Origin of the sequence: Shewanella indica (assembly GCF_033842865.1) — a bacterium.
Lineage (GTDB): Bacteria > Pseudomonadota > Gammaproteobacteria > Enterobacterales > Shewanellaceae > Shewanella > Shewanella indica.
Map to the genome: position 1 here is coordinate 1,492,501 of NZ_JAWXXR010000001.1, position 57,671 is coordinate 1,550,171.

At 49.8% G+C, this 57,671-nt stretch carries 53 protein-coding genes and 1 rRNA gene (2 of these 54 only partly in view); 18 read left to right on the forward strand and 36 right to left on the reverse strand.

The annotated features are described in order from the left end of the window. Together SIL79_RS06940 and ccoG are read right to left on the reverse strand one after the other, a co-directional pair. Window positions 1-24, reverse strand: a 16S ribosomal RNA gene (locus SIL79_RS06940) (it extends 1,521 nt beyond the left edge of the window). 477 nt (window positions 25-501) lie between these two features. Continuing rightward, window positions 502-1,929, reverse strand: coding sequence for a cytochrome c oxidase accessory protein CcoG (ccoG, locus tag SIL79_RS06945; RefSeq protein WP_162207291.1), 1,428 nt, complete (start codon window positions 1,927-1,929; stop codon window positions 502-504). An 87-nt stretch (window positions 1,930-2,016) separates the two neighbouring features. Between ccoG and SIL79_RS06950 the strand changes: the two genes are divergently transcribed. The 3 genes from SIL79_RS06950 to SIL79_RS06960 all read left to right on the forward strand — a co-directional run bounded on the left by SIL79_RS06950 (window position 2,017) and on the right by SIL79_RS06960 (window position 3,716). Beyond that, window positions 2,017-2,367 carry a hypothetical protein gene (locus tag SIL79_RS06950; RefSeq protein WP_039035959.1) on the forward strand — a complete coding sequence of 117 codons (351 nt, stop codon included), beginning with the start codon at window positions 2,017-2,019 and terminating at the stop codon, window positions 2,365-2,367. Window positions 2,368-2,477: 110 nt separating this feature from the next. Then, a complete protein-coding gene (locus SIL79_RS06955) occupies window positions 2,478-3,380 on the forward strand; it encodes a 1,4-dihydroxy-2-naphthoyl-CoA synthase (RefSeq protein ID WP_028780956.1) in 903 nt (300 codons plus the stop codon). A gap of 132 nt (window positions 3,381-3,512) precedes the next feature. Beyond that, window positions 3,513-3,716, forward strand: a complete 204-nt coding sequence (locus tag SIL79_RS06960) for a DUF2061 domain-containing protein (protein WP_039035958.1) — start codon at window positions 3,513-3,515, stop codon at window positions 3,714-3,716. A gap of 57 nt (window positions 3,717-3,773) precedes the next feature. Here SIL79_RS06960 and glmS read toward each other — a convergent pair whose 3' ends face one another. From glmS to mioC, 18 genes are all read right to left on the reverse strand, one after another. After that, the gene (glmS, locus tag SIL79_RS06965) at window positions 3,774-5,603 is read right to left on the reverse strand and encodes a glutamine--fructose-6-phosphate transaminase (isomerizing) (protein WP_162207292.1); all 1,830 of its coding nucleotides are present in this window, start codon (window positions 5,601-5,603) and stop codon (window positions 3,774-3,776) included. A gap of 24 nt (window positions 5,604-5,627) precedes the next feature. Beyond that, on the reverse strand, window positions 5,628-6,398 hold the full coding sequence (locus tag SIL79_RS06970; RefSeq protein WP_039035956.1) for a DeoR/GlpR family DNA-binding transcription regulator: 771 nt from the start codon (window positions 6,396-6,398) through the stop codon (window positions 5,628-5,630). Between the two features lie 230 nt (window positions 6,399-6,628). Beyond that, on the reverse strand, window positions 6,629-8,719 hold the full coding sequence (locus tag SIL79_RS06975; protein ID WP_071476690.1) for a TonB-dependent siderophore receptor: 2,091 nt from the start codon (window positions 8,717-8,719) through the stop codon (window positions 6,629-6,631). A gap of 181 nt (window positions 8,720-8,900) precedes the next feature. Beyond that, complete coding sequence (glmU, locus tag SIL79_RS06980) at window positions 8,901-10,265, reverse strand: bifunctional UDP-N-acetylglucosamine diphosphorylase/glucosamine-1-phosphate N-acetyltransferase GlmU (RefSeq protein WP_039035963.1); 1,365 nt, start codon at window positions 10,263-10,265, stop codon at window positions 8,901-8,903. A gap of 153 nt (window positions 10,266-10,418) precedes the next feature. Next, window positions 10,419-10,847, reverse strand: coding sequence for a F0F1 ATP synthase subunit epsilon (locus SIL79_RS06985; protein ID WP_025011732.1), 429 nt, complete (start codon window positions 10,845-10,847; stop codon window positions 10,419-10,421). Between the two features lie 36 nt (window positions 10,848-10,883). Next, window positions 10,884-12,272: a F0F1 ATP synthase subunit beta gene (gene atpD, locus SIL79_RS06990; RefSeq protein ID WP_039035954.1), complete on the reverse strand. Its 1,389-nt coding sequence runs from the start codon at window positions 12,270-12,272 to the stop codon at window positions 10,884-10,886. Window positions 12,273-12,307: 35 nt separating this feature from the next. Continuing rightward, window positions 12,308-13,168 (reverse strand): F0F1 ATP synthase subunit gamma, encoded by an 861-nt coding sequence (gene atpG, locus SIL79_RS06995; protein WP_039035953.1) that lies wholly within the window; start codon window positions 13,166-13,168, stop codon window positions 12,308-12,310. A 50-nt stretch (window positions 13,169-13,218) separates the two neighbouring features. Then, the gene (gene atpA / locus SIL79_RS07000) at window positions 13,219-14,760 is read right to left on the reverse strand and encodes a F0F1 ATP synthase subunit alpha (RefSeq protein ID WP_039035952.1); all 1,542 of its coding nucleotides are present in this window, start codon (window positions 14,758-14,760) and stop codon (window positions 13,219-13,221) included. 14 nt (window positions 14,761-14,774) lie between these two features. Continuing rightward, the gene (gene atpH / locus SIL79_RS07005) at window positions 14,775-15,308 is read right to left on the reverse strand and encodes a F0F1 ATP synthase subunit delta (protein WP_039035951.1); all 534 of its coding nucleotides are present in this window, start codon (window positions 15,306-15,308) and stop codon (window positions 14,775-14,777) included. Window positions 15,309-15,323: 15 nt separating this feature from the next. After that, window positions 15,324-15,794 carry a F0F1 ATP synthase subunit B gene (gene atpF, locus SIL79_RS07010; protein ID WP_028780952.1) on the reverse strand — a complete coding sequence of 157 codons (471 nt, stop codon included), beginning with the start codon at window positions 15,792-15,794 and terminating at the stop codon, window positions 15,324-15,326. A 37-nt stretch (window positions 15,795-15,831) separates the two neighbouring features. Continuing rightward, window positions 15,832-16,083: a F0F1 ATP synthase subunit C gene (gene atpE, locus SIL79_RS07015; protein ID WP_025011729.1), complete on the reverse strand. Its 252-nt coding sequence runs from the start codon at window positions 16,081-16,083 to the stop codon at window positions 15,832-15,834. Window positions 16,084-16,149: 66 nt separating this feature from the next. Continuing rightward, the gene (gene atpB, locus SIL79_RS07020; RefSeq protein ID WP_039035950.1) at window positions 16,150-16,944 is read right to left on the reverse strand and encodes a F0F1 ATP synthase subunit A; all 795 of its coding nucleotides are present in this window, start codon (window positions 16,942-16,944) and stop codon (window positions 16,150-16,152) included. A 12-nt stretch (window positions 16,945-16,956) separates the two neighbouring features. Further along, entirely contained in the window at window positions 16,957-17,340 is a 384-nt protein-coding gene (locus SIL79_RS07025) for an ATP synthase subunit I (RefSeq protein ID WP_039035949.1), read from the reverse strand. Between the two features lie 225 nt (window positions 17,341-17,565). Then, window positions 17,566-18,447 carry a ParB/RepB/Spo0J family partition protein gene (locus SIL79_RS07030; RefSeq protein WP_039035948.1) on the reverse strand — a complete coding sequence of 294 codons (882 nt, stop codon included), beginning with the start codon at window positions 18,445-18,447 and terminating at the stop codon, window positions 17,566-17,568. A 10-nt stretch (window positions 18,448-18,457) separates the two neighbouring features. After that, entirely contained in the window at window positions 18,458-19,246 is a 789-nt protein-coding gene (locus SIL79_RS07035; RefSeq protein ID WP_039035962.1) for a ParA family protein, read from the reverse strand. Between the two features lie 86 nt (window positions 19,247-19,332). Continuing rightward, window positions 19,333-19,956: a 16S rRNA (guanine(527)-N(7))-methyltransferase RsmG gene (gene rsmG / locus SIL79_RS07040; RefSeq protein WP_071476691.1), complete on the reverse strand. Its 624-nt coding sequence runs from the start codon at window positions 19,954-19,956 to the stop codon at window positions 19,333-19,335. A gap of 100 nt (window positions 19,957-20,056) precedes the next feature. After that, complete coding sequence (mnmG, locus tag SIL79_RS07045) at window positions 20,057-21,946, reverse strand: tRNA uridine-5-carboxymethylaminomethyl(34) synthesis enzyme MnmG (RefSeq protein ID WP_162207293.1); 1,890 nt, start codon at window positions 21,944-21,946, stop codon at window positions 20,057-20,059. A gap of 450 nt (window positions 21,947-22,396) precedes the next feature. Then, window positions 22,397-22,837: an FMN-binding protein MioC gene (gene mioC, locus SIL79_RS07050; protein ID WP_039035945.1), complete on the reverse strand. Its 441-nt coding sequence runs from the start codon at window positions 22,835-22,837 to the stop codon at window positions 22,397-22,399. 148 nt (window positions 22,838-22,985) lie between these two features. Between mioC and SIL79_RS07055 the strand changes: the two genes are divergently transcribed. Further along, window positions 22,986-23,837, forward strand: coding sequence for an endonuclease/exonuclease/phosphatase family protein (locus tag SIL79_RS07055; RefSeq protein WP_162207294.1), 852 nt, complete (start codon window positions 22,986-22,988; stop codon window positions 23,835-23,837). A 748-nt stretch (window positions 23,838-24,585) separates the two neighbouring features. Here SIL79_RS07055 and SIL79_RS07060 read toward each other — a convergent pair. From SIL79_RS07060 to SIL79_RS07070, 3 genes are all read right to left on the reverse strand, one after another. Then, window positions 24,586-25,086, reverse strand: coding sequence for a hypothetical protein (locus SIL79_RS07060; protein WP_177192607.1), 501 nt, complete (start codon window positions 25,084-25,086; stop codon window positions 24,586-24,588). A 177-nt stretch (window positions 25,087-25,263) separates the two neighbouring features. Beyond that, window positions 25,264-25,512 carry a pilus assembly protein gene (locus tag SIL79_RS07065; RefSeq protein ID WP_144362101.1) on the reverse strand — a complete coding sequence of 83 codons (249 nt, stop codon included), beginning with the start codon at window positions 25,510-25,512 and terminating at the stop codon, window positions 25,264-25,266. Between the two features lie 166 nt (window positions 25,513-25,678). Further along, window positions 25,679-25,960 (reverse strand): LuxR C-terminal-related transcriptional regulator, encoded by a 282-nt coding sequence (locus tag SIL79_RS07070; RefSeq protein ID WP_162207295.1) that lies wholly within the window; start codon window positions 25,958-25,960, stop codon window positions 25,679-25,681. 104 nt (window positions 25,961-26,064) lie between these two features. Between SIL79_RS07070 and SIL79_RS07075 the strand changes: the two genes are divergently transcribed. Both SIL79_RS07075 and SIL79_RS07080 read left to right on the forward strand, forming a co-directional pair. Then, window positions 26,065-27,015, forward strand: coding sequence for an IS30 family transposase (locus SIL79_RS07075; RefSeq protein WP_319619088.1), 951 nt, complete (start codon window positions 26,065-26,067; stop codon window positions 27,013-27,015). A 472-nt stretch (window positions 27,016-27,487) separates the two neighbouring features. After that, entirely contained in the window at window positions 27,488-28,933 is a 1,446-nt protein-coding gene (locus SIL79_RS07080) for an OmpA family protein (protein WP_162207248.1), read from the forward strand. A gap of 486 nt (window positions 28,934-29,419) precedes the next feature. Here the strand turns inward: SIL79_RS07080 and mnmE are convergent, their stop codons facing one another. The 5 genes from mnmE to rpmH form a co-directional block, all read right to left on the reverse strand. Continuing rightward, a complete protein-coding gene (gene mnmE, locus SIL79_RS07085) occupies window positions 29,420-30,781 on the reverse strand; it encodes a tRNA uridine-5-carboxymethylaminomethyl(34) synthesis GTPase MnmE (RefSeq protein ID WP_071476697.1) in 1,362 nt (453 codons plus the stop codon). 81 nt (window positions 30,782-30,862) lie between these two features. After that, the gene (gene yidC / locus SIL79_RS07090) at window positions 30,863-32,488 is read right to left on the reverse strand and encodes a membrane protein insertase YidC (protein WP_039035677.1); all 1,626 of its coding nucleotides are present in this window, start codon (window positions 32,486-32,488) and stop codon (window positions 30,863-30,865) included. A 3-nt stretch (window positions 32,489-32,491) separates the two neighbouring features. Continuing rightward, window positions 32,492-32,746 (reverse strand): membrane protein insertion efficiency factor YidD, encoded by a 255-nt coding sequence (gene yidD / locus SIL79_RS07095; protein WP_081737191.1) that lies wholly within the window; start codon window positions 32,744-32,746, stop codon window positions 32,492-32,494. After that, the gene (rnpA, locus tag SIL79_RS07100) at window positions 32,713-33,069 is read right to left on the reverse strand and encodes a ribonuclease P protein component (protein WP_025889662.1); all 357 of its coding nucleotides are present in this window, start codon (window positions 33,067-33,069) and stop codon (window positions 32,713-32,715) included. Before rnpA ends, yidD begins: the two co-directional genes overlap by 34 nt. Window positions 33,070-33,087: 18 nt before the next feature. Beyond that, window positions 33,088-33,225: a 50S ribosomal protein L34 gene (gene rpmH / locus SIL79_RS07105; RefSeq protein WP_011758135.1), complete on the reverse strand. Its 138-nt coding sequence runs from the start codon at window positions 33,223-33,225 to the stop codon at window positions 33,088-33,090. 439 nt (window positions 33,226-33,664) lie between these two features. On the opposite strand from rpmH, the gene dnaA reads away from it, so the two are divergent. The 5 genes from dnaA to SIL79_RS07130 all read left to right on the forward strand — a co-directional run bounded on the left by dnaA (window position 33,665) and on the right by SIL79_RS07130 (window position 40,888). Continuing rightward, complete coding sequence (gene dnaA, locus SIL79_RS07110; protein WP_039035678.1) at window positions 33,665-35,053, forward strand: chromosomal replication initiator protein DnaA; 1,389 nt, start codon at window positions 33,665-33,667, stop codon at window positions 35,051-35,053. A gap of 15 nt (window positions 35,054-35,068) precedes the next feature. Further along, window positions 35,069-36,169: a DNA polymerase III subunit beta gene (gene dnaN, locus SIL79_RS07115; RefSeq protein WP_028780941.1), complete on the forward strand. Its 1,101-nt coding sequence runs from the start codon at window positions 35,069-35,071 to the stop codon at window positions 36,167-36,169. Window positions 36,170-36,188: 19 nt separating this feature from the next. Continuing rightward, window positions 36,189-37,271, forward strand: coding sequence for a DNA replication/repair protein RecF (gene recF, locus SIL79_RS07120; RefSeq protein WP_039035679.1), 1,083 nt, complete (start codon window positions 36,189-36,191; stop codon window positions 37,269-37,271). Window positions 37,272-37,287: 16 nt separating this feature from the next. After that, complete coding sequence (gene gyrB / locus SIL79_RS07125) at window positions 37,288-39,705, forward strand: DNA topoisomerase (ATP-hydrolyzing) subunit B (protein ID WP_144362098.1); 2,418 nt, start codon at window positions 37,288-37,290, stop codon at window positions 39,703-39,705. Between the two features lie 130 nt (window positions 39,706-39,835). After that, window positions 39,836-40,888: an HDOD domain-containing protein gene (locus tag SIL79_RS07130; protein ID WP_319619089.1), complete on the forward strand. Its 1,053-nt coding sequence runs from the start codon at window positions 39,836-39,838 to the stop codon at window positions 40,886-40,888. A 55-nt stretch (window positions 40,889-40,943) separates the two neighbouring features. On the opposite strand, the gene glyS is transcribed toward SIL79_RS07130, so the two are convergent. Both glyS and glyQ read right to left on the reverse strand, forming a co-directional pair. Continuing rightward, window positions 40,944-43,013: a glycine--tRNA ligase subunit beta gene (gene glyS / locus SIL79_RS07135; RefSeq protein ID WP_319619090.1), complete on the reverse strand. Its 2,070-nt coding sequence runs from the start codon at window positions 43,011-43,013 to the stop codon at window positions 40,944-40,946. 10 nt (window positions 43,014-43,023) lie between these two features. After that, window positions 43,024-43,929, reverse strand: a complete 906-nt coding sequence (gene glyQ, locus SIL79_RS07140; RefSeq protein WP_028780936.1) for a glycine--tRNA ligase subunit alpha — start codon at window positions 43,927-43,929, stop codon at window positions 43,024-43,026. A gap of 109 nt (window positions 43,930-44,038) precedes the next feature. Here glyQ and SIL79_RS07145 point away from each other — a divergent pair, with 109 nt between their 5' ends. Both SIL79_RS07145 and SIL79_RS07150 read left to right on the forward strand, forming a co-directional pair. Next, window positions 44,039-44,602, forward strand: coding sequence for a DNA-3-methyladenine glycosylase I (locus tag SIL79_RS07145; RefSeq protein ID WP_071476699.1), 564 nt, complete (start codon window positions 44,039-44,041; stop codon window positions 44,600-44,602). 103 nt (window positions 44,603-44,705) lie between these two features. Beyond that, window positions 44,706-44,951: a hypothetical protein gene (locus SIL79_RS07150; RefSeq protein ID WP_319619091.1), complete on the forward strand. Its 246-nt coding sequence runs from the start codon at window positions 44,706-44,708 to the stop codon at window positions 44,949-44,951. 53 nt (window positions 44,952-45,004) lie between these two features. Here SIL79_RS07150 and SIL79_RS07155 read toward each other — a convergent pair whose 3' ends face one another. The 5 genes from SIL79_RS07155 to fadB form a co-directional block, all read right to left on the reverse strand. Then, window positions 45,005-48,181 carry an amidohydrolase family protein gene (locus SIL79_RS07155; protein ID WP_234501627.1) on the reverse strand — a complete coding sequence of 1,059 codons (3,177 nt, stop codon included), beginning with the start codon at window positions 48,179-48,181 and terminating at the stop codon, window positions 45,005-45,007. A 100-nt stretch (window positions 48,182-48,281) separates the two neighbouring features. Further along, a complete protein-coding gene (locus tag SIL79_RS07160; RefSeq protein ID WP_319619092.1) occupies window positions 48,282-48,752 on the reverse strand; it encodes an MOSC domain-containing protein in 471 nt (156 codons plus the stop codon). 27 nt (window positions 48,753-48,779) lie between these two features. Beyond that, window positions 48,780-49,025, reverse strand: coding sequence for a sulfurtransferase TusA (gene tusA, locus SIL79_RS07165; protein ID WP_039035687.1), 246 nt, complete (start codon window positions 49,023-49,025; stop codon window positions 48,780-48,782). Between the two features lie 333 nt (window positions 49,026-49,358). Further along, a complete protein-coding gene (fadA, locus tag SIL79_RS07170; protein WP_039035688.1) occupies window positions 49,359-50,522 on the reverse strand; it encodes an acetyl-CoA C-acyltransferase FadA in 1,164 nt (387 codons plus the stop codon). 21 nt (window positions 50,523-50,543) lie between these two features. Next, window positions 50,544-52,694: a fatty acid oxidation complex subunit alpha FadB gene (gene fadB / locus SIL79_RS07175; RefSeq protein WP_319619093.1), complete on the reverse strand. Its 2,151-nt coding sequence runs from the start codon at window positions 52,692-52,694 to the stop codon at window positions 50,544-50,546. A 236-nt stretch (window positions 52,695-52,930) separates the two neighbouring features. Between fadB and pepQ the strand changes: the two genes are divergently transcribed. From pepQ to hemG (SIL79_RS07195), 4 genes are all read left to right on the forward strand, one after another. Next, on the forward strand, window positions 52,931-54,253 hold the full coding sequence (pepQ, locus tag SIL79_RS07180) for a Xaa-Pro dipeptidase (RefSeq protein ID WP_215774367.1): 1,323 nt from the start codon (window positions 52,931-52,933) through the stop codon (window positions 54,251-54,253). After that, a complete protein-coding gene (locus tag SIL79_RS07185; protein WP_071476705.1) occupies window positions 54,246-54,860 on the forward strand; it encodes a YigZ family protein in 615 nt (204 codons plus the stop codon). The genes pepQ and SIL79_RS07185 overlap by 8 nt, the downstream gene beginning before the upstream one ends. A 65-nt stretch (window positions 54,861-54,925) precedes the next feature. After that, the gene (locus tag SIL79_RS07190) at window positions 54,926-56,383 is read left to right on the forward strand and encodes a TrkH family potassium uptake protein (RefSeq protein WP_039035692.1); all 1,458 of its coding nucleotides are present in this window, start codon (window positions 54,926-54,928) and stop codon (window positions 56,381-56,383) included. Further along, complete coding sequence (hemG, locus tag SIL79_RS07195) at window positions 56,383-56,910, forward strand: menaquinone-dependent protoporphyrinogen IX dehydrogenase (RefSeq protein ID WP_039035693.1); 528 nt, start codon at window positions 56,383-56,385, stop codon at window positions 56,908-56,910. The genes SIL79_RS07190 and hemG (SIL79_RS07195) overlap by 1 nt, the downstream gene beginning before the upstream one ends. Before the next feature lie 3 nt (window positions 56,911-56,913). Here hemG (SIL79_RS07195) and SIL79_RS07200 read toward each other — a convergent pair whose 3' ends face one another. Further along, window positions 56,914-57,219: an ArsR/SmtB family transcription factor gene (locus SIL79_RS07200; RefSeq protein ID WP_039035694.1), complete on the reverse strand. Its 306-nt coding sequence runs from the start codon at window positions 57,217-57,219 to the stop codon at window positions 56,914-56,916. A gap of 228 nt (window positions 57,220-57,447) precedes the next feature. Between SIL79_RS07200 and hemG (SIL79_RS07205) the strand changes: the two genes are divergently transcribed. Beyond that, a protein-coding gene (gene hemG / locus SIL79_RS07205; RefSeq protein ID WP_039035695.1) for a menaquinone-dependent protoporphyrinogen IX dehydrogenase crosses the window boundary here: on the forward strand, window positions 57,448-57,671 show its 5' end (the start). 316 nt of this gene lie beyond the right edge of the window; 224 of the gene's 540 nt are visible here — the first part of the coding sequence; the start codon lies at window positions 57,448-57,450; its stop codon lies off the right edge, out of view.

Below are 57,671 nucleotides of genomic sequence, written 5' to 3' on the forward strand. Positions count from 1 at the left end.
AGCCATGATCAAACTCTTCAATTAAAGTTTTGGTTGAACCCGAAGGTTCTGCTCAATGAATTCTGTTCGTATGAACACTCTTCATCGAGTTAAATCGTTTTGTCGATTTCTCAATGCCTGTGAGTGTCCACACAGATTTGCTTGTTTATCTTGTTAAAGAGCAATCCCTTAGACGCTGTGGTCATCGGGTCAGGGCTGCGTATTTTACGCTTTCCTGCTGCGGCGTCAAGAGGTATTTACCATCTTTTTTCGCCTGTCGTTGAAAGGACTCAAAAGCCTCTTTTCTTCGACCCTGTCACGTCTTTCGCGTTGCCGCTGTGCCGTGTCAGTGGGAGCGCATTATAGGGAGCCTGAACTTTTGTGCAAGGGCTAAATCTTAGAAAAACAGGATTAATTTATCGTTCGCTCACAAAAGCAACCAAATGACCAAAAAAGCGATACTTTTTGATGAAAAAAGGGGCTCACGCCCCTTTTTATCTATCTAGCGTCGTTTACTAAAGCTTAAGGCCCGAAGAAACGGGACTCCTGTTTGGCTTCAACCGTCTCACCATTGACTTCGGTTGTGACAATAAAGTCTATCTTGGTAATGGGACGTTTCAGCTCCACAGGGTCGACCGCCACACTGATTGGCAGCGTCAATACTTCACCGGCCGCAATCTGCACTGTTTGTGGACCGTACCACTTATAGTTATTTAACCCATCAATGTGCATCTGGTACTCGTGGGCCGTTTCTGTTTTGTTCAATATCTTCAAAGTGAAGGTATTCTCTGTCATCCCCTGAGTATTCTCGGTATAGAGCTGATTCCGGTCACGAATGATATCGATGCGCACAGAGGCGATATTGGCACTGGCGTAAATGAACACCAAAATCATCGCAGTAAGCACAACACCATAGCCCACCAGCTTGGGACGCAGCACTTTTTCCTTGATCCCTTCCAGTTTGTTTTCCGTGGTGTAACTGATAAGGCCTTTGGCATATCCCATACGTTCCATGGTGGAGTCGCAGGCATCGATACAGGCGCCGCAGTTGATACATTCGTACTGCAGGCCATTACGGATATCAATCCCTGTCGGACAAACCTGAACACAGAGATCGCAATCGATACAGTCGCCCAGCCCCAGAGCTTTGGGATCTGCCTTACGGGAACGGGGGCCGCGAGTTTCACCACGCTTGGTGTCATAGCCAACAATATAAGTGTTCTTATCGAACATGGCCGCCTGGAAACGCGCATAGGGACACATGTGAATACACATGATTTCCCGCATCCAGCCGGCATTACCATAGGTTGCCAAAGTGAAGAGAATAACCCAAAAGTACACGGCGCCGCTGGCCTGTAAGGTAAACACCTCGAGGTATACTTCTCTGGAGGGCACAAAGTAAGACACAAATGTCATGGCCGTCAGCAGGGAAATCAGCAACCAAGCAGTATGCTTGGCCGTTTTGCGCCAGAGCTTGTCAAAACTCCAGGGCATCTGATCCAACTTCATCCTTTTGTTGCGTGCCCCTTCGAGCTTTTCTTCAAACCAGATAAAGATGAAGGTCCACACTGTCTGCGGGCAGGTGTAACCGCACCAGACCCTTCCCAGGTAGGTAGTGACAAAAAACAGTGCGAAGGCAGCAATCATAAACAAGGCTGCCAGCAACGTCAGATCCTGAGGCCAGATAGTCAGGCCGAATACATGAAACTTCTGCTCTGCCAGGTTAAACCAGACTGCCTGCCTATCTCCCCAGGGAAGCCAGGGCAAAATCAGGAAAAACAGCATAGCTATCCATCCCATCCGCCGCCTTAACGAACTCCATAGACCATCAACCGCACGAACGTAAATTCGGTTGCGAGGATTAAAGCGGTCTGCTTTACTCGCATCAGGCTGGTGAATCTTGATTCGATTGGCTTTCGAATAATCCTTATTGCTCGACTCTTCACTCATCTTTACAGCCTTTTACTGCTTATTGTATAAAAACTGGCGTATTATACCTTGTAACACAAGGGTTATTAACCTTAGTTGGACTAAATGATGAAAGGCTGGATTATTTTGGCAATATTGGCCGGAGTGCTTTATTACTTGGTCACTCAGACAGATAAGCTCGATGAGCCTATTGCCCAAACCGAAGCATTAGTAAAGAAAATTGAACGCAAGCTGGATGCCATGACGGGCACACAGATCATTCGCCTCGATCAGAAAAAGGCCCGCCTCAAGGCCGATATTGCCGAGCGTTTGTCAGCTTCAGAGTTGCAGGAGTTGGACGGCATACTGACCTCGCCAGAGACTTTAATGGACTTCAAGGACGAGTATTGTCGTGGCAATGTCATATCTCATCCGGTTTTCAGCAAAGATAACCTGTTGTTCATCTGCGATAACCTCTGAATAAAGCACCGGGTTTTGTCGACTGTTGCAAAACCCGCACCTGAAATCATTGACCTCCCACGCCAATCCACCTAGCCTTTGAGCCATTATCAATATAGGGGCTGTTTGTTATGACATCTTTTGTTTCCGATACTTTTGAACCTGAATTGTGGGAAGAGGTTGCCGGGTTCGCTTTTGAAGACATCACTTACCACAGAGCCAAATCTCAAGGTACGGTGCGAATTGCCATTAACCGTCCCGACTGTCTGAACGCTTTTCGTCCCAAGACAGTTGATGAACTTTACATAGCTCTGGACCACGCCCGGCAATGGTCTGATGTAGGTTGTGTGCTGTTAACAGGTAATGGCCCATCAGCCAAAGGGCAATATTCCTTCTCCTCCGGTGGCGATCAGCGTATTCGCGGCAAAGACGGCTACAAATATGAAGGTGAGGAAGCCGGCAAGGCCGATTTGGCTCGCATGGGCCGCCTGCACATTCTCGAAGTACAGCGCTTGATCCGCTTTATGCCCAAGGTCGTCATAGCCGTAGTTCCCGGTTGGGCGGTTGGTGGCGGTCACAGCCTGCATGTAGTGTGCGATCTGACACTGGCATCGAAAGAACACGCCGTTTTCAAACAGACAGACCCGGATGTAGCCAGCTTTGATTCTGGCTATGGCAGCGCTTATCTGGCGAAGATGATAGGTCAGAAGCGGGCAAGAGAAATATTTTTCTGTGGCTTTAACTACAGTGCCGATGAAGCCTTTGCCATGGGCATGGTTAACCGTTCGGTTCCTCATGCAGAACTTGAAACCGAAGCTCTGCGCTGGGCCAAGGAGATCAACTCCAAGTCCCCAACCGCAATGCGCATGCTCAAATATGGCTTTAACCTGCCTGATGATGGTTTGGTTGGCCAGCAACTGTTTGCCGGTGAAGCGACCCGTTTAGCCTATGGCACCGCCGAGGCCCAGGAAGGCCGAGACGCGTTTCTTGAAAAACGCGATCAGGACTTTTCCAGCTTCCCTTGGCATTACTGATAGCCTTAGACTACTAAAGGCCGCATAAGCGGCCTTTTTAATAGATAAAAACGGTCAAATTAATCTGTTAAACCCCCTTTTAATTATTAATGAGAATTATTATCATTAAATTATCGAGAGAGGAGAACCACCATGATTAAGACAATGACCTTTGCCATACTGCACTTCAGCGTAGCCTTTACCATCACTTACCTGCTTACCGGCAGTGCGCTTATAGGTGGTGCCGTGGCCCTGATAGAACCCAGCATCAACACTGTTGTTTTCTACTTCCACGAAAAGGTCTGGAAGAGATACGAAGCAAAAAAGCAGCAGCGGCTGACGCAATTAATCGCCTGAGCATACACTCAGGCGATTAGTGGCAACACTTTCAGGCTTGCGCTTGATTCCGGCCAATTACTCTACAGTAACCGACTTGGCCAAGTTTCTTGGCTGATCCACATCAGTCCCTTTGATCAGGGCAACATGGTATGACAGCAACTGCAGCGGAATAGTGTAAATAAGCGGTGCCATAAACTCATCACAATGTGGCACAGGAATTACCTTCATGGTGTCATCGGATGCAAATTCAGCATCAACATCAGCAAACACATACATCAAACCACCACGGGCACGCACTTCTTCCACATTGGACTTAAGCTTTTCAAGCAGTTCATTATTGGGTGCAACCACTATCACAGGCATGTCGGCATCGATCAGCGCCAATGGTCCATGTTTCAGCTCTCCGGATGCATAAGCTTCGGCATGAATATAGGAAATCTCCTTCAGCTTCAGCGCGCCTTCCATCGCAATGGGATACTGATCGCCACGTCCCAGGAACAAGGCATGACTCTTATCGGCAAAGTCTTCAGCCAACTCAGCTATGGCGTCATCCAACCCCAGAGCCTGCTCCACTTTAGCCGGCATAGACTGCAAACTCTGGGCGATTGCCGCCTGCATTTCCACACTCATGTTGTTATAACGTCCCAGTGCCGCCGTCAGCATCAACAAACCGGCCAACTGCACGGTAAAGGCCTTGGTGGAAGCCACACCTATCTCGGCACCGGCTTTCATCATATATGCCATATCGGACTCGCGAACCAGCGAGGATCCGGGGGCGTTACATATGGTCAAGGTTGCCTTGTACCCCATCTCTTTGGCCAAACGCATTGCCGCCAGGGTATCGGCCGTTTCACCGGATTGAGAAATGGTGACCAACAGGCTGTTGGGGAACAGATGCGACTTGCGGTAGCGGAATTCAGAAGCAATTTCCACATTACAGGAAACACCGGCCCAATCTTCCAGCCAATAACGTGCCGCCATACCGGCATGGTAACTGGTACCACAGGCAATGATCTGTACATGTTTGATCTCTTTGAGAAGCTCGGCAGCATTATCACCAAAGGCTGTATCCAGCACCTGCTGCTGGGCTATTCGGCCTTCGAGAGTACGGGCCAGCGCCATTGGCTGCTCATAGATCTCTTTAAGCATATAGTGACGATACTCGCCCTTGTCACCGGCATCATGAGTGATTTCAGATTCTTTCTTTTCACGCACTACCGGGTTTCCGTCAAGATCATAGATATGAACCTCACGGCGAGTCACTTCGGCAACATCGCCCTCTTCCAGAAAGGCAAAAGTACGGGTCACCGGCAGCAGTGCCAGTTGATCCGAGGCGACGAAGTTTTCTCCCAGGCCAAAGCCTATTACCAATGGGCTGCCACTGCGGGCGACCACCAGCCGTTCAGGGTCGCGGCGGTCGATGACCACAGTGCCATAGGCACCTTCCAGTTGTTTGACTGTGGCTTGTACCGCCGCCAGCAAGCCGGGGGCAGACTTGAGCTCATGGTCGACCAGATGACAAATGACTTCTGTATCTGTATCTGAGTTGAACTGATAGCCTAAGCCCTTGAGCATCTCCCGCAACTTAGCGTGATTTTCAATAATCCCGTTGTGCACCACGGCTATGTCACTGCCGGATTGATGTGGATGCGCGTTGCGCTCACTGGGCTCACCATGGGTCGCCCAGCGGGTATGGGCGATGCCGGTACCACCGGCCAAAGGAGCAGTTTGCAAGGCATCGGCCAACTCCTGCACCTTGCCAACTCTGCGGGTACGGGTCAGTTCACCTTGGTGAATGACAGCCACACCGGCCGAATCATAGCCACGATATTCCAGGCGTTTCAGTCCCTCGATCAAGATTTCAGCAACATCCCTTTGCGCTACTGCGCCAACAATTCCACACATATCAATATCCGCTTAGTTTAAAGTTTACGCTGTAAAAGGGGCCAAGATCAGCTTTACCCCTTGATTTGAAATACTTTCAGCGGCTGCATCTGGCAGCCTATTATCTGTCACCAGGGTAGTGACCAACTCCCAGGGCAACTCAAGATTAGGAATTCTGCGGCCCACCTTTTCCGATTCGAGCAGCACCACTACATCCCGGGAAACTTCCGCCATCACCCGGCTCAGCCCAATCAACTCATTGAAAGTGGTGGTGCCTCGCTGCAAGTCAATGCCATCGGCGCCGATAAAAAGCTGGTCAAAGTTGTAGGAACGCAGTACTTGCTCAGCCACCTGTCCTTGAAAAGATTCGGAGTGGGGGTCCCAGGTGCCCCCCGTCATCAAGAGTGTGGGCTCGTTTTCCAATTCATGTATCGCATTGGCCAACTGCAGGGAATTGGTCATGACCACCAGCCCGCGCTTATCGTTAAGCTCAGGAATAAGTCCCAAAGTGGTGCTGCCACAATCTATGATGATGCGATTATGATCTTTGATAAGCCCGGCAGCGGCCTGAGCTATGGCCAACTTATTGCGGGAAGGCGGTTCAGACAAGGTCTGGGTTATCTCTTGAGGAACAACGACGGCACCACCATAACGACGCAGCAGCAAACCGGTTTTCTCCAGGGCTGCCAAGTCTTTACGTATGGTCACTTCCGAAGTTTCAAACTTCAGCGCCAAGGCATCGACACTGACTTCACCCTGCTGCTGCAGCAGGGTAACTATGGCGTGACGCCTTTGTTGGGTGTTGCGTTTGGTCATTCCAGATTGAATAAGTTTCGATTCGAAAGGCGAATTATATAACTTCGAAACCTAAACGCAATTGCTGAGTGAAAAAAGCTCGTTAGTAGTTCAGCCGATATACAGGCATGCCTTAAAGCCAGCCCGAGCCTGGGCGCGCCCCAATAAGCCGAAAGCATTAGATTTCATCCATAAAAAATGCCAGCCACTGGAGTGGCCGGCATTGCTGTTGGCATGTTATCTATTGGCGATTAAAACTTGGCTTCCAGCGCCAGGCTCACATGACGACCTTCACCAACAGTCACATCTGTATTGGTACCGCCGGCAAGATATTCTTTATCAAACAGATTCTTCATGTTAACCCTTACACTGACATCTGTTCCCATCACATCCATAGTGTAGGCAGCGCCCAGGTCAAAACGTACATAACCATCTTTGGTGATCATGTTCTCTTTATCGGCAAAGCGTTCACCGACATAGACAGCACCAAAATTCAGAGCCAACGCTTCTGTCATCTCATAACGGGTCCAGATATTGGCCGACCACTCAGGCGCATCTATCGGCGTTTTACCATTGAGACTATCTTCTGCAGGGCGATCATACTCTGCATCCAGATACATCATGGAACCTGTCATAAACCACTTATCACTGAGTCGTCCCTGAGCGCCCATCTCAAACCCTTTATGACGCTGTTCACCACTCTGAGTTGTTATTGATTCACCTGCCCCTAAGTCTTGAGTCACGGTAACATTGGAGACGGTTATATCAAACACGGCGCCTGTCAGTAATAACCCACCATCGAACAGTTCCCACTTGGTGCCTATTTCATACTGTTCCCCATATTCAGGATCCAGATTCATCTTGTCATTAACATCATTAGGATCATTAACGCTCCCTTGGGGACTGAAGCTCTTTGAGTAATTGACATAGATACTGCCGTTATCCATCGGCGAATAGATCACCCCAAATTTAGGTGAAACGGCATAACTGTTGTTCCCGGCACCATCTTTCTTTTGTTCGTCATAACGAACACCGGCCAACAGTTTCCACTGTTCATTGATAGTAACCAGGTCCTGAATATAGAAACCATAGTGCTTATAGTCGCTTTCACTGAGTGAAGTATCGTTATGATAGTCCAAACCTGGATTTGCGATGGGCTGGCCAGGCATAACAGAAACACTTTCGCCTTTTTCGCGCAACTGCCCATAGTAGTAGTCCAACATATTGGCACCGATCAGGAACTGATGTTCCAAAACGCCGGTACTGAAGTTACCGGTAATATCAATGAATCCTGTTTTATGTTGCCAATCATCATAACGATCGAATGGACTCACAGTGTAGCCATCAGTAAATGGATCCTCAGAACCTTTGATCAAACTTGGAAGAGAGTCCAACCTTTGGCGGTTGAACTGCTGATCATTATAGCCGGCCTTCACTTTCCAGTTGTCGCTGATAAAGTAAGTGAGTTCGGCCCCTAAGTTTTCGATGGTATTGTCAGTAAACGCCCATGGCATATCCCAGATAATATCCCGACCACCAATGAGCTCACCCTTGCTGTTCAACCAACCGCCACGGTCTATTCCGGTTTTATCTTGGGTACGGTCATATTTCAGTGACAGCAAAAGATCATCGGTAATATCAAACTCCAGATTCAGGTAGCCCAACCAACGATCTCTTTCCTGATTTTCACCATTCTGATATTCACGCCAATACTGGGTATCCTGCTTAACCAGCACAGTGCGATAACGGATAGTCTGAGCTTCGTTTAGACTACCACCGGCATCCAGTTGAAAGCGGGTAGAGCCGTTATCATCGGTATCAAATCCCAGGTTAAACAGTGTGTCGTAGGTCGGCTTCTTGGTCACCATATTGATCAAGCCACCAGGGCCTGACTGGCCGTAGAGCATACTGGAGGGGCCCTTAAGCACTTCTACCTGCTGCAGAGTTTCAATAGGTTGCACATAGTGCGACCACTGCTGCTGACCATTGATCAGGTACCCAGAACCAGAGTCCAACTCAAAGCCACGAATATTAAATACCTGGCGATTCCATTTTTCACTGCCACTGGTCACGCTTGAGTCATTCACCAATACTTCAGCCAGGTTGGTTGCCAGCTGTTCATCAGTTACAAAGTCGGGGATAACGGTAACGGATTGAGGTGTATCCATCAGATTAATATCACCACGCATCGCGCCAGAGGCGACGCCAGTCTTATAATCATTGAAGCTACGACCGGTAACACTGATACGCTCAATGTCTTCTGGCACTTGCTCTGCCGCCAGTGGCATTGAAGATATAGCGGCCACCACAGCCATACCTACACAGGAAAACTTAAACCTCATAATCACCTCATTCTCTATGCCGGACCGGCAATCAGTTCTATTTTTGCCAGCAAATATAAATGAGAAGGATTAGTATTTAAGTTTCTTTACAGATATTTACAATTAAATATGATTGACTTCAAACCCATTGACGGGTTTGTGAGATTGAAAGCACCCGAGTGGGTGCTTTCAATTAGAGGAATTATTTCTTTTGCTTTTGTGGACGCTTCCAACCCTTGATATGTTTCTGTTTAACTCGGGTGATAACCAACTCATCGGCGCCGACATCACGGGTTACAGTGGAACCGGCTCCCAGAGTCGCTCCTTTACCTATGGTGACAGGAGCAACCAACTGGGTATCACTACCGACAAACACCTCATCTTCAATAACGGTCAGATGTTTATTGGCGCCATCATAGTTACAGGTAATGGTACCTGCACCTATATTTACCCCTTGGCCAATGCGTGCATCTCCGAGGTAAGCCAGATGTCCAGCCTTGGAGCCCACACCGAGTATGGCTTTCTTCATTTCAACAAAATTGCCTATATGGGCATCCTGCTTAAGTTCAGCGCCCTGACGCAGACGAGCAAACGGCCCGGCACTGGCGCCATCACCCAACTTGGCACCCTCGACTATGCTGTAAGGCTTAATCTCGGCGTTATCGGCAATCTCACAATCAATAAGGATAGCGCCGGCGCCCACAGTCACATTATTACCCAGCACCACTTTACCTTCGAAGATCACATTGACGTCGATCATCACATCCATGCCGACCGTCACTTCACCGCGAACATCAATGCGTGCCGGATCCCTGAGGTTAGCCCCATCCAGCATCAAGGCTTCTGCACAGCGCTGCTGATAAGCACGTTCCAACGCCGCCAACTGCACTCTGTTGTTGGCGCCTTCAGTCTCAATGGAATTAACAGGATGAGCCGTATCTATGGCCACCCCATCGGCGTGAGCCATGGCGATCACATCGGTAAGATAGTACTCGCCCTGAGCATTGTTGTTTTCCAAGCGCCCAAGCCAGTTTTTTAATTGTTTGCCCGGCAATGCCATGATGCCGCTGTTGATCTCATTAATCTTGAGTTGCTCGGGAGAAGCATCTTTCTGTTCGACTATGCCAACTACCTTGCCATGCTCGCGCACCATACGGCCATAGCCGCTTGGGTCATCCAGATGCACTGTCAGTACGGCTACGCCATCGTTTTGCCTGGCAGCAAGCAAGGCTTCCAGTGTTTCCTTACGGGTGAGGGGAACGTCGCCATAGAGCACCAAGACAGTGTCATTGTCATCTATATGGGGAATCGCCTGGGCTACCGCGTGCCCTGTGCCCAGCTGTTCAGCCTGCAGCACAAAGTTAAGCGGTTGCTCGCCCAGTTCCGTCATCAGCTTATCGCCGCCATAACCATAAACCAGATTGATTTTGTCGGCATTTAGTGAATGAGCCGTATCAATCACATGCTGCACCATGGGTTTATGGGCGACCTTATGCAGAACTTTGGGTAGATCAGAACGCATCCGGGTCCCTTTCCCGGCGGCGAGAATAACAACATTCAATGACATGAGAGATTCCTTTTCTTTGGGCTGGCGCAAGTGTACCGGAATCGCGGTAAAAATGCAGCGCTCAGGCAGCTTGGAAGCTTGCAAACCTGCTTGGACAATAGGAATAACAGACACAAAAAAGGCGCCCTGAGGCGCCTTTTTTCAGCAGTGCTGTTATCTGGCAATGTTCTTCTTGATGGTCTCAACGACCCGCAACTGAGCCACGGCTTTAGCCAGTTCAATTGCTGCCGCAGCATAATCGAAGTCAGCACCGGCATCGGCCATATGGGCTTCTGCACGACGCTTGGCTTCTACTGCAGCCTGCTCGTCAATCTCATCGGCACGCATTACAACATCAGCCAATACGGACACGGAGTTGGGTTGAACTTCCAGTAAACCACCTGAAAGGTAAAACACCTCTTCCTGACCATTTTGTTTGACGATGCGCGCCATGCCAGGTTTGATATTGGTCAGCAGCGGAGTGTGGCCGGGCATAATACCCAGTTCACCCTCAGAACCAGTTACCTGTAAATGGGCAACAAGGCCTGAGAAGATTTTGCTCTCTGCACTGACGATATCAAGCTGTACTGTCATGGCTGCCATCCCGTTCTCCTTACCAAACTATGCAATATTGCCTAGTTATTTCTTGTTGGCTTTCTCAACGGCTTCGTCGATAGAACCAACCATGTAGAACGCTTGCTCTGGCAGGTGGTCGAACTCACCGTCCAGAATTCCCTTGAAGCCACGGATGGTGTCTTTCAGGGGCACGTACTTACCTGGAGAACCGGTAAAGACTTCAGCTACGTGGAATGGCTGAGACAGGAAACGCTCGATCTTACGGGCGCGGGATACTGTCATCTTGTCGTCATCTGACAACTCGTCCATACCCAGAATAGCGATGATGTCTTTCAGCTCTTTGTAACGCTGCAGAACTGTCTGTACACCGTTTGCCACGTCATAGTGCTCTTGGCCAACAACCTGTGGATCCAGCTGACGAGAGGTGGAATCCAGTGGGTCAACCGCTGGGTAGATACCCAGAGAAGCGATTTGACGAGACAGTACCACGGTCGCATCCAAGTGAGCGAAGGTGGTTGCTGGGCTTGGGTCAGTCAAGTCATCCGCAGGTACGTATACCGCTTGTACCGAAGTGATAGAACCCACTTTGGTAGAAGTAATACGTTCTTGCAGAACACCCATCTCTTCAGCCAGTGTTGGCTGATAACCCACAGCAGAAGGCATACGACCCAACAGTGCCGATACTTCGGTACCAGCCAGGGTGTAACGGTAGATGTTGTCAACGAACAACAGTACGTCACGACCTTCGTCACGGAACTTCTCGGCCATAGTCAGACCGGTCAGAGCAACACGCAGACGGTTACCTGGTGGCTCGTTCATCTGACCGTACACCATGGCTACCTTGTCCAGTACGCCTGAGTCTTTCATCTCGTAGTAGAAGTCGTTACCTTCACGGGTACGCTCACCTACACCGGCGAATACGGACAGACCTGAGTGGGCTTTAGCGATGTTGTTGATCAGTTCCATCATGTTAACTGTCTTACCAACACCCGCACCACCGAACAGACCTACTTTACCACCCTTGGCGAACGGACATACCAGGTCAATAACCTTGATGCCGGTTTCCAACAATTCAGTGGTGTTAGATTGCTCTTCATAAGAAGGAGCATCACGGTGGATGATATAACGCTCATCTTCACCGATAGCGCCCGCTTCATCCACAGGTTCACCCAGAACGTTCATGATACGGCCAAGGGTCGCAGCCCCAACCGGAACGGAAATTGGTGAACCAGAGTTTTCTACCTCGATACCACGACGCAGACCATCGGAAGAACCCATGGCGATGGTACGAACTACACCACCACCCAGCTGTTGCTGAACTTCCAGCACCAAGCCTTTACAGGCGCCTTCGCCTGTGATCTTCAGAGCGTCATATACCTGAGGTACGGTATCTTGTGGAAACTCAACGTCCACAACCGCGCCAATCACTTGGACAACAGTACCTGTGCTCATGATTAATCCTCTAAAACTTGTATTCGTTACCCAGCCTAAACCGCGGCTGCACCTGACACAATTTCCGACAGTTCTTGCGTAATCGCCGCCTGACGGGCCTTGTTGTATACCAGTTGCAGATCATCGATCAGCGTGCCGGCGTTGTCTGTTGCTGCCTTCATGGCCACCATACGGGCAGCCTGCTCGGAAGCAATGTTTTCAACGACACCCTGATACACCTGAGACTCCACATAACGAACCAAAAGCTTGTCCAACAAGACCTTTGGATCTGGCTCATAGATGTAGTCCCAGCGATGCGCTACGTCATCTTCGTCTGATTTAGGCAAAGGTAGCAGCTGCTCGATCACAGGAGTCTGCGTCATGGTATTAACAAACTTGTTGAATACCACATACAGACGATCCAGCTTGCCTTCGTTGTAAGCCTGGAGCATTACCCGCACAGTACCAATCAGGTCAGCGAGCTTGGGAGCATCACCTAAACCTGAAGCATGGGCCTGCACCTTGCCACCAAAGCTTTTGAAAAACTGAACACTGCGAGCACCGATAGGGCAGAATTCAACTTCCGCACCTTGCTCTTTCCAGCTTTTCACGTCTGCGACAACCTTCTTGAAAAGGTTGACGTTCAGACCACCACAAAGGCCACGGTCGGTTGCCACTACTATGTAACCAACCCGCTTGGGTTCTCTCACCTCCAGGTAGGGGTGTTTGTACTCCAGAGAACCCTGAGCGACGTGACCGATCACCTTACGCATGCTCTCCGCATATGGACGGCTTGCAGCCATGCGATCCTGCGCCTTGCGCATTTTGCTGGCTGCCACCATTTCCATGGCGGACGTGATCTTCTGAGTGTTTTTCACACTCGCGATCTTGGTTTTAATCTCTTTAGCGCCGGCCATCTCTACTCTCCAATCTGGACCTGAGGTGCCTTATGACACCTCGCATGTATTTACCAGGTTTGGGTTGCCACGAACTTGTCGAGACCAGCCTTCAGCTCAGCTTCGATTTCGGCATTGTAATCACCGCTATCGTTGATCAGCTTCATCAGCTCAGCATGCTCGCCGTTCATGAAAGAGAGCAGAGCGGCTTCGAAGTCACCGATCTTCTTCAGCTCAATACCTTTCAGGTAGCCTTTTTCAGCTGCAAAAATAGATACAGCTTGGTCAGCTACGCTCATAGGAGCGTATTGCTTTTGCTTCATCAGTTCGGTTACACGCTCACCGTGCTCCAGCTGGGCACGAGTTGCATCGTCAAGGTCAGACGCAAACTGTGAGAACGCAGCAAGCTCTCGATACTGTGCCAGAGCAGTACGGATACCGCCGGACAGTTTCTTGATGATCTTGGTCTGAGCCGCACCACCTACACGAGAAACAGAGATACCTGGGTTAACCGCTGGACGCAGGCCAGAGTTGAACAGGTCGGTTTCAAGGAAGATCTGACCATCGGTAATAGAAATTACGTTGGTCGGTACGAACGCAGATACGTCACCTGCCTGGGTTTCAATAATTGGCAGAGCGGTCAAAGAACCAGTCTTGCCTTTTACTTCGCCATTGGTGAACTTCTCAACGTACTCTTCGTTCACGCGGGAAGCACGTTCCAGCAGACGAGAGTGTAGATAGAATACGTCACCTGGGTAAGCTTCACGGCCTGGTGGACGCTTCAGCAACAGTGAGATCTGACGATAAGCAACAGCCTGCTTGGACAGGTCATCGTAAACGATCAGTGCATCTTCACCGCGGTCACGGAAATATTCACCCATGGTACAACCAGAGTATGGTGCCAGGTATTGCAGGGCAGCCGCTTCAGAAGCAGTAGCAACCACAACAATAGTGTTGGCCAGAGCACCGTGCTCTTCCAGCTTGCGTACTACGTTGGCAATAGTAGAAGCCTTCTGGCCTACTGCAACGTACACACACTTGATGCCGGAATCTTTCTGGTTGATGATGGCGTCAATAGCCATCGCAGTTTTACCAGTTTGACGGTCACCGATGATCAGCTCACGCTGACCGCGACCGATAGGGATCATGGCATCAACCGCCTTATAACCGGTTTGTACCGGTTGAGATACGGATTGACGCTCAATAACACCAGGAGCAATCATTTCAACAGGTGCAAAACCATCGTTGTCGATTGGTCCTTTACCGTCGATTGGCTCACCCAGAGTGTTAACAACACGTCCCAGTAGACCACGACCTACTGGAACTTCCAGAATACGGCCAGTGGTTTTAACTTTTACGCCCTCAGCCAAACCGGCATAAGGACCCATAACTACGGCACCTACAGAATCACGTTCAAGGTTCAACGCGATTGCATAACGGTTGCCAGGCAGTTCGATCATCTCACCCTGCATTACATCGGCCAGGCCGTGAATGCGGATGATGCCGTCACTGACCGAAACGATAGTACCTTCGTTGCGGGCTTCACTGACGACTTCGAACTGCTCGATCCGCTGCTTAATCAGATCGCTGATTTCAGTGGAATTCAGTTGCATGCTCAAACTCCCAATTACGACTGCAGCTTATCAGACAGGCGGTTTAATTTGCCGCGGACGGATCCATCTATCACCAGATCCCCTGCCTTAATAATAATACCGGCGATAAGCTCGGCATCGACGCTGCAATTCAGCTTAACTTTGCGTGCGAGACGTTTCTCTAAAGAAACACTGATCTGCTGTTGCTGCTCAGAGCTAAGCTCAGTAGCAGATACCACGTTGGCTTCGATTTCCTTAGCCCATTCGTGGCGAAACTCAGCATAGAGCTGAGATACAGCAGACAGTACCTCCAAGCGACCGTTTTCAGCCATTACCTTGATCAGATTTTGACCGTGCTCATCAATTTGCTCGCCACAGATATTGATAAAGAGTGCAGCTAGCTTATTGCTGGACATAGATCCAGCCAGCAGTGGCTTCATGGATTCGTTTTCACTCACCATTGCCGCGAAATCGAGCATTTCTGCCCAGTTTTCTACTGCTTGATGTTCAACAGCAAAGTCAAAAGCTGCCTTAGCGTAAGGGCGAGCAATGGTGGTTAACTCAGCCATAACTCAACTCCCTTATCAAATTTCAGCAACTAGTTTATTAACTATGTCGCTTTGGGCGGCTTCATCAATCGAACGCTCGAGGATCTTCTCTGCACCAGTGATGGCAAGAGTCGCAACCTGCTTACGCAGTTCCTCTTTCACGCGATTACGTTCAGCTTCAATTTCTGCTTTACCCTGAGCAATGATTTTCGCACGCTCAGCGTCTGCTTCAGCTTTGGCTTCATCAATAATCTGAGCCTTGCGCTTGTTGGCAGACTCAATGATTTCGTTGGCTGTAGCCTTGGCGTCTTTCAGTTGGTCAGTCGCTTTCGCTTGAGCCAACTCCAGGTCTTTTGCTGCACGGTCAGCGTCAGCAAGACCATCAGCAATCCTTTTCTGGCGCGCTTCGATGGCATTCATCAAAGGGGGCCATACAAACTTCATGCAGAACCACACGAAGATAATAAAGGCGACCGTCTGACCGATTAGGGTAGCGTTGATATTCACAACAGCCTCCTATTTAGAGTTAAGACAGAAGCGTTTATTACAGCATTGCACCCAGTGGGTTAGTAAACAGCATGTAAAGTGCAATACCTACACCGATCATGGTCACGGCGTCGAGCAGACCCGCTACAATGAACATCTTAACTTGCAGCATAGGAGCCATTTCTGGCTGACGCGCAGCGCCTTCCAGGAACTTACCACCCAAAAGGCCGAAACCGATAGCGGTACCCAGTGCACCCAAACCAATGAGCAGAGCAACAGCAATTGCAGTAAAGCCCAGAATCGTTTCCATCTGTATCTCCAGTATCTAAATCTGTGTTGGTTGATGATTTAGTTTAAAAAATTTCTTCAGCAGTCCTTAATGATCTTCATGAGCCATGCTTAGATAAACAATAGTCAGCATCATGAAAATAAACGCTTGCAGCGTGATAACCAGAATATGGAAGATCAGCCAGCCCAGTTGCAAAGTCACACCCAGAGCGGCAATCGCCAAGTTGGTACCATACATCAGCGCAATAAGGATGAAGATCAACTCACCTGCATACAAGTTACCAAAAAGACGTAGCCCCAATGAAATAGGTTTAGCTATCAAGGTAACAGTTTCGAGCAGGAAGTTGACGGGTATCATTGCCCAATGGTTGAAGGGCTGTAGCGTCAGTTCTTTCGCAAATCCTGACACACCTTTGACCTTGATGCTGTAGTAAATAATCAGCACAAACACGCCCAACGCGAGGCTGAAAGTGATGTTAAGGTCAGTAGTCGGTACTATCTTCAGATAAGGCACACCGGCCAAAGCGGCAGTATGTGGTATCCAGTCAACTGGCACCATATCCATGAGGTTCATCATGAATACCCACATAAAAATAGTCAGAGCAAGAGGTGCAATCAAAGCATTGCGACCGTGGAATGTATCTTTAACGCTGTTGTCGACAAACTCGACGATCATCTCGATAAAGCATTGAAGCTTACCGGGAACGCCAGAGGTTGCTTTTTTACCAACGCTGCGGAACAACCACAGAAACAGCACGCCAAGACCAACCGAAAAGAGCAATGAATCAATGTGCCATGTCCAGAAACCTTCACCAACGGTAAGGTTGGTAAGGTGATGCTGGATATAGCCCTGCGGTGTTAATGTTTCACCAGGTGCAGCCATGATTCATCCCACTTAACTTTGCTTGAAGTACAAAGGAGCTGCCCAATGCACTATCAACGCCAGTACATAGCAAATAAAAAGGGGCATAAATGCGACCTCTAAATTGATAAATACCAGCGAAAACAACGCTATTGTCAACAGCAACTTTACCGCTTCCCCCCAGTAAAAGCCTTTTAGGACCTTACCGGCAGAGCTTGCTCCCATATGGGAAAAAGCCAGGGTAGCGAATACAAAATTAGGGAGCACAGCTATGGCAGTTCCTGCCAGAGCAGAATAGCCAAACTGGGCTCCCCACACGGCAAAGAAGATAATTGAAGCACCCCCAGCTATCGCCGCCTGCATCATCACCAATTTATAGGCTGACCAACGGCCACGACGCGCTAAAACCTTACTCAATTATTCTTCTCCGCATTCCTACTTTTTGTTTCGATGACCGGACTACAAATATCCGTATAGAGTCGAGGTACAAAAAGCTTGCGAAAGTATACCTTTTCAAGTCTTGTTTGCAACTTTGAGATAAGTAAAAACCTCACCTTTTAACGTGATACAGCCCCAAATTCGCATAAATGCAATATTAACAAACGTCACAAATTTACACTAAAAAGCGTTAACGACGTTTTTTTAATGGATTTTGGCAAGGATGCCGTCTAATTCAGCCAGATTTTGATAGTTAATTACAATTTTTCCCTTTCCCTTACTACCGTGGGAAATAGAAACTTTTGCACCTAGCCTCTCAATTAACTGACTCTCCAGACGAGCAACATCGGTATCTTTTACAGGCTTTTCGGCCTCTTTGGCAGGATTTAAGACTTTATTAACCAATCGTTCTGTTTCACGAACGGTCAATTCCTTCGCTACCACCAATCGGGCAACAGAAGTTTGCTCCTCACCTTGCAAGGCAAGCAAGGCTCGGGCATGACCCATCTCAATATCACCGTACTCCAGTAACCGCTTTACCGGTTCATTCAATCCATTGAGTCGCAGCAAGTTCGAAACGGTAGCCCGTGATTTTCCCACAGCATCAGCTATTTGTTGGTGAGTAAGATCAAATTCTTCGATCAAACGGTTAAGCGCAATGGCTTCTTCCATAGCATTGAGATCTTCCCGCTGAATGTTTTCTATCAGGGCGATAGCCACAGCAGCCTCATCGGCAACCTGCTTGACTATACAGGGCACCTTGTCCAACTTGGCCAGCTGCGCCGCACGCCAGCGACGTTCACCGGCGATTATTTCATATTTGTCATCACTGATCTTACGCACCACTATGGGCTGAATAACGCCCTGAGCCTTGATAGATTCAGCCAGCTCTTCCAGCGCCTCCGGCGACATATCTTTACGGGGTTGATACTTACCGGGTTGCAGCAGATCCACATCCAAAGTCAGCAAGGTTTCGCCGGCATCAACTTTAGATTGCTCGGCATCATCACGCTTCTTACTCGCTGCATGGCTGGTACTCAAAAGTGCGTCCAGGCCCTTGCCCAGACCCCGTTTTTTCAGTGTCATGCTCATTCCTTTATGCCTGTTTCGCTTGCTGATTCTGCTCTGAGCGACGAATGATTTCGCCGGCTAAAGCCAGATAGGCCTTGGCCCCAGCGCTACTCTTGTCATAGTACATAGCCGGAGCGCCAAAACTCGGCGCTTCGGCCAAGCGAATATTTCTTGGGATCACAGTGCGGTAAACCTTGTCACCGAAATGCTGTTTCAGTTGATCGGAAACATCGTTGGCCAGACGGTTGCGGGGATCGTACATGGTTCTGAGTATTCCCTCGATCCCGAGTTTAGGGTTAACCATGGCCGCCAACTTGGAAATGGTATCCATCAGGGCAGTCAAGCCTTCCAGGGCATAATACTCACACTGCATGGGAACCAGTACTGAGTCGGCCGCCGACATGGCGTTCACAGTCAACATATTCAGCGAGGGAGGACAATCGATAAAGATAAAGTCGTATTCATCCTGCACCTTTGCCAAAGCGTTGCGCAGGCGAATCTCCCTGGCAAAGAACTCCATCAATTTGATTTCGGCGGCAGTCACATCACCGTTGGCGGCAATGAGATCGTATTTCCCGGCAGTGTTACGTACGACGACTTCGTCAAAACTCTTTTCTTCCACCAGTAACTCATAGGCGGTGTTTTCAACTTCGTACTTGTCAACACCACTCCCCATGGTGGCATTGCCCTGGGGATCCAGATCGATCAATAGCACCCGCCGCTTGGTTGCCGCCAAAGAGGCAGCCAAATTAACACAAGTTGTTGTTTTTCCAACGCCACCTTTCTGGTTGGCTACGGCAATAATTCTCGCCACACTGTCACCTTGTCTGTCAATTTTGTTATTGATGCCCGGTTCCGTTTGCATCAAGTTGCTTGATACGCCAGCCAATTGCAAGGCATTCAAACCTGGGGAGCTATGATCAGCAGATGTCTCTGTTCATCCAATTTTGGAACCTTGAGTTCAATGGATTCCCTGATACTGTACCCCTCAGGGATCCCGGTTAACTCATCAGGGTTCAGTTGCCCTTTAAGGGCATAGAATACCCCATTTTGCGCCGGCAAATGCTGACACCAGCTTAACATGTCTGCCACTGAGGCAAAGGCGCGGCTTAGCACGCCGTCAAACCCTTGCGGATCCTCAAAGGCTTCCACCCGGCTCTCTACCGACTGTATATTTTTCAATTTGAGTTCAATCTGGACCTGTTTTTGAAAACGGATCCGCTTGCCCAAGCTATCGAGCAATACAAATTCTTTATCCGGATTCAAAATCGCCAGCGGGATACCGGGCAACCCAGGGCCTGTGCCCACGTCGATAAAACGCTGTCCCTTGAGATGAGGAGAGACGACCAGGCTATCCATGATATGACGGATGAGCATCTGCTCAGGTTCGCGCACCGAGGTCAGGTTATAGGCTTTATTCCATTTGTTGAGCATGGCAACAAAACCAAGCAACTGTTGCTGCTGTTCATCTGATGCATTGAGGCCTGTCTCAGCCAGATATGTTTTTAACTGTGCTGCAAGCACGGGTATTCTCCCCAGAAAAATACTGCGGGGCTATTATGCGGCCCCAAAACGGCCAAGGGAAGCATCTACAGCTTCCCCGGCTCTGGAATGGTTTACTGTATCAGGCCGTTCGGCGCAGTAATCCCCGTTTTTTCAGATGCACCAGCAAAATGGAGATGGCTGCCGGAGTTACCCCCGAGATCCTGGAGGCCTGGCCTATGGTCTCTGGTTTATGGGCATTGAGCTTGGCGATCACTTCGTTGGATAAGCCTGGCACTTCATTGTAATCAAGCTCCAGCGGCAATCCGGTATTTTCGTTACGCTGTGCTTTGGCGATCTCTTCCTGCTGGCGCTGAATATAACCAGCATATTTAACCTGGATCTGCACCTGTTCGGCCGCTTGACGATCTTCGAGCCCCGGCCCGAAACCTTCAATCCCCATAAGCTTGTCATAGTCCAACTCAGGGCGCCGTAGCAGCTCTTCAAACGAAGCTTCGCGAGATATTGGAGTATTGAGATGCGGATTCAGCGCTTCAACCAGAGGGGAATTCACATGGATCCATTGACTGCGCAGACGTTGCAGCTCAGATTCTATCGCCTCAACCTTGGCTGAGAACTTGGCCCAGCGCTGATCGTCAACCAAACCCAGCTCGCGGCCTTTCTCGGTCAGGCGCAGATCGGCATTATCTTCGCGCAGCAGCAAGCGATATTCGGCGCGGCTGGTAAACATACGATAGGGCTCTTTAGTGCCTAACGTCGACAAATCATCCACCAGCACGCCAAGATAAGCCTGATCCCTTCTAGGTGCCCAAGCGTCTTTACCTTGCACCTGTAAAGCCGCGTTCATGCCGGCCAACAGGCCTTGAGCTCCTGCCTCTTCATAACCTGTGGTGCCGTTGATTTGACCTGCAAAGAACAACCCATTTATGGTTTTGGTTTCCAGCGAATTTTTCAGATCTCTGGGATCAAAGTAATCATATTCAATGGCATAGCCAGGGCGCATGATCTCAGCATTTTCCATCCCCTTGATCGAGCGGACCAAAGCAATTTGCACATCGAATGGCAAACTGGTTGAGATACCGTTGGGGTATAACTCATTGGTATTGAGTCCCTCAGGTTCAATAAAGATCTGATGCGAACTCTTATCGGCAAAGCGATGGATCTTGTCTTCGATAGACGGACAGTATCTCGGGCCTATTCCTTCGATAACCCCAGAATACATAGGGCTTCGGTCCAAACCGCCACGAATTATCTCGTGGGTTTTTTCATTGGTATGGGTGATATAGCAAGAGATTTGCTGAGGATGTTGGTTCACATCACCGATAAAAGACATCACAGGAAGAGGATTATCCCCCTGTTGTTCTGTCATCTGCTCGAAGTCGACACTGCGAGCATCGATACGAGGCGGCGTACCCGTTTTGAGACGGCCAACTCGAATAGGTAACTCTCTGAGTCTATGAGCTAGAGCGATCGCTGGAGGATCACCGGCACGCCCACCACTGTAATTTTCCAATCCAATATGGATCTTACCTCCCAGGAAAGTACCGGCTGTCAGCACCACAGCAGGAGCTTCAAAAGCCAGTCCCATTTGGGTAATAACACCAATGACTCTGTTGTTTTCAACAACCAGATCGTCAACAGCTTGTTGAAAGATCCTTAAGTTGGGCTGGTTTTGCAATATCTGTTGGATCTTTTGTCGATATAAGGCGCGATCTGCTTGGGCTCTGGTAGCTCTTACTGCAGGTCCCTTACTTGAATTCAGGGTTCTGAATTGGATCCCGGCATAATCAGTTGCTGTTGCCATGGCGCCACCCAAGGCATCTATCTCTTTAACCAAGTGCCCTTTACCTATACCCCCGATAGCCGGGTTACAGGACATCTGACCCAAAGTGTCAATATTATGGGTTAGGAGCAGGGTGTTAACTCCCATTCTGGCAGCTGCCAATGCGGCTTCAGTTCCGGCATGACCACCACCTACAACAATTACATCAAACCGTTCATGAAAACGCATAGATTTACCTTTGGCTGAGCAAGGGATGAAAAAGGAATTTCAGCCGATCATTTTAGCACCTGTAACGATTCAGGTGAATGCTCTATTTCATGCTGATGGATCGCAAGGGATCTGCCTTATAGATCTTAAGATCTTTATATAGATCTTCTTGTTATGTTTACTATTAGGATCGGGCTTTTCTGTGGGTAACGGTTATATTTACATAAAAACAATAGGTTAACGCAAATCGATCCTGTGATCAGTTGGCGATCTATCTCCATTAAAGCTGGGGATAGATCGCGATCTTATCCACAAGGAGGATCTGGTATGCATTCAGGATCCGATTCATGCAAAGATTGATCAGATCAAAATAAAGTATTATCCACAGAGTTATATTTTATTGAGCAAAATTGTGGGTAAGTCAGATCTAAATTGTGAGTATTTGATAGCTTATTCAGTTTTAAATACGTTTTAGAGTTTGCCTAACCAGCCATCAAGCCACGCCAATGCTGGATCTTCCGGTACGGGATCGTATTGAACATCGATCTGGATCTTATCCACATAGGATTGGGCGCCAAGTGCGCTCAGTTGGTGTAGCAGCTTTTCCGGGCCTTGGCAGAAAGTGTCGTAACTCGAGTCGCCGATAGCACATAAAGCATACCGGCAGTCCTGCAGATTTTGGTTTGACTGGAGTAATTCCTGATAGAAGGGCTGCAAATTGTCCGGAAGATCGCCGGCCCCATGGGTGGAGGAAACGATCAACCAAAGGGCTTTGGGATCCAGTTGATCCAACTGTGGGGTCAAATACAGGTTTGTCTGGTGGCCGTTTTGTTCAAGCTTATTGATGAGTTCTTCGGCGACATATTCGGCTCCTCCCAAGGTGGTTCCGACCAATACTTCGACTTTCGCCATGATATTCCTCTCTGTATGTAGCGCCTGGCGCCTTGATTTAATCGGCCCATATTAATCCAATTTGCGGTGACAGACAGCCTTGGGTAACCTGAGTTTGAGCACTATTGCATTAATCCTGTTGTAGGCTCTTTCTGCGCTTGAGGCTGATATGAAACTGAAGTGGTTGCTGATCTTCCCGTTGCTTTCTTTGCTGGTGATACTCGGGGGATGGCATTGGTTGTTTACTGTACCGGCAAATGTTCAACTGCAATCTGACAGGGTTGATTCCAATACCGGCGCGGCCTGTATTCAAACGCCAACGGCAAAGGCGCTGGATAATAATGGTGAGTTTGGTGTATTGATCTGGAATATTCAGAAGCAGCAAAACGGCCAGTGGCGTTCTCGTCTCGATGATTTTACAACTGGCAGGCAGTTGGTGCTGTTGCAGGAAGCCAGTTTGGATCCCGGCATGTATCTTTATCTGAATACTGCGCAGTGGTTTTGGCGTTTCGCTAATGCTTTCAGTGTATTGGATACCCCAGCTGGGGTAATGAATCTCTCCCGCAGCGCTCCTTTGAGCAGTTGTGGCTACCGTACTCTTGAGCCTTGGTTGCGGTTGCCCAAGACGGCCTTGGTCGCTGAATATCCTTTGTCTGATGGTTCATTATTGACTGTGGTCAATGTCCATGGAATTAACTTCAGTGTCGGTATCGAAGAATATCGGCAGCAACTTAAGTCTTTGACTGAAGCCCTGGCTGAGGAAAGAGTTATGGGGCCTATTATTCTGGCGGGTGATTTCAATACCTGGAGTGAGGAACGCAGTATGCTGCTGGCCGTCTTTGCTTCCTCTTTGGGATTGAATGAGGCTCATTTTGGCGAGGATAACAGGGTGAGAGTTCTGGGGTATCCTTTGGATCATCTCTTTTATCGAGGATTGAAACCCAAAGAGCTGTATGTGCCGGAAACAGATGTGTCTGATCACAATCCTATGGTCGCCAGCTTTGTGATTGCTGAGAACTAGGCCATAAGGAAGGTGCGAACAAGTCCCATGCGTTCTCTGCGTCGGCTTACGGGCATGGATGCAAGGCGTGGTTCGCAGCAAATGGCCTTAGTCCTTTGTAAGAAGCACAACACAGCAGGCAGGCCTGTAAGCCACGCCCTTCGGGGCTTACACAGCAACCGGCTCTCTGCGTTATCCGACTTTGACAGGCCCCGGCATGCCTTCAGTCAGATGCCTTGAACGCCAATTGCTGTGTAAGCCAGAGTACCGTGAGGACTTATTCGCACCTTCCCTAAGTAACTCATGTTTCCCTGACACCGGTTCCTCCAAAAAAGGACCTGTGACCGAAGTAGCGGAAGTCAGCATTCCTAACGGAGGGCCCTGATAGATTATCTTTCCGCCATGTTTTCCGGCTCCCGGGCCCATTTCTATTACGTGGTCGGCATTGGCTATCATCTCAAGAATATGCTTGATGATTAGCAATGTTTTTCCTTCAACTGCGAGTAAGGTAAATAGTTCGAGCAGGCGCTCGACATCGGCCATATTCAGGCCAGAGGTGAGGATTTAAGGACATTATGCAGCGACTCTGTATAACAGGTAGCGGTAGAACACTTGCATGGCTCAATCCTTGACCGTGGTTTCTGTCCTTCAGTGGCGCACGCCGTTAACTCTTCCGATATCGAGTGCATGGAATAGCCGACGGCGATGCTTGAATTCTTAGCCTTTATTCAAATTAAATTTGTTGTTTGGGTGTGAGTAGGTACGCCGGCTACTGATATTCTGCCTTCCACAAAGTCAAAGGTTCGGCAGAGCACCATTGCCAGAATTTCTTCTCCACCAAGTCACTTGCCGCAGCTGCATCCCGTCCCTCAAACAAGCGCCAATTTTCCTCTGCAGATTTCAGGGCATACTGTCTCAAGTGACCGGTGATCCTCTCGAAATCGGATGGCTCGAGAAGAAATATGCTGCCATCCCTGTAAGACTCCCAAGGTATCTGATCTTTAGGTTGTCGTTGATGATTCTGGAAGAACGCCTCGCTGTAGATGCTGGCCGAACCACCCGCAGACACACAGTCGTCCCAACGTTGGCAGCGAAAGAAAAACTCGTCCTCTGCCTCGGCAGTGCCTGTTAGCTCTCGATAGGGGCAAGATTTTTCCCAAGGCTTATTGATATTGGCCTCGGCCACACCTTGGCGCGCAAGCTCTATCTCATGGGGCTTGGGGAACCTGTCCATCAGTAATTGCGCTGGTTCGCCACTCTCGTCTGCCATCAAAATGGAGGTAGTTCCCAAAAGGAACACACCGAGCGCGACGCGGGTGAAAGTTGACTTTGAAAACGATGGCATCAAGCGAAATGACATTCTACAACCCTCTGAAGGACTAAGTTATTTATCCAGAAACAGGAATAGGCCATTTATAACAATGGCCTTTATCCTTACTTGTGCTGGTTACTTACGAGTACTGGCCTTTGAAGCAGTCTCGTTGTAAGCGTTCAAGCCACCAGCCTTGGCAGCGTCAGTTACCGCTTTTTTACCTGCTTTTTCAGCTTCACTATTGGCAGTCTTAGTTTCACTTGCACTACCTGAAAGTTCAGCGGCCATAGAAGCCGTTTGGTTACGTACCACATCACCAAACATAGTGAACGCACCGATAGCCGCAATGGCAATTAGAGCAACAATTACGATGTATTCAGTCATACCCTGACCGCGAATTTTACGTTGGAAAATAGTTTCACTCCTTGAAGCAATTGATAGTAATTTCGCGGTTATTATTAGAGTAATCCATCTATGACTCAATTACTCCGGAGGATAAAAATTGCTCAGGCATTACACCTTAAAGGATTAATTAATTAGTATGATGACATTAATTGAATTCGCCCTTTAAGGTTGTTTTTTCTGTAAATATTTGGAGATGCATTTTCACAGTGTTTAGCGAAATATTCAGCGCATTTGCGATTTCCTGATTGCTTATTCCTTTAAAAATACAATCCACTATTTGCCGTTCTTTCAGGGTGACATCAAGAGCCGTTCTTTCAGAACTGACCACCTTGTTTTTAAATGATGTTTTAAGAACATATTGCGAAAGTGCTTTTCGTGAAAAGTACATCTCTTCTTTAACAAGGAAATCGATAACAGTTAGCTGCACCCGAATTCAGATAATAAGTGCACCACTCATGGTTAAACGGTGAGGAGAGATCAACTGCCTGTTGGTGATACTCTGTAGTCGCCAAACAAACATGAGTAGTTACCATGAATTACAAGCAGTTGATCGAGGGACAACGATACCAGATTGAGGCCTATTTACGCGAGGGTTTCAGTTATCGGGAGATAGGAAAACGTCTGAAAGTCAGCCACAGCACAATCAGCCGGGAAGTAAATCGCAATCGAATTCGGGATAACCATTACTTGCCGGAAGTCGCTCAGGCGAAGGCACTAAAACGCCGTTGTCAGTCCGCGAAGTCTAGAATATCTGGACTGACCATCACCTTTGTTGAGTTCGGTCTCAATGAGAAATGGAGTCCGGAACAAATAGCCGGTGTCGGTAAAATCATCGGATATAACGTCAGTCACGAGTGGATTTATGGCTATGTCCAGCGTGATAAATTATGCGGCGGCAAGTTGTACAAACAGCTACGCCAGAGTCACCGAAGATACCGTAAAGGTAACCGTGCGAAGCGTGTGATTATCCCGAATCGCGTAGGCATAGAGCATCGTCCCGCTATCGTGAACAAGAAAAAGCGGTTCGGAGACTGGGAAGCTGACACGGTTCTGGGCAAGCAAGGTACGGGCGCGATTGTCAGCCTGGTTGAGCGAAAAAGTAAGCTGTACCTGATACGCAAAGTGCCAGCGAAAAGCGCAGCCGATGTGGCCCGGGCCATGGTTGGTATGCTGTGGAAATATCGAGGTTATGTTCGAACTATCACTGCGGACAACGGCAGCGAGTTCTGTGACCACGAACAGGTCGCAGAAAAGCTTAAAACGGATGTCTACTTCGCTAACCCTTATTCGTCCTGGGAACGCGGACTGAATGAAAACTTCAACGGTTTGCTGCGGCAATACATACGGAAAGGCACCGATTTGCGGACGGTAACAGATAGGCAAATTAGTGAGATTGAACGGACATTAAATGCCAGACCGAGAAAGTGCCTCGGCTTCAGGCAACCTATTGCGGTATTCAATGAATTACGCAAGGCAGCCTAATTTAGCGAGTGGTGCACTTCGGAGTTGAATTCGCGCAACACTAAAGAACTATTTCTTATCAATTGGCCGTGAAACCCTGTCCGCAGTAATTCGACTTCGATTTGAGTATCGAGGTTATTGACTATCACTATATAGGCTGTAGAGGGCTTTCGCGTCGAAGATACGCAGGGCTCTGGCTTTTGTGTTCAATCTACAAAAACCACGCTATTGATATGCTGTTCATCCGTGTATGATAATGCTTTGCGTAAACACCGACCATTCGCAAGGTAAAACTGCTTTAACTCAGACTGTAAGTCAAAAACCTCTCCCTCCAGGCGTATACTGGTGCGAGTTCGTATATCCATTTCGTATATCCATATAATATTCAGCTGAAACAAATACGAAGGCTGACACTTTAATTGTTTTATCGTATCATCCTACTCTCTTAATTAATACGCTAAAGTAAGATTCGCCCGCTGAAAAGGATTTTTTTATGGGACAAAATACTTTATTGAGTGCAGTATTTTTGGTTGTTACTGCCTTCAGTGCCTCTGCCAGTACGCTTTTCGGCACTTTCCCTGATGCCAAATATCCCGCAGAAAAACGCATTCATTTTACGCCATTTGATCTCATTACTGCCGTTGATGGAGACAAGCTCTCCGTTTTGCCTGTGTCAGGAAAACTGACTCAACACAGCTTCGAGCTCCCAGACAGCTATACGCTGGAGCTTGTTATCAATAACTATTTGGCACAACTTAAAAAAATAAATGCTGAGATAGTGTTTCTATGCCAGCAGGAAGCCTGCGGTGATCCCTATGTCCTAAGGGACCAGTTGGCACCTAGGATAACCGTAGATACCAGTTATCTCGGCGCATACGTGGCGGCAAAACTAACAGGTTCCAGCGGGGATGTTTACAGCGTCATCTATGCTTTTCACCGTGAGGACCGTTACACCAAGGTACAGCTTGTGACCCTTGAGAGTATTCCCGAGCCACTGGATCTGATTGAGGCAAACCCGGCGTTTTTACAGCAGGATCCACAAGAGGTGGAGATAAAAGATAGACGCAGTGAAGATAGTCAGGACTCGGCAGATCATCCGCTGCTTGGCCGCATGCCCGGCAGTTTCATTAGTCGCTACAAGCAAACCAATTTTACCCAAGTCCCTGTGATTGTCGGCATATCTGCAGCCGGTTATCAGACCCAGCCACTCAATGCCAAACTCACCGAGATACGTTATCGGATGCCAGAGGAATACTCGCTGTTTGAAATCAGCAGTAACTACGCCGCCGCAGCCAACAAGCTGGCCGCTGAGTCCGTATTCCATTGCGAGGGTAAAGCCTGTGGTGACGATGCCGAATTGATAAAGTCCATGGGGTTACATCAGGATGTTAACACCGATGAATGGCAGGACTATCAGCTATTTAAACTGAGCCGCCCTGGTGGTGATGTGTATTTCGATATTTATGCCCAGGGCCGCTACGATGGCACGCCGGCAGACACCACTGTGCGAGTGATGGAGCTTTCGGCACTGAAAGATGACAGGGTTGTCATTGACCTCGATGCTCTCACCAAGGCCATTACCCAATCCGGCAAGGCTACTCTGGAAGGCCTGCTGTTCGATTACGACAGTGACCAGATGCTGTCAGAGTCCAAGCCAGTGCTGGAAGTACTGGCAAGCTATCTTAAGCAGCACCCGAAGCTGGATTTTTACGTGGTCGGCCACACCGACGATAAGGGCGACAACCGCTATAACCAGAGCCTGTCACAGCGCCGAGCGGCGGCAGTGATAAAACAGCTCACCGAGCAATACCTGATCCCCGCCAGCCAATTAGCAGCCCATGGCAATGGCGAGTACAGCCCCGTTGCCAGCAATGCCAACGAAGCAGGCCAGCGGCTGAATCGCCGTGTGGAGCTGGTGCTCCGCTCTGACAAAAAGTAACCCACTGAACCTTCGCAGCCGGTTACATTGTACTGTCATCAACGGTGAGGTTAACCCGTTGGTTACGTAGGGAAATAGACCACATAATTGCAGATGACTTTACTCTGGCTGTTGCTCTGACAGGTCTTTGTACCATAGCTGGCAGACGAAGATATTTATAAGTGGGTGGGTGTTTTAGGTTTGTCGTGAACGTACAGGTTTAAGGTTTCTTAGCTGCGTTTACGTTTATTTTGGCGTTCACCTTGTATATTTGTGGTGTAGCCATAGTCATAAACTAAGCCTAGTGAGCGTGTGCCGTCAGTTCTAAGTGTTCGTTTTTCAATGGAAATTTTCATTTTAGCCCCCAATTGGTCCCCAATACGGCATTTATCATGTCATTGGGGCCCAACTGGGGGCTAGATTTGGCAACAAACGGCAAATGACGTACTAATAAAATCAGTGGGTTATCTGCTATCGTTTGCTGTTATTTTCCGTTATTTGCCCGCTTTACTTCCCGATACAGAAGCTGGAAAAAATTCTCCCCAGCAGATCGTCCGAGGTGAATTGGCCGGTGATTTCGGCCAGAGCCTGTTGAGTCATGCGCAGTTCTTCGGCCAGCAGCTCACCTGCCTGATAGACTTCCAGCTGTACTTTGCCTTGCTGTAGATGTTCACCGGCGACTTCCAAGGCTTCCAGGTGACGGCGACGGGCGATAAAACCGCCTTCCAGGTTACTCTGATAGCCCATCAGGTTCTTGAGGTGCTGTTTCAGTGCATCGACCCCGAGCCCGGTTTTGGCTGAGATCCTAAAGACGTCATAGCCTTTCTCTTCGCCGGGGCTCAGTGACTCACCGGTCAGATCCGCCTTATTGCGTACCACAGTGACGCCGAGGTTTTCCGGCAGGCGATCAATAAAGTCCGGCCAGATTTCATGGGGATCAACGGCTTGGGTTTCTGTGCCATCTACCATAAACAGCACTCTGTCGGCGGTGGCGATTTCGGCCCAGGCTCTTTCTATGCCTATTTGTTCCACTGTGTCAGTAGTGTCGCGCAGGCCGGCGGTGTCTATGACATGCAGCGGCATGCCATCCAAGTGGATATGCTCCCGCAATACATCCCTTGTGGTGCCGGCTATTTCGGTGACAATCGCCGACTCTTTTCCCGCCAGGGCGTTGAGCAGACTGGACTTACCGGCGTTGGGGCGGCCGGCTATCACTACTTTCATCCCTTCGCGGATGATGGCGCCCTGTTTGGCACTGGCTTGTACCAAGTCCAGTTTATCTATGATGCGATAAAGGGCATTGGCAATCTTGCCATCAGAGAGGAAGTCTACCTCTTCATCTGGGAAGTCGATGGCGGCCTCGACATAGAGGCGCAGGTTGGTAACCTGTTCCACCAGCTCATGCACTTCGCGGGAAAACTCGCCCTGAAGTGATTGCAGGGCGCTCTTGGCGGCCTGTTCGCTGGTGGCATCGATGAGATCGGCTATCGCTTCTGCTTGGGTCAGATCCAGTTTGTCATTCATAAAGGCCTGTTCGCTGAATTCCCCCGGGCGTGCCAAGCGGAGTCCTTCGACTTCCAGGACTCTTTTGATCAGCATGTCCATGACGATTTGACCACCATGGCCCTGAAGTTCCAGCACATCTTCACCGGTAAAAGAATTGGGGCCTTTGAAGAACAGGGCTATACCCTGATCCAGCACTTCTCCCTGACTTCCCTTGAAGTCACAGTAATCGGCATATCTTGGCTTGGGCTGATGGCCCAGCAATGCCTGTGCAACGGCTTGGGCCTTGGGCCCCGAAACTCTGACTATGCCTACACCACCGCGGCCTGGAGCGGTGGCCTGCGCCACGATAGTATCTGTTGTCACTGCATTAACCCTTGAAAACGTATTTATAAAAAACAAAAGGCGACCCTTAGGCCGCCCTTGATCATTTGACCCGAAATCGGCTTATTTTAAGCCTTTTTTCTCCAGGCCGGCATAGATAATCTTCTGCTGGATAATGGCAACTATGTTACCCACCAACCAGTAGAGTACCAGACCGGATGGGAACCAGAGGAAGAATACGGTAAAGATGACCGGCATCCATTGCATCATCTTCTGCTGCATAGGATCCATGGTCGGTGCCATTGGCTGCATTTTTTGCATCAGGAACATGGAGACACCCATCAGCAGCGGCAGGATGTAGTAAGGATCCTGTACCGACAGATCGTCAATCCACAGCATGAATGGCGCATGGCGCAGTTCCACGCCTTCCATCAGTACCCAGTAAAGGGCAATAAAGATAGGCATTTGCAGCAAGATAGGCAGACAGCCACCCATAGGGTTCACTTTTTCCTTCTTGTACAGCTCCATCATGGCCTGGCCCATCTTCTGGCGATCATCACCGAATCTGTCCTTTAGCTCCTGCAGTTTTGGTTGCAGGTTACGCATCTTGGCCATAGAGGTGTATTGCGCCTTGGTCAGCGGGAATAGAATACCGCGCACCGTCAGGGTGATCAGTATGATGGCCACACCCCAGTTACCCACGATGGATTGGAAGAACATCAGCAGCTTGTAGATAGGCACTGCCAGCCACCAGAGGAAGCCATAATCCACAACCAGGTTAAGGGTGTCAGACAGCTCGGACAGGGCGGCCTGATCCTTTGGACCTACGTAGAAGTCGGCGCTCAGGGTCATTTCAGTGCCTGGGGCAACTGTCTTTTTCTCGCCCATGAAGCCAATGTTGGCGGTACCTGAACTATCTCTGGTAAATATGGTGTTGGTTTCATTCTTTGGTGGAACCCAGGCTGACACAAAGTAGTGTTGCAGCATGGCGGCCCAGCCACCTTCAGTCTTCTTCTCCAGGTTCTTTTCCTGGATATCTTCAAAGTTATACTTTTCGTAGCGGATATCGGCAGTTGAGAAGGCCGCACCACGATAAGTAGGCATCATCATGCTGCTGTCTGAAGGCTTGATGGTCTGTTTTATCTGACCGTACATCTGAACCTGCAGTGGCTCAGATGTGGTGTTGTCAATCTTGTAATCAACGTCTACGGCAAACTGGCCTTTGTGGAAGGTGTAGATCTTGGTGTACTTGGCGCCGTTTGCTGCTGTGTAACTCAATGGAACAGTCAGTGTGTCCTGACCATCGGCAAGAGTAAATTCTTTGGCGCTGGCTGAGTAGGTAGCACGGCCCTTGGTACTGTCTGTACCGCCGCTGCCCATCAGGCCACTCTGGGCTATGTATACAAACCCCGGCTTCTGTTCCAACAGGACGAAGGGCTCGTCTTTGTTCAGCTCCAGTTTATGAGAAACCAGAGCCGCATGAACAATGTCACCGCCGACAGGGTTGATCAGCACATCCAGTTGATCTGTGGTGACTCTGATAAGATCTTTGGACGCCACGGCTGTTTCTTCTGGCATGCCTGATTCGGCAACCGGAACGTCAGCGCTGTGAGTTGTCTCTTGAACGGAAGTGGCAACTGTATTTTCAGTTACAGCGGGTTTGGGTGCTTTATCGGTTTGCCATTGTTGCCACAGCAAGAAGCTGACAAACAGCAAGCCGATAAGCAGTAAATTGCGTTGAGATTCCATAGCCTATTTATTACACCTGTCATTTTTAGGGGGGACGGGATCACTGCCGCCCGGATGTAAAGGGTGACATTTTAATATGCGTTTGATTGCAAACCAACTCCCTTTAATCGTTCCGTGCACTCGCACCGCTTCTATGGCGTAGTGAGAGCAGGTTGGATTAAAGCGACAACGAGGCCCCAGCAGAGGGCTGATAAGGAGTTGGTAGGCTCTGATAGCCTTAATTATCAGCCATTGAAACGGCGACTGAGTTTGCGCCATAACTTTTCTACCAGCTTTCTGAGCTGTTCATTATCCATATCCAGCACACCGCCGCGCACCAGCACTACAATATCCAGTGGTGGCAAATCATGTTGATTGAGGCGGAAGCTATCCCGGATCACCCGCTTGATACGATTGCGTTGATTGGCTCTCTTTACATGGCGTTTGGCCACTGTGAGTCCCAGACGCGGATGTTGCATCTCATTGGGTACAGCAAGCAGGGTTATTTCAGCTGAGGAGGCTTTAATGGGGTTGGTAAATACGGTTTTGAATTGCGCGGGAGTTAGCAAGCGTAACTCCCGCGTAAAGGTGTAACGAGTCACCTAGTTGTCTACTCGCAATTAAGCAGACAGACGAGCGCGACCTTTGGCACGGCGACGAGCCAGTACCTTACGGCCGTTCGCTGTAGCCATACGAGCGCGGAAGCCGTGAGAACGCTTGCGCTTCAGGTTGCTAGGTTGAAAAGTACGTTTACTCATGATGGCAATCCGTCTTTGTTAGTGAATTTACCTTATCTCTGTTTGAGGTAAGGGCAAAAAAGAGGCCGAATTGTAATCACTTTAGTCAAGGCAGTCAACACGTGCAGCCCCTCTCAAGGTAATTTATCTCGGCATTTTCGCGATCTGTTGAGCAGAGGTCACCACAAGATGTGGATAACTCTGTGTACGGACACTACATCTTGTGGATCCATTAATATCTTGGCAGATCGGCGGGTGTTGATTATAGATCAGGGTGGATCGCTTTATAAAGCGGGATTTTAACCGTCTCGCCAAATAGCGGATCCTGGGGGATCGATCTGGATCCGACAGATCTGACTGTTGGGATCTGCCTGGGGATAATTACACTTAAAGGATAGCGATTATTCAGATCTCACTATAGAATACCCTCCTTTCGAGGCGATCTTTTGGGGATAAGTACGTGGCGGTTTCACTTTGGCAGCAATGTATCGGACGACTACAAGATGAGCTTTCTGCTCAACAATTCAGTATGTGGATCAGACCGTTACAAGCCGAAATGGATGGGGATACCCTGGTGCTCTATGCGCCCAACCGGTTCGTGCTTGACTGGGTTAGAGATAAATATCTCAACATTATCAATCAGTTTTTTACTGAGCATTTGGGCAATGATGCACCGAAACTCAGGTTTGATATTGGTAGCCGTCCGTCGGCCAAGCCCCAGGTACAGGCCCCAACTGCGACCAAGGCGTCTGTCAGCGCGCCCAAGAGTGCAGCCGGTAAAGGTGCAACCTTTAACACTGCTGCTGAACCGGCTGTAAACCACAGTTATCGCAGTAATATTAATCCCACTTACCAGTTTGACAACTTTGTTGAAGGTAAGTCTAACCAACTGGGTAAGGCGGCCGCATTGCAGGTGGCAGAAAACCCGGGTGGTGCCTATAACCCTCTGTTTTTGTATGGCGGTACCGGTCTGGGTAAGACTCACCTGTTGCACGCCGTAGGCAACGGCATTATCAAGAATAATCCCAACGCCAAAGTGGTTTATATGCATTCCGAGCGTTTTGTTCAAGACATGGTCAAAGCGCTGCAAAATAATGCCATTGAAGACTTCAAGCGTTACTACCGTAGCGTAGATGCCCTGTTTATTGATGACATTCAGTTCTTTGCCAATAAAGATAGATCCCAGGAAGAGTTTTTCCATACTTTTAATGCCTTGCTTGAGGGCAATCACCAGATCATTTTGACATCGGATCGTTATCCGAAAGAGATCGATGGTGTGGAAGATCGACTCAAGTCGCGCTTTGGCTGGGGTCTTACCGTGGCCATTGAGCCGCCGGAGCTGGAAACCCGGGTCGCCATTTTGATGCGCAAGGCGCAGGAGAGCGGGATCAACTTGCCGGATGAAGTGGCCTTCTTCATTGCCAAGCGTTTACGTTCCAACGTGCGTGAATTGGAAGGGGCATTGAACCGGGTTATCGCCAATGCCAACTTTACCGGTCGGCCAATAACCATTGATTTTGTGCGCGAAGCCTTGCGTGACCTCTTGGCTCTGCAGGAAAAATTAGTCACTATAGACAACATTCAGAAAACAGTGGCTGAATACTACAAGATCAAGATGGCCGATATGCTGTCCAAGCGCCGTTCCCGCAGTGTGGCGAGACCGAGGCAGATGGCCATGGCATTGTCTAAAGAATTAACCAATCAGAGCTTACCTGAGATAGGTGATGCCTTTGGTGGCCGTGACCATACAACTGTGCTGCATGCTTGCCGCAAGATTGCGCAGCTGCGGGAAGAGAGTCACGACATTAAAGAAGATTATGCCAACTTGATTAGAACCTTATCTTCTTAATCAGGGAACAGGACCATGAAATTTTCGATCGATAGGGATGCCCTATTAAAGCCGCTCCAGTTGGTCAGTGGCGCGGTGGAAAGACGCCATAACTTGCCCATTCTGGCAAACCTCCTGGTGGAAGTAAGCAATCACTCACTCAAGATGACGGGTACAGATCTTGAGGTGGAACTGGTCGGCAGTGCCGAGGTGAGTGGCGAAGTGCAGGAAGGTCGCACCACAGTGCCGGCCAAGAAACTGCTCGATATCGTCAAGTCACTGCCTGAGCAGAGCGAAATCAAAATCGAACAGCAGGAAAACAAGTGGCTGCTTCGCAGCGGTCGCAGCCGTTTCTCATTGGCGACGCTACCGGCAGAAGAATACCCCAATGTCGAGAGTTTCCAGCCTGCCATCGAATTTAGCCTCAAGCAGGGCACACTCAAGTCACTGATAGATGCTACTCAGTTTTCCATGGCCAACCAGGATGTGCGTTACTACCTCAACGGCTTGCTGCTGGAAACCGAGGGTAATGTACTGCGCGCCATTGCAACAGACGGCCACCGCTTGGCTCTGAGTCACAGAGAGATAGCAGCCTCTTTGCCGGAAAATCAGGTGATCGTGCCTCGTAAAGGGGTGATGGAGCTGGCTCGCCTGCTGGACAGTGAGGATCAGGATATCCATATTGCCATTGGTGATAACGCCATTCGTGCTACTACCGCCAGTGCCGTGTTCACCAGTAAGCTGGTGGACGGCCGCTTCCCGGATTATCGTCGGGTATTGCCCAAGGGTGGTGACAAGATAGTGCTGGCCAGTCGTAATCAGCTTAAACAAGCACTATTGCGGGCATCTATCCTGTCCAATGAGAAATTCCGCGGTGTCAGGGTGCAGCTGGAAAATGCGCTACTCAAGATTACCGCCAATAACCCGGAGCAGGAAGAAGCCGAAGAGATCATCGATGTGGATTATGCCGGTCAGCCGCTCGAAATTGGCTTTAACGTCTCTTATCTGCTGGATGTGCTCAATGGCCTCAAGGCCGACGAAGTCAGGATTACCCTCAGTGACGGTAACTCCAGTGCCTTGATTGAAAACCACGTCGAGGAAGACTCCATGTACGTGGTGATGCCGATGCGCCTCTAGGGGCGACTTTGGGCCTTAAATGAGTCTAACTCGTCTCAATATCCAAGCTTTTCGTAATATCGATTCAGCCCAACTGCTTCCCGGCACTGGGCTGAATCTTATTTACGGCCAAAATGGCAGTGGCAAAACCAGTGTCCTGGAGGCGATTTACTTTCTGGGGATGGGACGTTCATTTCGCAGTCATCTGTCTCAGAGGGTGATCAATAACCAACAGGATCAGTTGACCCTGTTTGCCAATTTGAACCTGCCCTCCGGTGACAGTAAGTTGGGACTGCGACGGTTTCGCAGCGGCGAAACCGAGGTCAGAATGGATGGCGAGAAGATAAAGCGCCTGTCTGTGCTGGCCGACACTCTTCCGATCCAGGTGATAACTCCAGAGAGCTTTTCGCTGCTGTTTGAAGGCCCTAAGGCCAGGCGTCAGTTTATCGACTGGGGCGCCTTTCATTGTGATCCGCAGTTTTATCAGGCTTGGGTTAATGTAAGAAGAATCCTTAAACAGCGTAATCAGTTACTTAAGGATGGTGCTGCCTATCAGCAAATCGCATTCTGGGACCGGGATTTTGTCCGTTACTCCGAGTTGGTCACTGAGATACGAAAGGCATATGTAGACTCGTTAAATGAACTACTTAAGGGTATAATCGGGGAGTTTCTACCACAGGTTGATATCAAGGTTTCTTTTACCCGTGGTTGGGATAGTAAAACTGAGTTTGCGGCCCTGTTGCAGGCGTCTTATTCCCGGGATCTATCCATGGGGCACACTGTCAGTGGCCCCCATAAAGCTGATTTGAGACTCAGAGTGGGTAATTTGCCTGCTCAGGATGCTTTGTCTCGTGGTCAGCTGAAGTTGTTGGTGTGTGCATTACGAATAGCACAGGGAAAGTTACTTAAACAACAAATAGATAAGAATAGTATCTATCTGGTCGACGATCTGCCGTCAGAGCTGGATGCGAAACACAGGAAGTTATTGCTGCGGCAGTTGAGCGAAACCGGGGCGCAAGTGTTTGTCACTGCGATTGACCCGGCGGCAATATCAGATTCATTAAGCACGCCCCCCAGCCGAATTTTTCAGGTGGAACAGGGGCGGGTAACGGTCATTGAATAACCGATGAGAGAATAATATGTCAGAGAACAGTTACGATTCTTCGAGTATTAAGGTCCTTAAGGGCCTTGATGCGGTACGTAAAAGACCTGGGATGTATATTGGTGATACCGACGATGGCACGGGTCTGCATCACATGGTATTCGAAGTCGTCGATAACTCTATCGATGAAGCTTTGGCGGGCCACTGCAGTGACATAGTGATCACCATTCATGTTGATGGTTCTGTCTCTGTAAAAGATGATGGTCGTGGTATTCCGGTTGCCATTCACCCTGAAGAAGGAGTATCGGCAGCTCAGGTTATTATGACAGTGCTGCACGCCGGCGGTAAGTTCGATGACAACTCCTATAAAGTTTCCGGTGGTTTGCACGGTGTGGGTGTATCCGTGGTTAACGCACTGTCGGAAAAACTGCAACTGACTATTCGCCGCGATGGCAAGGTTTATGAGCAGTTTTACAAACATGGTGAGCCGCAAGAGCCTATCAAGGAAATCGGTGAAGCGACTAAGACAGGTACTGAAATTCGTTTCTGGCCCAGCCATGAAACCTTTACTGATACCGAGTTTCATTATGAGCTGCTGGCCAAACGTATTCGCGAGCTGTCATTCCTGAACTCCGGCGTGGGTATTCGTCTGGTTGACGAGCGCGACAACAAAGATGAATTATTCCATTATGAGGGCGGTATCAAGGCCTTCGTAGAATACCTGAACCGCAACAAGACTCCGGTGAATAAGGATGTTTTCCATTTTTCTCAAGAGCGGGAAGATGGCATTACTGTCGAAGTGGCAATGCAGTGGAATGACGGTTTTCAGGAAAGCATTTTCTGTTTTACCAACAACATTCCCCAGCGTGATGGTGGTACTCACTTGGCAGGTTTCCGGGCGGCATTGACCCGTAACCTGAACAACTACATGGAGAAGGAAGGCTTCAACAAGAAGGGCAAGACCAACGCCACAGGTGACGATGCCCGTGAAGGTCTGACCGCGGTGGTATCTGTGAAGGTTCCGGATCCCAAGTTCAGCTCCCAGACCAAAGACAAGCTGGTTTCCAGTGAGGTCAAAGGCGCCGTGGAACAGACCATGGGTGAGAAGCTGAATGACTATCTGCTGGAAAACCCAGCCGATGCCAAGATGATTGTTGGCAAGATTATCGATGCTGCCCGCGCCCGTGAAGCGGCCCGAAAAGCGCGCGAGATGACCCGCCGTAAAGGTGCTTTGGATTTAGGTGGTTTGCCGGGTAAATTGGCAGACTGTCAGGAAAAAGACCCAGGTCTTTCTGAAATCTACATAGTGGAGGGTGATTCGGCCGGCGGTAGTGCCAAACAGGGCCGAAACAGAAAGAACCAGGCTATTTTGCCACTCAAGGGTAAAATTCTTAACGTAGAGAAGGCTCGCTTCGACAAGATGCTGTCTTCTCAGGAAGTGGCCACTCTTATCACCGCCCTTGGCTGTGGTATCGGCCGTGATGAATATGATCCGGACAAGACCCGTTACCACTACATCATCATCATGACGGATGCTGACGTCGACGGCTCGCACATTCGTACGCTGCTGTTGACCTTCTTTTTCCGTCAGATGCCAGAGCTGATCGAACGTGGCTTTGTTTATATTGCTCAACCTCCTTTGTTCAAAGTGAAAAAAGGCAAGCAGGAGCAATATCTGAAAGATGAACCGGCATTGACTGAATACTTGACCACTCAGGCTTTGGATGGCGGCAGCATCTATCCATCCAAGGATGCACCGGCTATGTCTGGTGAAGGCCTGGAGCGTCTGGTTTACCAATATCGTGAAGTGGAAGCCATCATTGAGCGCTTGGAAAAACGTTATCCAACCAATGTGACCAACCGCATGCTGTATCGTCCACGGGTGACAGCCGAAATGTTGGCCGACGAAGCCGCTATGACCACTTGGTGCAACGGGCTGCTGCAGGATCTTGAAGATGAAGAGAACGGCGGCGTGATCTACAAGATGGAAACTGTGCTGGATCCTGAGCGTAAGGTGTATCTGCCGCAGCTCATTGTGCGCAAACACGGCATAGATACCCATTATCTGTTTGGTTATGACTTCTTCCATTCCAGCGATTATGAGCGCATTGCCAAGCTGGGTGAGCAGATCTGTGATCTGATTGAAGACGGTGGCTATGTTAAACGCGGTGAGAGGGTTAAAGAGGTCAGCAGTTTTGTTGAAGCTCTTGACTGGCTGATAGCCGAGTCCAAGCGCGGTCTCTATATCCAGCGCTATAAAGGACTGGGTGAAATGAACCCTGAGCAGCTATGGGAAACCACCATGGATCCAGAGAGCCGTCGCATGTTGCAGGTTACCATTGAAGATGCGATTGCCGCTGATCAGCTGTTTACCACTCTGATGGGCGATCAGGTTGAGCCAAGACGCGACTTTATTGAGGCCAACGCCCTCAACGTGGCTAACCTCGACATTTAATCAAACTGCTTATTATCTTTAAAAGGAAGGCTTCTGGCCTTCCTTTTTTATTGGATGTTCGCCGCGTTTACTTTGTTAAATAGCGATTATACTGAACCATCTTGGGTGGAATAATTGCGCAGGAAATCAATTGATAAGACTCTTCAGGAAACTGTTTAATCTCAGGGAAAAGGTTGAAGTAGAGCGACCGAAAAGCTTCAACGAAGCCCCGCCCAATATCAAGCATGAGCGGAAAACCTTGAGCCGCTCCCGGGAGACAGCCACCGAGAGCGATGAGTTGGTGACCGCCGTTGATGCTACGGCGCTATTTTACAGTTTACTGTTCTCCGTCAGCAGTCAAAATAGCGGTGGCGTAGCCAATAAACTCGAAAAGCGGGTCATGAGCGACATTGAGCTGGCTCTGGCCTCACCGCAGCAGATTGCCGATTCTGTATTGCAGATCCCTGGCCGAATGCTGGAGCTGGACAGTAAACTCAGCGATCCTGAATTTGATAATCAGGATATAGTCGCGCTTATTCAACAAGATCCCGTGTTGAGTGCCGAGGTGATCCGCATCTGTAACTCGGCGGCTTTTCGCCGCAACGAGCGGCAGATAACCAGTCTTCAGCAGGCTTTGGTTCAACTGGGCAGCAACAGGTTGAGACGGATAGTGACCACCTGCATGATGAAAGAGATGATAGATATCAAACCCATCTACTTTCGCCGCTTTGGGGCCCATTTGTGGCGCCATTCACTGCAGGTGGCTTTCCTGGCCGGAGAATTGGAAACCGAAGAACCTGATACTGCTTTTATGGTGGGGCTGCTGCACGATGTTGGCAAGATAGCTATCTTCAAACTACTGCTCGATGCCTTTATTCAAGCCGAGCCTGGTGAGCAGCCCAAGTCCTGGCTGTTCCGTCAGGTGATGACGGCGCGCTCCCTGTCATTGAGTAGTCTGCTGGTGAGTTGTTGGCAGTTGCCCAAGGCATTTGAGACTGTATTGCAACCTTTGGCCAATGTCGGTGCCAAGCCGGAAAATCGTTTAAGCCAGCTGATTTGGCAAGCCAATCTGCTCAGTGAATGTTCTATGCTGGTGGAAGAGGATAAGTTGCCTCCGGAATTGCTGGACGCCTTGTTGAAAGAAGCCAATATCAGCCGGGGAATGTTTGAACAATGGCACCAGCAACTGATTGAAATAAAATGAAAAAAACGCGCTTTTCGGCGCGTTTTTTATCGGTTTGCCATTACAGCAACAGCCATCACTGCAACAGTGATATGTCGGCCACCCGCAGGAACTGATTTCGCAGTTGATTCAGCAGTGCCAGACGATTACGACGCAGCGCTTCATCGTCGGCCATTACCATCACATCTTCAAAGAAGGTATCTACCGGCTCTTTCAGCGTCGACAGCAGGGTCAATCCCTGTTGATACTCCCCTTTGGCAAATAAGGGGTCAAGTTGTGGCTGAAGTGAGCTCAGAACTTGATTCAGGGCTTTCTCGGCATCTTCCTGCAGCAGAGTCATATCGACTTCGCTTGGCAATTCACCTTCAACCTTGGCAAGAATGTTGGAAACCCGCTTGTTGGCAGCGGCCAGAGAGGCAGCCTGCTCCAGGCTGCGGAAATGGCTGACGGCCTGGATACGGCTGTCAAAGTCGGCCGGACGAGTTGGTCTACGGGCCAGAACCGCCAGAATCACATCGGTACTGATGCCTTTATCCTGATACCAGGCGCGGAAACGGCCCATCAGGAATTCCAGCACCTCTTCGGCGCAGTTCTGATTGCTGAGGTTGCTGCCGTGGGCCTTGATGGCGTAGGCAATCAGCTCGACCAGATCCAGTGGCAGTTTGTTCTCAACAATGATCCTCAGTACACCTATGGCCGCGCGGCGCAGGGCAAAGGGGTCGGCAGCGCCTTTAGGAGCCTGGCCGATACCGAATATCCCGCTCAGGGTATCCAGCTTCTCTGCCAGTGCAACAGCGCAGGATACCGGCGCTGTGGGCACAGTATCACCGGAGAACTTGGGCTTGTACTGTTCTTCCAATGCCTGGGCAACCGCTTCGGTTTCGCCTTCGAGGCGCGCGTAATGCATACCCATGGTGCCTTGAGTGTCGGTAAATTCCATGACCATATTGGTCATCAAATCGGCCTTGGACAACAGACCGGCACGCTTGGCATCGGCTTGGTTGGCATCGATTTTGGCCGCAATGGCTTCGGCCACACAGGAGATACGCTCCACTCTGTCTTTAAGGGTGCCCAATTGCTTCTGGAATACCACGGTTTCCAGGCTGGTAATGCGGGACTCGAGTGATTGCTTTTTATCTGTGTTAAAGAAGAATTCGGCATCGGCCAGGCGAGGGCGGACAACTTTCTCATTTCCGGCAATGATTTGCGCCGGATCTTTGGACTCAATATTGGTCACAAAGATGAAGTTGGGCATCAGTTTATTGTTGCCATCAAATACCGGGAAGTATTTCTGATCGCCTTTCATTGTGTAGACCAGGGCTTCAGCGGGTACCTGCAAAAACTTCTCTTCGAAAGCCGCTGTCAGTACCACAGGCCATTCAACCAAGGAGGCGACTTCTTCAAGCAGTTCATCGGCGATATCGGCACGGCCACCCAACTTGGCAGCGGCTTTTTCTGCGTCTGTCTTGATGATATCTATTCTGGCCTGATAGTCGGCAATCACCTTACCGCGCTCTTTCAAGCTGCTGAGATAGTTGTCGGCATGATCCAGCTCGAAGCTGGCTTCACCCATAAAGCGGTGACCTCGAATGGTACGCGCTGAATTGATACCCAGCAGCTCACCGGCTACCAGCTTGTCGCCCAGTAGTATAGTAACTGTGTGCACGGGGCGGATAAATTGAGTCTTGTTGCTGCCCCAGCGCATAGGCTTGGGGATCGGCAGCTTGTCCAGAGCGTGTTGAGCCATGGACGGGATCAGGCTTTCAGTGGTCACACCTTCAACCTTGGCTCGGTGCAGCAGCCATTCACCCTTGTCTGTCACCAGACGCTCGGCTTCGGCAACGCTGATACCATTGCCGCGGGCCCAGCCTTCGGCGGCCTTGGTTGGCTTGCCTTCGGCATCAAAGGCCGAGCTGACCGCTGGGCCTCTTTTCTCAACCACTTTATCCTGTTGTGCCAGAGCCAGTTGCTCTATGTAGAGCGCCAAGCGGCGCGGAGCGGCATACCAGTGTGCCTTGCTATAGCTGAGTTCGGCCTTGTCCAGTTCTTCGCAGAAGTTGTTTACAAAAGATTCTGCCAGAGTGCGTAGGGCTTTTGGTGGCAGCTCTTCTGTACCTATCTCTATGAGTAAGTTGTCAAAATTCATTAGTTCTACCTCACTTGCACATTGGGAAGCCCAGGGCTTCACGCGCCTGGTAATAAGCTTCGGCTACCGCCTTGGCCATGGTGCGCACCCGCAGGATATAGCGCTGACGCTCGGTCACAGAGATGGCGTGACGGGCATCGAGTAGGTTGAAGGCGTGTGAAGCCTTCATAACTTGCTCATAAGCGGGCAGAGGCAGAGGTTTTTCCAGTGAAAGCAGGTGCTGGCAGGTTTTCTCGCACTGATCGAACAGACCGAACAGGAAGTCGACATCGGCATGTTCAAAGTTGTAGGTTGACTGCTCCACTTCGTTTTGGTGGAACACGTCACCATAGGTGATCCTTCCCATTGGGCCGTCGGTCCACACCAGATCATAGACGCTGTCTACGCCTTGAATATACATGGCAAGACGCTCTAGACCATAGGTGATTTCGCCGGTTACCGGGCTACACTCTAGGCCACCAACCTGTTGGAAATAGGTGAACTGGCTGACTTCCATACCGTTGAGCCAAACTTCCCAGCCCAGGCCCCAGGCCCCCAGGGTAGGTGATTCCCAGTTGTCTTCAACGAAACGGATATCATGGATACTTGGGTCTACACCCAGGGCTTGCAGTGAGCCGAGGTATAGCTCCTGAATATTATCCGGTGAAGGTTTCAATACGACCTGAAACTGATAGTAGTGCTGAAGACGGTTGGGGTTTTCACCATAGCGGCCGTCGGTAGGGCGGCGCGATGGTTGGACATACGCGCTGCTCATCGGCTCAGGGCCCAATGAACGCAAAAAGGTTTGTGGATGGAAGGTGCCGGCACCGACCTCCATGTCCAGGGGTTGAACTATGGCGCAACCTTGCTGCGCCCAGTATTCTTGCAGGGTCAAGATAAAACCCTGGAATGTCTTCACGTCGTGTTTCGTCGTCATATCTACTGCTGTCAGCTATTAATAGAAAATGGTTTCGATTATACCTTGTCGATATAGGCTTATGTAGGTTATTTTTTATCGGATTTAGCGATTTAAGGGATTTTGAGTAATGGATATAGTTCGTTGTGGCTGGGTGACTGATGATCCTCTCTATCAGGAATATCACGACAAGGTGTGGGGAAGGCCGGTGTACGATGCCAAAGAACTGTTTGCCAAGCTCTGTCTCGATGGTCAGCAGGCGGGACTGTCTTGGCTGACCATACTCAAAAAGCAGGCTAACTATGAACGTGCCTTTGCCGGGTTTGATCCCCAAGTCATTGCCGGGTTCGACCAAGCCAAAATAGATGAATTGCTGCAAGACCCAGGGATAGTGCGCAACAGAGCCAAGGTGAATTCCATAGTTCGAAACGCCAAGGCATATCTGGCATTTGTGGAACAAGGTAATGATTTTTCAGAATTTCTTTGGGGTTTTGTCGGCGGGGTACCCAAAGTGAATCGCTTTGAAACCCTGACTCAGGTTCCGGCTCAAACACCCGAGTCGGAGGCGATGTCCAAGGCGCTGAAAAAACTGGGGTTTAACTTCTGTGGCCCGACGATTTGCTATGCCTTTATGCAGGCTGTTGGCATGGTCAACGATCATTTGTTGGATTGCTGTTGTTATCCCCATGATTAAGTTTTCCCGGCGTCGCCGTTTTTTGCTGGCGCTGTTCAGTTCGGGTCCAGGGCCCGGGCCCTTTGCGGCGATAATTTATCTACCGTTGTGCATGCTATTCTGGATGTTTATCGCATTTGTTTTTGGTCGATTATTGGCGCTTAGTGATGGCGTAAGTGTGTTTATTGGGGCGCTATTTGCATTGCCAACTCTGGTGCTGGTGAAATTGTGGGCCGTACGGGTGGGCGATACTTTACTGCGACTCAGCTTTGGCAAACAAGCCATCATGCCTACACTCATCCGTTTCCTGTTGCCGGCGCTTGTTAGCTATCTACTGTTAGCTTTGGTACTGCTACTGCTTATAAAATAAAAGGATGTTCCACGTGGAACATCCTTCCGTATTTACGTCGGGTTTAATCTTTTTTAAATATCTTCAAAGAAGAAGGGCTGGCGCTGCTTCTTATCACCATTGAGTTGATTCATGGTTTCGGCATCATAGAGTTTGCCATTGACCATAGTATGAGTGACCCTGTCTGTGACCCTAATGTCCTCTAGTGGGTTACCGTCGATAACAATAAGGTCGGCTAATTTGCCTGGTTTAATTGAACCAAGCTGATGGTCCATAGCGAAGGTCTTGGCGGGATAAAGCGTTGCCGTCTTCAGCACTTCCATATTGCTCATACCGCCCTGGGCAAACATCCACATCTCCCAATGAGCAGCCAAGCCTTCACGCTGACCATGGGCACCAATGTTGGGATGGATCCCCAATTGATTCACCTCATTGGCGACTCTGGCTACATTGAAGTGGTTGTAATGTTCATCCGGTGCGGTAGGCCTTCTCATGGAGCGAGCCCGCAACAGATCGGCAGGAACATATTTTGACAATCGTGGATGAGCCCAGACATCTGTCTTATCGTACCAATAGTTTTCACCCGAAATGCCGCCATAGGCCACCACCAGAGTGGGGGTGTAACCTACTTGGGTTTGGCTCCAGAATTGCTTAATATCGTCGTAGATTGCTGCGGCCGGCAGGGAATGTTCCACTGTGGTGTGGCCATCGGCAATCATGGTGAGATTATGCTGCAGCAGGCTTCCTCCCTCTGGAACCACCATCATCTCCAATTCTCTGGCCGCGGCTATGACTTGTTGACGCTGATTGCGCCTGGGTTGGTTATAGCTCTTGACGCTGAAAGCGCCGACTTTTTTAAGTCGTTCGAGGTGGAATTTGGCATCATCCAATGAGTCTATGTGACTGGTGTAGCCTGGTAAGTTGGCTCCATAGAGTATGGTGCCGGTAGAGAATATCCGCGGGCCAACAATCTTTCCGGCTTTTTGTTGCTCGCTGGCAGCAAAAATTTCGGTAGTGTCATTGGAGGGATCATGGATGCTGGTAACCCCCAAGGCCAAGCCGGCATATAACTGCCAGTTCTGCTGGGGGATGATTTCGCTTTCACCTTGAGCGCCATGGGCATGGGCATCAAACAGACCCGGCATCAGTGTCTTACCTGAGATATCCACTAGCATAGCATCATCCGGAATAGCCATGCCGGCTTCACCCACGGCTTGGATATGGTTATCTTTCACCAACACCACACCTTTATCTATGACCCTATCATTCTCCATTGTGATGATCTTTCCGCCGACGAAAGCGATTGTTCCACGTGGAACATCCATCTCTGTCTGAAAACCAATCTCAGTAACTTGGACCTTGTCCTTGGCATTCTTCTCTCGATAGTCGTTATCCAGGTTCACTTGATAGAGTTCTGGGCCAAGGGTCCAATAGAGCTGATCGCTGTTGGCGCCCCAACTGATACTCTCACCGGCACGGGTACTGAGCTGTGTTACCGGCAAATTAGTCGCCTTAGGCCCGATATCAACGGTTTCACCATGCTTGGCGAAGGGGGTGACCCAAACCCGGAAACGTTCGGCAAATGCGAGTTGCTTACCATCGGGAGATACCCTGAATTCTGTGGCGTGTTTGCTGGTGTAGTGTACCCGCTTATCGAAACCACTAAGCGCTATTGAGGCTAGTTGCGGCGTTTCACCACTCTCGATAAAGTAGACTCTGTCATTGTCGGCACCAAACTGTGGTTGGAAGCCCTGAGCTGAGAGTTTCTTTAGTCCTTTACCATTGCTGTCAACCAGGTAGAGCCCGGGATCCTGACTCCAGGTTTTTGGAGTAATATAGCCACCGGCAATTTTACGAAACACAACTTGCTTGCCATCGGGAGAGAAGGTGGGCTCAATATATTTCCCCGGCTCTTGGGTCAGTGTTGTGGTTTTTCCTCCTCGGGCACTGATGGTTCTAACGCTGCCTTGTTGCTGATCATTCCATGTGGTAAACACCACTCGCTTACCGTCACGGGACCATTGAGGGAATAACTCATCCACCCGGTCATCCAAACGGGTCAGGCGCTTCGGTTTGCCGTCCGGCAGCTGCTTTATCCAGATTTTTCCCAGAGCTTCGTAGATGACTTTGGTTCCATCTGGCGATACCTGAGCCATGCGCAGCATTTTGACATCCAGTTGCTGCTGATCTATGTCCTGCTTAAAGCGCACCGCCGGTTGCACAGCAAGCTCTGTGGTGACATTGAATGGGATCTCTGCCGTTTGTTTGGATGCCAATTCGAGTCTGTGGATTTTGCCTTTTGCCCAGAAATAGATCTCTGCACTATCTGGACTCCAGGCCATAGTGGGATAAACACCATGTATCGCCCAGGTTTCCTGCATGTCTCTGTCAAGGTCGCCATAGAGCTTTTGCTCTTTACCGGAAGCCAGATCCAACAGGTATAAGGTTGACTGAAAACCGTCGCGTTTGATGTAGGCCAACTGTTTGCCATCCGGGCTCGGAGTAGGTCTGATGGCGCCACCAGTGCCCTCGACAAGCACTTCGATATCCCCGGTTTGAGTATCGTAGCGTTTTATCTTGTATATGCCTTTGACCGAGTCTTTGGAGTAGTGAAAGGTCTTGCCTGGGGTGGCATCTTGGCTGAAGTAGATATATCGGCCGTCCGGGGAATAGGCGGGTTCACCCAAGTCTTTCTGATCATTTGGCCGCTCGGTGAGTTTAACTCCTTCGCCACCGGCAATATGATAAAGCCAGACTTCCCCGGCTCCTAGACTGCGACTGGCTGTGAAGTGCTTTCGCGCCACCAGATATTGGGAATCAGGGCTCCAGGCCGGGCTGTTGAGCAGGCGGAATGTTTCATTGGTTACCGGACGCGGATTACTGCCGTCAGCATTCATTACCCAGATGTTGTCGCCGCCATCTTGATCCGATGTAAAGGCAATGTATTTGCCATCTGGGCTGTAGACGGGCTGCATCTGCCAGGCTATGCCTTGTGCTAAAGGTTCGGCTTCGCCGCCCTGTGCGGGAATTCTGTAGATGTCACCCAGCAGATCAAACACCAGGTATTTGCCATCCGGGCTCAGGCTTAGGTTCATCCAGGTACCTTCAGAGACCTGAATTTTGGCTTGTTCTAGGGGAGCATTCTGTGGGGCATTGACGTCCCACTTGGTTGCGTGATCGTCACTGAATGCCGAAGCTGAAAAGAGCAACGAAACAGCTGTGTACAGAGGGGTTAGTTTAGGTCTCAACATGACAGCGGCCTTATTTTAGTTATCGGTTACCGACTGTCTGTTATCTCACAAATTTGTTAACAGTAAAACCTCAATACTGTATCAATTAGTTTTCCATTTTTTATAAGTCTAAGTTGCGATTTGGCCAGCTATCGAGTAACTGAACCGGGTCCAGAGGCTTGATTTTTCCCGGATTTATCACTTTGGCAGTACAGCCACCACGCCAACCAGGCGTTAATGCTGCTTCCAACCCTGGGTATGCTCGCTCCATTTTGCCGCAGGGGTCAGTTTCTCCGGTAAGTTCAAGCACCAGTTGTTCACCAATCCTCAGGTATTTACCCACCAACTCAGGTGCAAACTCCAGACCATCCAGCAGCAAGTTGGCTCTGCGGCACGTCCAGGGTAGCTCTGTCTGTAATTGAGTACAGGCTTGTTGCCACTGTTGTTGAGATAACAGCGTTACCTGACGCTTTCCTGGTTTACCAAAAACATCGCCCTCTACACCTTGAGCCAAACTGACTTTGGCCTGGGGCAACAAATCCATCGGCGCGTTTCTTTGCTTTTTATGGGCGATAGCGAGCAGGGTAATCATAGGTTCCTTCCTGGTGAGAGGGTTAGGTTAGAGACCTTTTTTAATTAAATATTGATAAGGCAAGTCATCCGTTTGACTGGCTACCAAGGTGTGGTCCATAAACTGGCAAAAGCTGGGAATATCTCTTGTGGTAGCTGGATCATCGGCGATAATGAGCAGAGTTTCGCCCTCGGCCATATGACGGACTTTTTTACGAACCATCATGACAGGTTCCGGACACCTCAAACCTAAAGCATCCAGTTGATGTTGGGCACTGGCAAAGACCTGACTCATATAACCTCTTACAACGAGAACAACAGAAGTGGCTAATATTACTCCAAGGCAGCGGTCAAACCAAGTTGATAGCTATTTTTTGTGCTCTATCGCATTGTTCCACGTGGAACATGGCTCTACTTGTTATTCAGTACTTGGTTCTAGCTTCACATTTAATCAAAGCGCTTTATTGTCAGCGAGCTGACCTTGTCTTTGTGGACATCAGGTTAATTAAAGGATTATCTCTGTGATGGGGACAAACAGCTTTACATAAAAAAACCGCTTAAGGAATAAGCGGTTTTTCATTAAGAAGGGCAGCTTCTCTATGATGCTCTCTGTGTTGGTGATATTTACTCAGACACGCTCAAATACAGTGGCAATACCTTGGCCGAGACCAATACACATGGTTGCCAGACCCAAAGTCGCGTCTTTACTCTCCATCAGATTGATCAATGTGGTGGAGATACGGGCACCCGAGCAACCCAGAGGGTGACCCAAAGCGATGGCACCACCGTTGAGGTTAACCTTCTCATCGACCAGCTCCATAAGACCTAGATCTTTCACGCAAGGCAGAGACTGCGCGGCAAAGGCTTCATTCAGCTCAACCAGATCGATATCCGCTATGCTAAGACCTGCGCGAGTCAGTGCTTTTTGTGTAGCTGGAACCGGGCCATAGCCCATGATTGATGGGTCACAGCCGGCAACTGCCATCGACTTGATGCGAGCTCGGATAGGCAGTCCCAGCGCCTTGGCTTTTTCTTCTTCCATCACTAGCATGGCCGATGCGCCATCTGACAGGGCCGAAGAGGTACCAGCGGTAACAGTGCCGTTGGCCGGGTCAAACACGGGGCGCAGGCCTGCCAGTGATTCCATACTGGTTTCAGGGCGGATCACTTCGTCATAATCGATTTTGATCAAGGCACCACTGGCATCATGGCCTTCGATAGCCTGGATCTCTCTGGCAAAACGGCCTTCAACTGTGGCTGCATGCGCACGTTTGTGCGAGCGCACGGCAAACTCATCCTGCATTTCACGGCTAATACCGTGCATGCGACCGAGCATTTCCGCCGTCAGTCCCATCATGCCGGCAGCCTTGGCAACCCGGGTTGCCAAGCCAGGGTGGAAGTCGACCCCATGACTCATGGGAACATGACCCATATGTTCAACACCACCAATGATGAAGGTGTCTCCCATGCCTGTCATGATGGCCCTGGCTGCCTGGTGAATGGCTTCCATGGAGGAGCCACATAGACGGTTTACAGTAACCGCACCAACTTGCTTGGGGATACCCGCGAGCAGAGAGGCATTACGGGCGATATTAAAACCTTGCTCCAGAGTCTGTTGCACACAGCCCCAGATAACGTCTTCTATGGTGCCGGGATCCAACTGGGGATTACGTACCAGCAGGGCTTTCATCAACTCGGCAGAGAGTGTCTCTGCACGAACATTTCTAAATACACCAGCCTTGGAACGGCCCATGGGTGTACGAATGCAATCTACGATAACTGCTTGTTTCATGGTTAAAATCCTTTCCGCAAATTAGGCCTGATAGTAAGAACCGTTGTTGGCTGCCAGTTCACGCATGCCATCGGTCACTTGGTAGAGTCCCCCCAGGTGGGCGTATTTGTCAGCCAGGGCGACAAAGTTGGCAACGCCCATGGTATCCAGATAGCGGAACACACCGCCTCTGAATGGTGGGAAGCCAAGACCATATACCAGACCCATGTCGGCTTCAGCCGGGGTGGCTACTATGCCTTCTTCCAGGCAGCGTACGGTTTCAATAATCATGGGGATCATGGTGCGGGCGATGATTTCATCGCTGCTGAACTCCTTGAGTTCACCGAATTCGGCCTGCAGTAATTCGTAGCTGACAGGATCCTTGTCTTTCTTCGGCTTACCACGCTTATCCACAGAATACTGATAGAAACCTTTACCGTTTTTCTGCCCCAGGCGCTCATGGTTAAACATGATATCTATGGCATCTTTGCCTGTTTTGCCCATACGGTCCGGGAAGCCTTCGGCCATGACAGCCTGGGCGTGATGGCCGGTATCCAAACCGACTACATCCAGCAGATAAGCCGGGCCCATAGGCCAACCAAACTGTTTCTCCATCACCTTGTCGACGGCGATAAAGTCTGCACCATCAGCCAGTAGGCCATTAAAGCCGGCGAAATAGGGGAAGAGTACCCGGTTAACAAAGAAGCCGGGGCAGTCGTTGACCACAATCGGCGTCTTGCCCATCTTGCTGGCATAGGCCACTACAGAGGAGATGGTTTCTTCCGAGCTGTGTTCGCCACGGATCACTTCCACCAGTGGCATCTTGTGCACAGGGTTGAAGAAATGCATGCCGCAGAAGCGGGAAGGGTCTTTCAGACTCTTGGCAAGCAGGTTAATAGAGATGGTTGAGGTGTTGGACGTTATGATGGCATCGGCAGCTAGCTGCTGCTCGACTTCGGCCAGCACAGTTGCCTTGACCTTGGGATGTTCTACTACCGCTTCGACCACTATGTTGGCGTCTTTGACGGCGCTGTAGTCGAGTGATGGGGTGATGTTGTTGAGTACTTTAGCCATCTTGGCCGGGGTGGAGCGACCACGCTCTACCTGTGCCGTCAGTAGCTTGGCCGCTTCGTTAAGGCCGAGATCCAGCGCCTTCTGCGCTATGTCTTTCATAACAATCGGCGTACCCTTGCTGGCGCTTTGGTAGGCGATACCGCCGCCCATAATGCCTGCGCCCAATACCGCGGCTTGTTCTATATTTTTGGCTTGTTTGGCGGCCTTCTTGGCTTTGCCTTTGACCAGTTGGTCATTGAGGAAGATGCCGATCAGCGCCTTGGCCACATCTGTTTTGGCCAGTTGAATAAAGGCTTGATGTTCTACCAATAAAGCCTCTTCACGCCCCAGACCGGCTGCCTTTTCCACTACGTTAACCGCCGCCATTGGCGCCGGATAATGCTTGCCGGCAACAGAGAACACCATACCCTTGGCTGTGGTGAACGACATCATGGCTTCCAGCTTGGGGAGTGTCAGTGGCGACTGTTTACGTTGACGGCGACTCTGCCAGTCAAGTTTGCCCGCCAGCGCGTCCTGTAGCATCTGTAGTGCTGCGGCCTGGAGTTGCTCTGGAGCCACGACGGCATCTACTGCGCCGACTTTGAGTGCGGCTTCCGGGCGTTGGTCTTTGCCTGTGGTGATCCACTCCAATGCATTATCTGCACCTATCACTCTTGGCAGGCGCACTGTGCCACCGAATCCAGGGATGATCCCCAGCTTGGTTTCCGGCAGGCCGATTCGGGCATTGGTGTCGGCAATGCGGAAGTCTGTGGCCAATATGGTTTCGCAACCACCGCCCAAGGCAAAACCATTGATGGCAGAAGCGGTTGGGAAAGGCATGTCTTCCAGCTTGTTGAATACCGCATTGGCTTGCTGCAACCATGACAAGAGTACTTCATCTTCCTGAGCGAACAACCCAAGGAACTCAGTAATGTCGGCGCCGACAATAAAGGCATCTTTGGCCGATGTCAGCAGCAGTGCTTTCACGCTGGATTCTGCTTTGATGGCGTCCAGCGCCTCATCCAGAGAGGTCAGGGTGGCGCGGTCGAATTTGTTTACCGATCCTTCGGCATTGAAGCAAAGGCGGGCGATATTATTCTCGAGTAACTCAACTTGAATCATCGAATTTTGGTAGATCATTGCTTGCATCCTTATTGCTTAGGAGTAGGGCAGCTCAGGCCATCATTTGACCAGTTGTTGCTCAGTGTGCTTCGAAAAAAGGAAAAATACAACACCCAATTTAAACGATCGTTTAATTGCTTGTCGGTTAGCTGTAAATTTCAGCTTTGTGATACACTGCACATTGGCTTTTGTTGTAACTGTGAACAGCGTCCAATGGCAAGGGGAACCTTGATTTCAGATAACAGGAACGGCTTATTATGCAACTGGCTCAGCATTATCAATCACATATAAACACTCTTAATCAAAGGGTTGCCGAGATTTGTGCTCGTGAGGGACTGTCTGGTTTGGCAATTCATTCGGGTCAACCCCACAGGCAGTTTCTGGACGATATCGATTACCCCTTCAAGGTGAACCCCCATTTCAAGGCCTGGGTGCCTTTACTGGAAACGCCTCATTGTTGGCTGCTGGTCAATGGTCGCGACAAGCCTGTGCTGATCTTTTACCGTCCCGAAGACTTCTGGCACAAGGTGACAGATCTGCCGCAAAGCTTCTGGTGTGACAGCTTTGATATCCGTATTTTGACCAAGGCCGATAAGGTGGCAGAGCTCCTGCCTGTGGCCGAAGGTCACTGGGCCTATATAGGTGAACACCTGGAAGTGGCTTCTGTGCTCGGGTTTAATAACTGTAACCCTGAAGCTGTAATGAGCTACCTGCACTTTTATCGTGCCTGTAAGACAGATTACGAGTTGGAATGTATGCGTCAGGCCAATCGTATTGCGGTCAAGGGCCATCGCGCGGCCAAGAACGCCTTCTACAGTGGTGCCAGTGAGTTTGAAATCCAGCAGCAATACTTGAGTGCCATAGCACAAGGGGAGAATCAGATTCCCTATGGCAATATTATAGCCCTCAACCAAAACGCCGCTATTTTGCATTACACTGCGTTGGAGCATGAAAGCCCACAGCAGAGGTTGTCTTTTCTGATCGATGCCGGAGCCTCTTTCCACGGCTATGCTGCCGATATCAGCCGTACCTATGCTTTTGAAAAAAATCGATTCCACGATCTTATCCAGGCGATGAATCAACTGCAGCTTCAACTGATTGAACACTTGCGACCCGGCAAACGTTATACTGAGCTGCATCTGCTGGCTCATCAACAGCTGGCGACTCTGTTACTTGAAGTCGGCCTGGCCAGAGGCTCGAAAGAGATGCTGCTGGAGCAGGGTATTACCCGGGCTTTTTTCCCTCACGGGCTGGGGCATATGTTGGGATTGCAGGTGCATGATGTCGGTGGTTTCTTCAATGACGAACGCGGCACCCATGTGGCCCCTCCTGAGGAGCATCCGTTTCTGCGCTGCACCAGGACTATGGCGCCCGGGCATGTAGTAACCATAGAACCAGGACTTTACTTCATCGATAGCCTGTTGGCGCCACTCAGGCAAGATGGCCGCAAGGCGTTGGTGGATTGGGATCTGGTAGCCAGTTTACGCCCGTTTGGTGGGATCCGTATTGAAGACAATGTCATAATCCACGCCCATAGTAACGAAAATATGACTCGAGAGTCAGGTCTCATTGATTGAAAGTTATCCCATTGCGGCAGAAGAGCTGGAATATGAAGAGGAGATAAAGCATAGCCGCTTTATCTCTTTGATATTTCCCTGCCATTCGCCAGAAGAGTTTAAACAGCAACTACAACAGATAAAGCAGCGTTATCCCGGTGCCAGTCATTATTGCCAGGCATTTATTTGTGGTGCACCCAAGGGGCTGTCGGCCATGGGGTCGAGTGATGACGGCGAGCCGGGTGGTAGTGCCGGTCGCCCTATGTTGGCGGTCTTGCAGGGTGCTGGCATAGGTGAGATTGGCGCCGTTGTAGTGCGTTACTATGGCGGCACCAAGTTGGGTGTGGGTGGGCTGGTTCGTGCCTACAGTAGTGGGCTCAAGCAGATGATGCCCCGGCTGGCGACCAAGACCAAAATGCTCAGGGAAAAAGGCAGTTTGGTTTGCCGTTACGACCAACTGCCCGATGTCGAACATCTGTTGCAGAGGCTCGATGTGTTGATAGAAGAGCGGGAGTTTACTGACAATATTCGCCTGACACTGGCCGTGCCCCTATCTGTTACCGAGAGTATCAATAAAGAGTTGGCTCCCATGAGCCAAGGACAACTAAAGATAGATTTTTCACAGTGAACACTCTGATAACTTGTGCGACAATGCTGAGTTTTTATTGGCTAATGGACTGATTGAAAAGCGGCATGCATTACCGAACGATTACCCGTATTACCGGGTTACTGATAGGGCTTTTCTCCATCACTATGCTGCCCCCGGCATTGGTGGCCCTTATCTATGAAGACGGCGGTGGTACAGCCTTTATCAAAGCCTTCTTTATCAGTCTATTTATCGGTTTCTGGCTCTGGTATCCCAATCGCCACCATAAGGCAGAACTCAAGACCCGAGAGGGTTTTTTGATCGTGGTGCTGTTCTGGACCGTACTTGGTGCCATAGGTACCTTGCCCTTTTTACTATCGAAACAGCCGGACTTGTCGTTAGCCGACAGTATTTTTGAGTCTTTTTCGGCGCTGACTACCACAGGAGCCACTGTGATAGTCGGCCTGGATAACCTGCCAAAGGCGATACTCTTTTATCGTCACCTCCTGCAATGGCTCGGTGGTATGGGGATCATTGTGTTGGCGGTAGCTATTCTGCCGGTGTTGGGGATTGGGGGGATGCAGCTTTACCGGGCTGAGATCCCCGGGCCCGTCAAAGACTCCAAGATGACCCCCAGGATTGCCGAAACCGCCAAGACGCTCTGGTATATCTATCTGATGTTGACCTTGGCCTGTGCCGGCGCCTATTGGCTCGCCGGTATGAGTGCCTTCGATGCCATCAGTCACTCATTTTCTACTATCGCTATTGGTGGGTTCTCCACCCATGATGCCAGCATGGGCTATTTTCAAAGCCCGACCATCAATTTGATTTGCGTGGTATTTTTACTGATTGCGGCAGTGAACTTCAGCCTGCACTTCGCAGCGTTTTCCCGCCGGGGGATCAACTTCAAGGTTTATTTTCGTGATGCTGAATTCAAGGCGCTTATCGCTATTCAGTTACTGCTGACTGCCATCTGTTTCGCCACTTTGTATCACTCGGGTATCTATGATTCACCGGAACAAACTCTGGATCATGCGCTGTTTCAGGCGGTATCCATTTCCACCACAGCCGGTTTTGGCACCGAGAGCTTCCATGTTTGGCCGCTGTTTCTGCCTATTCTGTTGATGTTTTCCAGCTTTATCGGCGGCAGCGGTGGTTCTACAGCCGGCGGTATCAAGGTTATCCGCGTGGTGTTACTGCTGTTGCAGGGCTCGCGCGAGCTTAAGCGTCTAATTCATCCCAGGGCCATGTTCTCCATTCGTATCGGTTCCAAGGCGTTGCCGGATAGGGTAATAGATGCTGTTTGGGGGTTCTTCTCCGCCTATGCGCTGGTATTTGTCATCTGTATGCTGATCCTGATGGCCATGGGAATGGATGCGATAACGGCCTTCAGCGCCACCGCAGCTTGCCTTAACAACCTGGGGCCTGGCCTAGGTGAAGTTGCCAGCAATTACGCCAGCATAGGTGATGGCGCCAAGTATGTGCTTGTGGTTGCCATGTTGTTTGGGCGCTTGGAAATTTTTACCTTATTGGTGTTGTTTACCCCGACTTTCTGGAAGAACTGATGAGCAAAACTCTGATTATTTATTCGACCGTTGATGGCCAGACCAAGGCGATATGCCAGATGATGGCCGATGAATTGAGCAAAGTGGGTGAGACAGTTTCTATGGTATCGTTGGCTGAGGCGGAAGCTGAGCCTTTGCAGACTTTCGATAAAATCCTTGTGGGTGCCAGCATACGTTATGGTAAGCATAGGCCGGAGCTGTACCGTTTCGTCAACCACCACCATGCGCTGCTGAATGCCAAGAAGAATGCCTTCTTTACCGTCAATGTAGTCGCTCGTAAGCCGGAAAAGAATACCCCGGAAACCAACCCTTATATGCAGAAGTTTTTGCAGTTATCCCTGTGGCAGCCACAGTTGCAAGGCGTGTTTGCCGGCAAGATAGCCTATCCTAACTACGGCTTATTTGACCGTAGCATGATTCGGCTGATCATGTGGATAACCAAGGGGCCAACTGATATCAGCGGTACTTATGAATTTACCGATTGGCAGCGGGTGAAAGCGTTTGCTGCCGAGTTTGCCGAGCTTTGAGATCTAAGCGCAGTACTTACGGTGCAGAATAGAAATGACCTCGGTGACCTGTTGATTCTTGAGCGAGTAGTAAACAACCTGCGAACTCTTGCGGGTTGCCACCAGATCTTCGGCGCGCAGTACTGCCAGATGTTGTGACAGCGCAGATTGGCTCAGCGGAACCGTTTCATTCAATTGAGTAACGCTCAGCTCCTGATCCAACAGTAGGCAGAGGATCATCAGGCGATAAGGGTTGGCGATGGCCTTGAGCCATTTGGCAGCATTTTCCGCATTGGAAAGCATGGCTGCGATATCAATATCTTTTTGCATCAGCTTGGAACCTCTTCGCCTTTTGATTAGGTTATTCTAATTGAATAGGGGGATGAGTACAATCATCAGTCTTTTATCTGGATCGCAATTCTAGCCTGAAAACTACCGATTCAGCGCGATTTGCGGCAATATTCTTAAGAGTTGAAGCCGATTATGTGATCTCTCAACTTGTTCTATCTGGGCGACAAGCCACACAATTTAAGTTACAGACACTCAATAGGCGAACTTATGAAATCCATTCTTGTGCTCTACTTCTCCCGTGGTGGCCACACTGCCAAGATCAGTCGCTGTATAGCTGAAAGACTACAGCAGTTGGGTCATGAGTGTGACAGCATGGATTTGGCTGCGGCCGAGGCGGAAAACATCGACTGGCAAAAATATGATGCCGTGGTACTCGGTGCTTGTGTGCTTTATGGCACCTACGACAAGAGTGTGTTCGCTTTTTGCAGCAA

Bases quoted from the DNA above. Each gene is read 5' to 3' on its own strand.
- ccoG (WP_162207291.1), bottom strand. From the start codon at position 1,929: ATGAGTGAAGAGTCGAGCAATAAGGATTATTCGAAAGCCAATCGAATC.
- SIL79_RS06950 (WP_039035959.1), top strand. From the start codon at position 2,017: ATGAAAGGCTGGATTATTTTGGCAATATTGGCCGGAGTGCTTTATTAC.
- SIL79_RS06955 (WP_028780956.1), top strand. From the start codon at position 2,478: ATGACATCTTTTGTTTCCGATACTTTTGAACCTGAATTGTGGGAAGAG.
- SIL79_RS06960 (WP_039035958.1), top strand. From the start codon at position 3,513: ATGATTAAGACAATGACCTTTGCCATACTGCACTTCAGCGTAGCCTTT.
- glmS (WP_162207292.1), bottom strand. From the start codon at position 5,603: ATGTGTGGAATTGTTGGCGCAGTAGCGCAAAGGGATGTTGCTGAAATC.
- SIL79_RS06970 (WP_039035956.1), bottom strand. From the start codon at position 6,398: ATGACCAAACGCAACACCCAACAAAGGCGTCACGCCATAGTTACCCTG.
- SIL79_RS06975 (WP_071476690.1), bottom strand. From the start codon at position 8,719: ATGAGGTTTAAGTTTTCCTGTGTAGGTATGGCTGTGGTGGCCGCTATA.
- glmU (WP_039035963.1), bottom strand. From the start codon at position 10,265: ATGTCATTGAATGTTGTTATTCTCGCCGCCGGGAAAGGGACCCGGATG.
- SIL79_RS06985 (WP_025011732.1), bottom strand. From the start codon at position 10,847: ATGGCAGCCATGACAGTACAGCTTGATATCGTCAGTGCAGAGAGCAAA.
- atpD (WP_039035954.1), bottom strand. From the start codon at position 12,272: ATGAGCACAGGTACTGTTGTCCAAGTGATTGGCGCGGTTGTGGACGTT.
- atpG (WP_039035953.1), bottom strand. From the start codon at position 13,168: ATGGCCGGCGCTAAAGAGATTAAAACCAAGATCGCGAGTGTGAAAAAC.
- atpA (WP_039035952.1), bottom strand. From the start codon at position 14,760: ATGCAACTGAATTCCACTGAAATCAGCGATCTGATTAAGCAGCGGATC.
- atpH (WP_039035951.1), bottom strand. From the start codon at position 15,308: ATGGCTGAGTTAACCACCATTGCTCGCCCTTACGCTAAGGCAGCTTTT.
- atpE (WP_025011729.1), bottom strand. From the start codon at position 16,083: ATGGAAACGATTCTGGGCTTTACTGCAATTGCTGTTGCTCTGCTCATT.
- atpB (WP_039035950.1), bottom strand. From the start codon at position 16,944: ATGGCTGCACCTGGTGAAACATTAACACCGCAGGGCTATATCCAGCAT.
- SIL79_RS07030 (WP_039035948.1), bottom strand. From the start codon at position 18,447: ATGACACTGAAAAAACGGGGTCTGGGCAAGGGCCTGGACGCACTTTTG.
- mnmG (WP_162207293.1), bottom strand. From the start codon at position 21,946: ATGCGTTTTCATGAACGGTTTGATGTAATTGTTGTAGGTGGTGGTCAT.
- mioC (WP_039035945.1), bottom strand. From the start codon at position 22,837: ATGGCGAAAGTCGAAGTATTGGTCGGAACCACCTTGGGAGGAGCCGAA.
- SIL79_RS07055 (WP_162207294.1), top strand. From the start codon at position 22,986: ATGAAACTGAAGTGGTTGCTGATCTTCCCGTTGCTTTCTTTGCTGGTG.
- SIL79_RS07060 (WP_177192607.1), bottom strand. From the start codon at position 25,086: ATGGCAGACGAGAGTGGCGAACCAGCGCAATTACTGATGGACAGGTTC.
- SIL79_RS07065 (WP_144362101.1), bottom strand. From the start codon at position 25,512: ATGACTGAATACATCGTAATTGTTGCTCTAATTGCCATTGCGGCTATC.
- SIL79_RS07075 (WP_319619088.1), top strand. From the start codon at position 26,065: ATGAATTACAAGCAGTTGATCGAGGGACAACGATACCAGATTGAGGCC.
- SIL79_RS07080 (WP_162207248.1), top strand. From the start codon at position 27,488: ATGGGACAAAATACTTTATTGAGTGCAGTATTTTTGGTTGTTACTGCC.
- yidC (WP_039035677.1), bottom strand. From the start codon at position 32,488: ATGGAATCTCAACGCAATTTACTGCTTATCGGCTTGCTGTTTGTCAGC.
- yidD (WP_081737191.1), bottom strand. From the start codon at position 32,746: ATGGCGCAAACTCAGTCGCCGTTTCAATGGCTGATAATTAAGGCTATC.
- rpmH (WP_011758135.1), bottom strand. From the start codon at position 33,225: ATGAGTAAACGTACTTTTCAACCTAGCAACCTGAAGCGCAAGCGTTCT.
- dnaN (WP_028780941.1), top strand. From the start codon at position 35,069: ATGAAATTTTCGATCGATAGGGATGCCCTATTAAAGCCGCTCCAGTTG.
- recF (WP_039035679.1), top strand. From the start codon at position 36,189: ATGAGTCTAACTCGTCTCAATATCCAAGCTTTTCGTAATATCGATTCA.
- gyrB (WP_144362098.1), top strand. From the start codon at position 37,288: ATGTCAGAGAACAGTTACGATTCTTCGAGTATTAAGGTCCTTAAGGGC.
- glyS (WP_319619090.1), bottom strand. From the start codon at position 43,013: ATGAATTTTGACAACTTACTCATAGAGATAGGTACAGAAGAGCTGCCA.
- glyQ (WP_028780936.1), bottom strand. From the start codon at position 43,929: ATGACGACGAAACACGACGTGAAGACATTCCAGGGTTTTATCTTGACC.
- SIL79_RS07145 (WP_071476699.1), top strand. From the start codon at position 44,039: ATGGATATAGTTCGTTGTGGCTGGGTGACTGATGATCCTCTCTATCAG.
- SIL79_RS07150 (WP_319619091.1), top strand. From the start codon at position 44,706: ATGTTTATCGCATTTGTTTTTGGTCGATTATTGGCGCTTAGTGATGGC.
- SIL79_RS07155 (WP_234501627.1), bottom strand. From the start codon at position 48,181: ATGTTGAGACCTAAACTAACCCCTCTGTACACAGCTGTTTCGTTGCTC.
- SIL79_RS07160 (WP_319619092.1), bottom strand. From the start codon at position 48,752: ATGATTACCCTGCTCGCTATCGCCCATAAAAAGCAAAGAAACGCGCCG.
- tusA (WP_039035687.1), bottom strand. From the start codon at position 49,025: ATGAGTCAGGTCTTTGCCAGTGCCCAACATCAACTGGATGCTTTAGGT.
- fadA (WP_039035688.1), bottom strand. From the start codon at position 50,522: ATGAAACAAGCAGTTATCGTAGATTGCATTCGTACACCCATGGGCCGT.
- fadB (WP_319619093.1), bottom strand. From the start codon at position 52,694: ATGATCTACCAAAATTCGATGATTCAAGTTGAGTTACTCGAGAATAAT.
- SIL79_RS07190 (WP_039035692.1), top strand. From the start codon at position 54,926: ATGCATTACCGAACGATTACCCGTATTACCGGGTTACTGATAGGGCTT.
- hemG (WP_039035693.1), top strand. From the start codon at position 56,383: ATGAGCAAAACTCTGATTATTTATTCGACCGTTGATGGCCAGACCAAG.
- SIL79_RS07200 (WP_039035694.1), bottom strand. From the start codon at position 57,219: ATGCAAAAAGATATTGATATCGCAGCCATGCTTTCCAATGCGGAAAAT.